Annotated in this window: 53 protein-coding genes (2 of these 53 only partly in view); 32 read left to right on the forward strand and 21 right to left on the reverse strand. The window is 60.1% G+C overall.

Annotation, left to right across the window (positions count from 1 at the left end):
• Together CAK95_RS16775 and CAK95_RS16780 are read right to left on the reverse strand one after the other, a co-directional pair.
• Window positions 1–349, reverse strand: partial view of a PHA/PHB synthase family protein gene (locus tag CAK95_RS16775; RefSeq protein WP_425349617.1) — the 5' portion only. It extends 1,511 nt beyond the left edge of the window; 349 of the gene's 1,860 nt are visible here — the first part of the coding sequence; it begins with the start codon at window positions 347–349; its stop codon lies off the left edge, out of view.
• Window positions 350–367: 18 nt separating this feature from the next.
• Window positions 368–1,090, reverse strand: coding sequence for a TetR/AcrR family transcriptional regulator (locus tag CAK95_RS16780; protein WP_245303436.1), 723 nt, complete (start codon window positions 1,088–1,090; stop codon window positions 368–370).
• A 20-nt stretch (window positions 1,091–1,110) separates the two neighbouring features.
• Between CAK95_RS16780 and CAK95_RS16785 the strand changes: the two genes are divergently transcribed.
• From CAK95_RS16785 to CAK95_RS16800, 4 genes are all read left to right on the forward strand, one after another.
• Entirely contained in the window at window positions 1,111–1,437 is a 327-nt protein-coding gene (locus CAK95_RS16785) for a phasin family protein (RefSeq protein ID WP_086088940.1), read from the forward strand.
• Between the two features lie 91 nt (window positions 1,438–1,528).
• Window positions 1,529–2,599 carry an HlyD family secretion protein gene (locus CAK95_RS16790; RefSeq protein ID WP_086088941.1) on the forward strand — a complete coding sequence of 357 codons (1,071 nt, stop codon included), beginning with the start codon at window positions 1,529–1,531 and terminating at the stop codon, window positions 2,597–2,599.
• Window positions 2,596–5,388: a ribosome-associated ATPase/putative transporter RbbA gene (gene rbbA, locus CAK95_RS16795; protein ID WP_086091477.1), complete on the forward strand. Its 2,793-nt coding sequence runs from the start codon at window positions 2,596–2,598 to the stop codon at window positions 5,386–5,388. The genes CAK95_RS16790 and rbbA overlap by 4 nt, the downstream gene beginning before the upstream one ends.
• Before the next feature lie 2 nt (window positions 5,389–5,390).
• A complete protein-coding gene (locus CAK95_RS16800) occupies window positions 5,391–6,503 on the forward strand; it encodes an ABC transporter permease (protein WP_086088942.1) in 1,113 nt (370 codons plus the stop codon).
• A 44-nt stretch (window positions 6,504–6,547) separates the two neighbouring features.
• Here the strand turns inward: CAK95_RS16800 and CAK95_RS16805 are convergent, their stop codons facing one another.
• Window positions 6,548–7,615 carry a LacI family DNA-binding transcriptional regulator gene (locus CAK95_RS16805; protein ID WP_086088943.1) on the reverse strand — a complete coding sequence of 356 codons (1,068 nt, stop codon included), beginning with the start codon at window positions 7,613–7,615 and terminating at the stop codon, window positions 6,548–6,550.
• A gap of 176 nt (window positions 7,616–7,791) precedes the next feature.
• Here CAK95_RS16805 and CAK95_RS16810 point away from each other — a divergent pair, with 176 nt between their 5' ends.
• Genes CAK95_RS16810 through CAK95_RS16830 form a run of 5 tightly spaced genes read left to right on the forward strand, consistent with a single transcriptional unit; the run spans window position 7,792 to window position 13,487 of the window.
• Entirely contained in the window at window positions 7,792–9,084 is a 1,293-nt protein-coding gene (locus tag CAK95_RS16810) for a M24 family metallopeptidase (RefSeq protein WP_086088944.1), read from the forward strand.
• A 53-nt stretch (window positions 9,085–9,137) separates the two neighbouring features.
• Window positions 9,138–10,091 carry an NAD(P)-dependent oxidoreductase gene (locus tag CAK95_RS16815; RefSeq protein ID WP_086088945.1) on the forward strand — a complete coding sequence of 318 codons (954 nt, stop codon included), beginning with the start codon at window positions 9,138–9,140 and terminating at the stop codon, window positions 10,089–10,091.
• Between the two features lie 12 nt (window positions 10,092–10,103).
• Window positions 10,104–11,126: a thiamine pyrophosphate-dependent dehydrogenase E1 component subunit alpha gene (locus CAK95_RS16820; RefSeq protein WP_086088946.1), complete on the forward strand. Its 1,023-nt coding sequence runs from the start codon at window positions 10,104–10,106 to the stop codon at window positions 11,124–11,126.
• Entirely contained in the window at window positions 11,114–12,094 is a 981-nt protein-coding gene (locus CAK95_RS16825) for an alpha-ketoacid dehydrogenase subunit beta (protein WP_086088947.1), read from the forward strand. The genes CAK95_RS16820 and CAK95_RS16825 overlap by 13 nt, the downstream gene beginning before the upstream one ends.
• 40 nt (window positions 12,095–12,134) lie before the next feature.
• A complete protein-coding gene (locus CAK95_RS16830) occupies window positions 12,135–13,487 on the forward strand; it encodes a pyruvate dehydrogenase complex dihydrolipoamide acetyltransferase (RefSeq protein WP_086088948.1) in 1,353 nt (450 codons plus the stop codon).
• Between the two features lie 27 nt (window positions 13,488–13,514).
• Here CAK95_RS16830 and CAK95_RS16835 read toward each other — a convergent pair whose 3' ends face one another.
• Window positions 13,515–14,234 (reverse strand): IclR family transcriptional regulator, encoded by a 720-nt coding sequence (locus CAK95_RS16835; RefSeq protein WP_086088949.1) that lies wholly within the window; start codon window positions 14,232–14,234, stop codon window positions 13,515–13,517.
• 331 nt (window positions 14,235–14,565) lie between these two features.
• Here CAK95_RS16835 and CAK95_RS16840 point away from each other — a divergent pair, with 331 nt between their 5' ends.
• Both CAK95_RS16840 and CAK95_RS16845 read left to right on the forward strand, forming a co-directional pair.
• Window positions 14,566–15,417, forward strand: a complete 852-nt coding sequence (locus CAK95_RS16840) for a fumarylacetoacetate hydrolase family protein (RefSeq protein WP_086088950.1) — start codon at window positions 14,566–14,568, stop codon at window positions 15,415–15,417.
• Between the two features lie 39 nt (window positions 15,418–15,456).
• The gene (locus CAK95_RS16845; RefSeq protein ID WP_086088951.1) at window positions 15,457–16,635 is read left to right on the forward strand and encodes a 3-hydroxybenzoate 6-monooxygenase; all 1,179 of its coding nucleotides are present in this window, start codon (window positions 15,457–15,459) and stop codon (window positions 16,633–16,635) included.
• Window positions 16,636–16,678: 43 nt separating this feature from the next.
• Here the strand turns inward: CAK95_RS16845 and CAK95_RS16850 are convergent, their stop codons facing one another.
• From CAK95_RS16850 to argE, 3 genes are read right to left on the reverse strand one after another with little or no spacing between them, the layout of a single operon-like run.
• Complete coding sequence (locus CAK95_RS16850) at window positions 16,679–17,677, reverse strand: NAD(P)H-quinone oxidoreductase (RefSeq protein WP_086088952.1); 999 nt, start codon at window positions 17,675–17,677, stop codon at window positions 16,679–16,681.
• Window positions 17,674–18,108, reverse strand: coding sequence for a GlcG/HbpS family heme-binding protein (locus CAK95_RS16855; RefSeq protein ID WP_086091478.1), 435 nt, complete (start codon window positions 18,106–18,108; stop codon window positions 17,674–17,676). The genes CAK95_RS16850 and CAK95_RS16855 overlap by 4 nt, the downstream gene beginning before the upstream one ends.
• Window positions 18,105–19,289 carry an acetylornithine deacetylase gene (gene argE / locus CAK95_RS16860; RefSeq protein ID WP_086088953.1) on the reverse strand — a complete coding sequence of 395 codons (1,185 nt, stop codon included), beginning with the start codon at window positions 19,287–19,289 and terminating at the stop codon, window positions 18,105–18,107. The genes CAK95_RS16855 and argE overlap by 4 nt, the downstream gene beginning before the upstream one ends.
• 43 nt (window positions 19,290–19,332) lie before the next feature.
• Here argE and CAK95_RS16865 point away from each other — a divergent pair, with 43 nt between their 5' ends.
• Complete coding sequence (locus tag CAK95_RS16865; RefSeq protein WP_086088954.1) at window positions 19,333–19,986, forward strand: DUF1028 domain-containing protein; 654 nt, start codon at window positions 19,333–19,335, stop codon at window positions 19,984–19,986.
• Window positions 19,987–19,991: 5 nt separating this feature from the next.
• On the opposite strand, the gene CAK95_RS16870 is transcribed toward CAK95_RS16865, so the two are convergent.
• From CAK95_RS16870 to CAK95_RS16900, 7 genes are all read right to left on the reverse strand, one after another.
• Window positions 19,992–21,146, reverse strand: a complete 1,155-nt coding sequence (locus CAK95_RS16870) for an ABC transporter ATP-binding protein (protein WP_245303437.1) — start codon at window positions 21,144–21,146, stop codon at window positions 19,992–19,994.
• Entirely contained in the window at window positions 21,127–21,945 is an 819-nt protein-coding gene (locus CAK95_RS16875) for an ABC transporter permease (RefSeq protein WP_086088955.1), read from the reverse strand. Before CAK95_RS16875 ends, CAK95_RS16870 begins: the two co-directional genes overlap by 20 nt.
• A gap of 1 nt (window position 21,946) precedes the next feature.
• Window positions 21,947–22,831, reverse strand: a complete 885-nt coding sequence (locus CAK95_RS16880) for an ABC transporter permease (RefSeq protein WP_245303438.1) — start codon at window positions 22,829–22,831, stop codon at window positions 21,947–21,949.
• A 58-nt stretch (window positions 22,832–22,889) separates the two neighbouring features.
• Window positions 22,890–23,918, reverse strand: coding sequence for an ABC transporter substrate-binding protein (locus CAK95_RS16885; RefSeq protein WP_086091481.1), 1,029 nt, complete (start codon window positions 23,916–23,918; stop codon window positions 22,890–22,892).
• A 213-nt stretch (window positions 23,919–24,131) separates the two neighbouring features.
• Window positions 24,132–24,548 carry a RidA family protein gene (locus tag CAK95_RS16890; protein ID WP_086088956.1) on the reverse strand — a complete coding sequence of 139 codons (417 nt, stop codon included), beginning with the start codon at window positions 24,546–24,548 and terminating at the stop codon, window positions 24,132–24,134.
• Window positions 24,549–24,562: 14 nt separating this feature from the next.
• On the reverse strand, window positions 24,563–25,066 hold the full coding sequence (locus tag CAK95_RS16895) for a flavin reductase family protein (RefSeq protein ID WP_086088957.1): 504 nt from the start codon (window positions 25,064–25,066) through the stop codon (window positions 24,563–24,565).
• Window positions 25,063–26,517, reverse strand: a complete 1,455-nt coding sequence (locus CAK95_RS16900) for a 4-hydroxyphenylacetate 3-hydroxylase family protein (protein WP_086088958.1) — start codon at window positions 26,515–26,517, stop codon at window positions 25,063–25,065. Before CAK95_RS16900 ends, CAK95_RS16895 begins: the two co-directional genes overlap by 4 nt.
• Window positions 26,518–26,629: 112 nt before the next feature.
• Here CAK95_RS16900 and CAK95_RS16905 point away from each other — a divergent pair, with 112 nt between their 5' ends.
• Window positions 26,630–27,586, forward strand: a complete 957-nt coding sequence (locus CAK95_RS16905; protein ID WP_086088959.1) for a LysR family transcriptional regulator — start codon at window positions 26,630–26,632, stop codon at window positions 27,584–27,586.
• Here the strand turns inward: CAK95_RS16905 and CAK95_RS16910 are convergent.
• Together CAK95_RS16910 and CAK95_RS16915 are read right to left on the reverse strand one after the other, a co-directional pair.
• Window positions 27,545–28,480 carry a 2-hydroxyacid dehydrogenase gene (locus CAK95_RS16910; RefSeq protein WP_086088960.1) on the reverse strand — a complete coding sequence of 312 codons (936 nt, stop codon included), beginning with the start codon at window positions 28,478–28,480 and terminating at the stop codon, window positions 27,545–27,547. The genes CAK95_RS16905 and CAK95_RS16910 overlap by 42 nt on opposite strands.
• The gene (locus CAK95_RS16915) at window positions 28,477–28,947 is read right to left on the reverse strand and encodes a type II 3-dehydroquinate dehydratase (RefSeq protein ID WP_086088961.1); all 471 of its coding nucleotides are present in this window, start codon (window positions 28,945–28,947) and stop codon (window positions 28,477–28,479) included. The genes CAK95_RS16910 and CAK95_RS16915 overlap by 4 nt, the downstream gene beginning before the upstream one ends.
• 211 nt (window positions 28,948–29,158) lie before the next feature.
• Here CAK95_RS16915 and CAK95_RS16920 point away from each other — a divergent pair, with 211 nt between their 5' ends.
• Complete coding sequence (locus CAK95_RS16920) at window positions 29,159–30,328, forward strand: FAD-dependent oxidoreductase (RefSeq protein ID WP_342588014.1); 1,170 nt, start codon at window positions 29,159–29,161, stop codon at window positions 30,326–30,328.
• A 24-nt stretch (window positions 30,329–30,352) separates the two neighbouring features.
• On the opposite strand, the gene CAK95_RS16925 is transcribed toward CAK95_RS16920, so the two are convergent.
• The 4 genes from CAK95_RS16925 to CAK95_RS16940 form a co-directional block, all read right to left on the reverse strand.
• The gene (locus CAK95_RS16925; protein WP_086088963.1) at window positions 30,353–30,577 is read right to left on the reverse strand and encodes a hypothetical protein; all 225 of its coding nucleotides are present in this window, start codon (window positions 30,575–30,577) and stop codon (window positions 30,353–30,355) included.
• A 195-nt stretch (window positions 30,578–30,772) separates the two neighbouring features.
• Window positions 30,773–31,279 (reverse strand): flavin reductase family protein, encoded by a 507-nt coding sequence (locus CAK95_RS16930; RefSeq protein WP_086088964.1) that lies wholly within the window; start codon window positions 31,277–31,279, stop codon window positions 30,773–30,775.
• A gap of 3 nt (window positions 31,280–31,282) precedes the next feature.
• Window positions 31,283–32,650 carry an LLM class flavin-dependent oxidoreductase gene (locus CAK95_RS16935; RefSeq protein ID WP_086088965.1) on the reverse strand — a complete coding sequence of 456 codons (1,368 nt, stop codon included), beginning with the start codon at window positions 32,648–32,650 and terminating at the stop codon, window positions 31,283–31,285.
• Window positions 32,651–32,756: 106 nt separating this feature from the next.
• The gene (locus tag CAK95_RS16940; RefSeq protein ID WP_120265340.1) at window positions 32,757–33,299 is read right to left on the reverse strand and encodes a hypothetical protein; all 543 of its coding nucleotides are present in this window, start codon (window positions 33,297–33,299) and stop codon (window positions 32,757–32,759) included.
• A 442-nt stretch (window positions 33,300–33,741) separates the two neighbouring features.
• Here CAK95_RS16940 and CAK95_RS16945 point away from each other — a divergent pair, with 442 nt between their 5' ends.
• The 8 genes from CAK95_RS16945 to CAK95_RS16980 all read left to right on the forward strand — a co-directional run bounded on the left by CAK95_RS16945 (window position 33,742) and on the right by CAK95_RS16980 (window position 41,952).
• Window positions 33,742–35,361, forward strand: a complete 1,620-nt coding sequence (locus tag CAK95_RS16945; RefSeq protein ID WP_086088967.1) for an ABC transporter substrate-binding protein — start codon at window positions 33,742–33,744, stop codon at window positions 35,359–35,361.
• 55 nt (window positions 35,362–35,416) lie between these two features.
• Complete coding sequence (locus tag CAK95_RS16950) at window positions 35,417–36,430, forward strand: ABC transporter permease (protein ID WP_086088968.1); 1,014 nt, start codon at window positions 35,417–35,419, stop codon at window positions 36,428–36,430.
• Window positions 36,427–37,383: an ABC transporter permease gene (locus CAK95_RS16955; protein ID WP_086088969.1), complete on the forward strand. Its 957-nt coding sequence runs from the start codon at window positions 36,427–36,429 to the stop codon at window positions 37,381–37,383. The genes CAK95_RS16950 and CAK95_RS16955 overlap by 4 nt, the downstream gene beginning before the upstream one ends.
• A 126-nt stretch (window positions 37,384–37,509) precedes the next feature.
• Complete coding sequence (locus tag CAK95_RS16960) at window positions 37,510–39,213, forward strand: dipeptide ABC transporter ATP-binding protein (RefSeq protein ID WP_086088970.1); 1,704 nt, start codon at window positions 37,510–37,512, stop codon at window positions 39,211–39,213.
• Window positions 39,214–39,221: 8 nt separating this feature from the next.
• Window positions 39,222–39,407: a DUF4089 domain-containing protein gene (locus tag CAK95_RS16965; RefSeq protein ID WP_086088971.1), complete on the forward strand. Its 186-nt coding sequence runs from the start codon at window positions 39,222–39,224 to the stop codon at window positions 39,405–39,407.
• 1 nt (window position 39,408) lies between these two features.
• Complete coding sequence (locus tag CAK95_RS16970; protein WP_086088972.1) at window positions 39,409–40,803, forward strand: AtzE family amidohydrolase; 1,395 nt, start codon at window positions 39,409–39,411, stop codon at window positions 40,801–40,803.
• A 74-nt stretch (window positions 40,804–40,877) separates the two neighbouring features.
• On the forward strand, window positions 40,878–41,270 hold the full coding sequence (hpxZ, locus tag CAK95_RS16975; protein WP_086088973.1) for an oxalurate catabolism protein HpxZ: 393 nt from the start codon (window positions 40,878–40,880) through the stop codon (window positions 41,268–41,270).
• A 1-nt stretch (window position 41,271) separates the two neighbouring features.
• The gene (locus CAK95_RS16980; RefSeq protein WP_086088974.1) at window positions 41,272–41,952 is read left to right on the forward strand and encodes a GntR family transcriptional regulator; all 681 of its coding nucleotides are present in this window, start codon (window positions 41,272–41,274) and stop codon (window positions 41,950–41,952) included.
• Between the two features lie 216 nt (window positions 41,953–42,168).
• Here CAK95_RS16980 and atzF read toward each other — a convergent pair whose 3' ends face one another.
• Window positions 42,169–43,971, reverse strand: a complete 1,803-nt coding sequence (gene atzF / locus CAK95_RS16985) for an allophanate hydrolase (RefSeq protein ID WP_086088975.1) — start codon at window positions 43,969–43,971, stop codon at window positions 42,169–42,171.
• A 369-nt stretch (window positions 43,972–44,340) separates the two neighbouring features.
• On the opposite strand from atzF, the gene CAK95_RS16990 reads away from it, so the two are divergent.
• The 10 genes from CAK95_RS16990 to CAK95_RS17035 form a co-directional block, all read left to right on the forward strand.
• Entirely contained in the window at window positions 44,341–44,925 is a 585-nt protein-coding gene (locus CAK95_RS16990) for an ANTAR domain-containing response regulator (RefSeq protein WP_086088976.1), read from the forward strand.
• Window positions 44,922–46,094 carry a CmpA/NrtA family ABC transporter substrate-binding protein gene (locus tag CAK95_RS16995; protein ID WP_086088977.1) on the forward strand — a complete coding sequence of 391 codons (1,173 nt, stop codon included), beginning with the start codon at window positions 44,922–44,924 and terminating at the stop codon, window positions 46,092–46,094. Before CAK95_RS16990 ends, CAK95_RS16995 begins: the two co-directional genes overlap by 4 nt.
• A 342-nt stretch (window positions 46,095–46,436) precedes the next feature.
• A complete protein-coding gene (locus CAK95_RS17000; RefSeq protein WP_086088978.1) occupies window positions 46,437–47,753 on the forward strand; it encodes a CmpA/NrtA family ABC transporter substrate-binding protein in 1,317 nt (438 codons plus the stop codon).
• A gap of 57 nt (window positions 47,754–47,810) precedes the next feature.
• The gene (ntrB, locus tag CAK95_RS17005) at window positions 47,811–48,707 is read left to right on the forward strand and encodes a nitrate ABC transporter permease (RefSeq protein ID WP_183044142.1); all 897 of its coding nucleotides are present in this window, start codon (window positions 47,811–47,813) and stop codon (window positions 48,705–48,707) included.
• A gap of 11 nt (window positions 48,708–48,718) precedes the next feature.
• The gene (locus tag CAK95_RS17010) at window positions 48,719–49,516 is read left to right on the forward strand and encodes an ABC transporter ATP-binding protein (RefSeq protein ID WP_086088979.1); all 798 of its coding nucleotides are present in this window, start codon (window positions 48,719–48,721) and stop codon (window positions 49,514–49,516) included.
• Window positions 49,517–49,557: 41 nt separating this feature from the next.
• Window positions 49,558–49,983, forward strand: a complete 426-nt coding sequence (locus CAK95_RS17015; protein WP_086088980.1) for a globin family protein — start codon at window positions 49,558–49,560, stop codon at window positions 49,981–49,983.
• Window positions 49,984–49,991: 8 nt separating this feature from the next.
• Complete coding sequence (locus CAK95_RS17020; RefSeq protein ID WP_086088981.1) at window positions 49,992–51,221, forward strand: NAD(P)/FAD-dependent oxidoreductase; 1,230 nt, start codon at window positions 49,992–49,994, stop codon at window positions 51,219–51,221.
• A 1-nt stretch (window position 51,222) separates the two neighbouring features.
• The gene (locus CAK95_RS17025) at window positions 51,223–52,983 is read left to right on the forward strand and encodes a NirA family protein (RefSeq protein ID WP_086088982.1); all 1,761 of its coding nucleotides are present in this window, start codon (window positions 51,223–51,225) and stop codon (window positions 52,981–52,983) included.
• A complete protein-coding gene (locus CAK95_RS17030; RefSeq protein ID WP_086088983.1) occupies window positions 52,980–54,593 on the forward strand; it encodes a sulfite reductase subunit alpha in 1,614 nt (537 codons plus the stop codon). The genes CAK95_RS17025 and CAK95_RS17030 overlap by 4 nt, the downstream gene beginning before the upstream one ends.
• An 8-nt stretch (window positions 54,594–54,601) precedes the next feature.
• On the forward strand, window positions 54,602–56,948 hold the 5' portion of the coding sequence (locus CAK95_RS17035; RefSeq protein WP_086088984.1) for a nitrate reductase. 356 nt of this gene lie beyond the right edge of the window; 2,347 of the gene's 2,703 nt are visible here — the first part of the coding sequence; it begins with the start codon at window positions 54,602–54,604; its stop codon lies beyond the right edge, outside the window.

Below are 56,948 nucleotides of genomic sequence, written 5' to 3' on the forward strand. Positions count from 1 at the left end.
CGGGATCCCGGCAGGCGGAGCAAAGATGCATGAGCAGCCGCGCCGTTTTACGTGCGGCCTTGTTCGCGAGCTCCATGCGCTTGCCGGGTGCGGCGGCGAGATGAATGGACCAGTCGAAGAAAGCAAGCGCGATGGCGGCCGGAGATAATCCGCCGGTCGCTTGGGCGCTGAGGGCTTCCGCCATACGATCGATCGCGTGAAACGCTTCACCGCTTGTGATTTCGTCCCGCGGCAGAGGCTGTCTTGAACCAGCCGTGCCCGCTATGGCTGCCGGTCGGGGCTGCTGCGCCGCGGGCGCCCCAGCCGTGATTGGGACTAGCTTTGCTTCTGTGCTCATGGATGTGCTCATGGCCTAAATCGTGCTGTGTCAATTCGAGCGTGCGCGCGGAGTGATGGAGTCCGTATCCATCATGCTTTGGATGATATGGGTGACAAGATGCTCAAGCGCACCGTCCGGCATTTCAAGCAGTGGATCGATGGCAAGAACGTTTCGCAAGATTCCCAGGCCGGTCAAAAACGCTGCAATCAGGGCCGCTCGCGCATTTGCCGGGCGTTCAAGCGTCTCGGCCAGCGGATCGATAAAATCCTTCATAATGAATTCGCGAAGGACGCCGGCTGCGTCGGGGCTTGACAGCGAGCGGATGACAATATCAAGCGGGCCGATGTCGCCGCGCTTGCGCGCGACGTCACGCGTGAACGCCCTCCTGGCGAGCGTCCGGGCGAGCTTGCCTTTAGCGTCCTTGATAAGCTGACCGGGCTGGATGACCGCCGCGACGGCCTGAGCAAAAAGCTGCTCTTTTGAACCGAAACATCGGTGCACATACGCAACATCGACGCCAACGTCGGCGGCGATATCGCGCAAAGCCGTTTCTTCGTACGAGTGCTGTGAAAATCGCAATACCGCGGCATCCAGAATGAGACCTCGCGTGGTGACACCATGCTGGAGTGACAATTTGCGACGCATCTTTCCCCGAAAAGGATTGTTGAAAACTGTCGCAATATTACCCCCAGGATCAGTCAACCGCTGTTGATATGGATCAAGCTCCGGGTTCGGCAGATGAATAGTCTTGCTTTGCGCGTGTGAAAGCAAACTCGTTGTGGAGATTCCAAATGACGACTGAGAAGGTGACAGGTCCTGAATTCCTGGCGACGAATGGCAAGCTACCATTTTTCACAAACCCTGAATGGGCCAAGTCCGTGTCCGAAGGACCGTTGAAGTTTTATACTTCGGCCTGGAAAGAGGCTTTGGGATTTACCGCCTCCTGCTTCGAAACTCAGGCGGAATACGTCAGAAAACTCTCTCAGTGCAGCGATCCAGCAGAAGCATTGAAGTGCCACGCGGAGTTCGCGCAAAAGGGCTGGGTGCGATCCTGCGATGAAGGCGCGAAACTCCTGGACAATGTGCGCACAAACCTCGCGGCGCCATTGAACAATTGATCGATATTTCTACTTCCGGGCGGCAGTGGATTCCGACAATCAGTCCATTGCCGCATAGTGGCGTTCGAAATCAGCAAAGGAAACATGTGCAATGACGAAGGGCTGGGCCAGGTGGCTCACCATAGCCCTGCTAATCGCTATGGCCGTGAGCGGCTATTTCATGTGGCAGGCCGCCGGTCGCAACAGCCTTCCCGATGGGATTGCGGGCGGCAACGGGCGCATCGAAGCGGTTGAGATCGATATTTCCACAAAAACTGCCGGGCGCATCAAGGACATCCTGGTCAACGAAGGAGATTTCGTGCGGGCCGGACAAGTGCTTGCGCGGATGGATACCGAACAACTGGAGGCCCAACGCCGTCAGGCGCAGGCCCAGTTGCAACGCGCGATTATCGGCGTCGATACCGCCAAGAGTCTCGTGATTCAGAGAGAGGCCGAACGGACCGCGGCTGTTGCAGTTGTGGCGCAACGCATGGCACAGCTCGATGCAACAGAAAGAAAGCTGGCGCGGTCAGAACAGCTGATAAAGACCAACTCGGTATCTCAACAGGTTCTCGATGACGACCGCGCGACGCATGAAGGCGCCAAGGCTGCGGTCGGAGCGGCCCGCGCACAGCTCGCGGCATCGGAGGCCGCCATCAGTGCGGCAAAGGCTCAGGTTGTCGATGCGGGAGCGTCCGTCGACGCTGCACGCGCCTCGATCGAGAGCATCGCCGCCGACATCAATGACAGCACGTTGACATCGCCACGCGACGGCCGTGTTCAATATCGCGTTGCCCAGCCGGGTGAGGTTCTCTCCAATGGCGGACGCGTGCTCAACCTGGTGGACCTCAGTGACGTCTATATGACGTTCTTTTTGCCAACGGCGCAGGCCGGCCGGATTTCCATCGGCGCCGATGCGCGCATCGTGCTCGATGCGGTTCCGCAATATCTGATCCCCGCAAAGGTGAGCTATGTGGCTGACGTCGCCCAGTTCACCCCCAAGACCGTCGAGACGGAGGAGGAACGTCAGAAACTGATGTTCCGCATCAAGGCGCAGATTTCACCTGATCTGCTCCGCAAATATATTCTTCAGGTCAAGACCGGGCTTCCCGGCATGGCCTATGTACGCTTCGATTCAAAAGCGGAGTGGCCGGCGCGTCTCGCCGGACCGTTGGCGCAATGAGCGGACGGCCAAGCAGGCAGGGCGCGACGGCATCTTCGCCTATCGTCCATCTCAAATCCGTCAGTCTGTCTTACGGACAGACCCGGGCGGTCGACGATGTCACGCTTGAAATACCAGGCGGGTGCATGGTTGGCCTGATCGGACCGGACGGAGTTGGAAAATCCACGCTTCTGTCGCTGATCGCTGGCGCCCATGTCATCCAGGAAGGGCAGGTGATCGTGCTCGGCGGCGACATGGGTGACGCCACGCACCGGCGGCAGGCCTGCCCGCGCATTGCCTACATGCCGCAGGGACTTGGCCGGAATCTTTATCCGACGCTGTCCGTCTTTGAGAATATTGATTTCTTCGGCCGCCTGTTTGGCCATGACGCGACTGAACGCAAAAGCCGCATTGCCGGACTTCTCCAACGGACCGGATTGACACCCTTTGCGGATCGGCCGGCTGGCAAGCTTTCAGGTGGCATGAAGCAGAAGCTCGGTCTGTGCTGCGCGCTCATTCACGATCCTGAACTGCTGATCCTTGATGAGCCGACGACCGGTGTTGACCCGCTGTCACGCCGCCAGTTCTGGGAACTAATCGACGAGATGCGCCGTGACCGCGCGAATATGAGCGTCATCGTTGCCACCGCCTATATGGAAGAGGCCGCCCGTTTCGATTGGCTGGTGGCGATGGACGGCGGCAAAGTGCTGGCAACAGGAACCCCGTCCGATCTGCTTAGCACGACGAAAACGGCCACGGTGGATGCCGCCTTCATTGCGCTTCTGCCCGAGGAGAGGCGCCGCAATCATCGTGAGGTCACGATTCCCTCTCGTTCGCAGGACATGCAAGGCGAGATTGCCATTGAGGCCGAGCATCTGACGATGCGCTTTGGCGATTTTACGGCTGTCGACAATGTCAGCTTTCGTATTCCTCGCGGAGAGATATTCGGCTTTCTGGGTTCGAATGGCTGCGGCAAAACAACGACCATGAAGATGCTGACCGGCCTTCTGCCGGCCAGCGAAGGAATAGCGCGCCTGTTCGGGCGTGATGTCGATCCGAACGACATCACGGTGCGCCAGCGTGTTGGCTACATGTCGCAGGCCTTTTCTCTGTATTCCGAACTGAGCGTCCACCAGAATCTCGATCTGCACGCCCGGCTTTTTAGCATTCCTCAGGATGCCGTTCCGGCAAGGATCGATGAGATGGCACGTCGCTTCGATCTCGCTGGCGTCATGGATGCACTGCCCAATGCGCTGCCACTTGGCATCCGTCAGCGACTGTCTCTCGCTGTGGCAATGATCCACTCACCCGATATCCTGATCTTGGACGAGCCGACATCAGGGGTCGATCCTATTGCCCGCGATGGCTTCTGGCAGATTCTGTCCGATCTGTCCCGCAAGGACAATGTGACGATCTTCGTCTCCACCCATTTCATGAATGAAGCGGAACTGTGTGATCGGATTTCGCTCATGCATGCAGGAAAGGTCCTGATCAGCGATACGCCCGCGGCGATTGTTGAGAAACGGTCCGCAGACAATCTCGAAGACGCATTCGTTGCCTTCCTCGAGGAAGCAATAGATCAGAGCCATGATTCACAAAAAGCAGCCGTACCGCTCGTGATCCCTGCGACCGGGAAAGACAAGGAAGACGATCAGTCCGCCAAGCAGAAACAGCCATATCGTCCATTCGAGTTTCGGCGGATGTTTGCCTATACGAAGCGGGAGACGCTTGAATTGCGGCGGGATCCCATTCGCGCCACGCTTGCGATCCTCGGTAGCGTTCTACTGATGTTCGTCATCGGATATGGCATCAACATGGATGTCGAGAACCTTTCCTTCGCGGTGCTCGACCGTGATGACACCACGATCAGCCGCGATTATGCGTTGCAAATAGCGGGTTCACGTTATTTCACCGAGAAGCCGCCGATCTCCGATTATGAGGATCTCGACCGCCGCATGCGTACCGGCGAACTCAGTCTGGCGATAGAAATCCCTCCGGGTTTCGGCCGGGACGCGACGCGCGGACGGAAGGTCGAGATTGGCGCCTGGATTGACGGAGCGATGCCGACCCGGGCCGAGACCGTGCGCGGTTATGTCCAGGGGATGCATCAGGGCTGGCTGATACAAAAAGCCCGTGAGCTTTATGGTGACGCCGCGACCGTCGGCGATTTTCAGCTCGCAATCCGATACCGGTATAACCCCGATATCCAGAGTCTCGTCGCCATGGTGCCGGCCGTCATCCCTTTGCTGCTGATGATGATACCCGCGATGCTGAGCGTTTTAAGCGTCGTTCGTGAAAAGGAACTCGGCTCGATCATCAATTTCTATGTGACGCCTGTCACGCGGCTTGAATTCCTGCTGGGCAAACAGTTGCCCTATGTGGCGCTGGCGATGCTGAATTTCCTGTTGATGGTGGCTTTCGCGATTTTCATATTTCGCATTCCCTTCACAGGGAGCTTTCTTACGTTGACGGCTGCCGCTCTGATATACGTGATCGTGACAACCGCGCTGGGGCTTGTCATTTCTACATTCATGAAGAGCCAGATTGCGGCGATCTTTGGTACCGTGCTTATAACGCTCGTTCCTGCGGTCCAGTATTCGGGCATTATCGATCCGGTTTCGTCGCTGCAGGGGGCTGGCGCACTGATCGGCCAGATTTATCCGGCAACATATTTCGTAACGATCTCGCGCGGCACCTTCTCGAAAGCACTGGGCATGACCGATCTGTGGACCGCGTTTGTCCCCCTCCTTGTGGCGGCACCCGTGCTGCTGGGACTCGGTGTTCTCTTCCTCAAGAAGCAGGCACGTTGATCATGCGCCTGACCAACATCGTCCAACTCGGGATCAAGGAACTGCGCGGTCTTGCCCGCGATCCCATGCTGCTGACGCTGATCGCTTATGCGTTTACGCTCTCCATTTACACGGCTTCGAAAGCCATGCCCGAAACCTTGAACCGGGCTGCGATTGCGGTCGTCGATGAGGACCAATCACCAGTATCGGCGCGGATCATCACGGCGCTTTATCCGCCCTATTTCACGACGCCGCGGATTATCTCCCAGCACGAAATGGACAGCCGGATGGATTCCGGTCTCGATACGTTTGCACTCGATATTCCGCCGGACTTTCAACGCGATCTGCTGGCCGGCAGGGCGCCAACCATCCAGCTCAACATCGATGCGACCCGCATGACACAAGCCTTCACCGGCGGCGGCTATGTTCAGTCTATCGTGACCAGTGAAGTCAGGGAATTTCTCAACCGCTATCGCAGCGCGGCCTCCGTTCCGGTCGATCTCACGTTGCGCACGCGCTTCAATCAGGAGCTGAACAAAAGCTGGTTCGGTGCCGTTACCAATATGATTTCCTCGATCACCATGCTCTCTATCGTATTGACGGGTGCCGCACTCATTCGCGAACGCGAGCATGGAACGATCGAGCATCTTCTCGTGATGCCGGTGACGCCGACGGAAATCATGGTCAGCAAGATCTGGTCGATGGGACTTGTTGTGCTTCTGGCCACCACCTTTTCTTTGATCGTGATCGTGCAAGGCCTGCTTTCAGTTCCAATCCATGGGTCGGTTGCACTTTTTCTTGCCGGTGCCGCGCTGCACCTCTTTGCAACCACCTGCATGGGGATCTTTCTTGCCACCGTCGCCGGCTCAATGCCGCAATTCGGGTTGTTGCTGATGCTTGTCTTGCTTCCGCTTCAGCTATTGTCCGGCGCCACGACACCGCGCGAAAGCATGCCCGAGATGATCCAGATCATCATGCTCGCCGCGCCCAATACGCATTTCGTCATCCTGGCACAGGCCATCCTCTTCCGTGGGGCAGGCATTGGTGTCGTGTGGCCGCAATTCGCCGCCTTGCTCGGGATTGGGGTCGTGCTTTTCTTTTTCTCGCTGCGTCGATTCAGACAGTTTTTGAGATGACGGCCTTGGACAAGGTGGGCGTCTTTTACCGGAGTATCGCAGCGTTATCGTTCTGATCGCGTTTGTGGTTTCGGCTTTCTCGGAGCAGCGGTCGAAGACCGAACGATCAGTATCGGCTGCAGAGTGACGTTGTGCTTGGCCTTATCGGGATTCTCGATCACCTGCCTCAGCAGCTCCGCAGCTTGCCGTCCCATTTCGTGATGGTCGATGCGAATGGTGGTGAGCGGCGGCTCTATCATGTCGACGAGTTGCATGTCGTTGTGGCCAACAACCGAAATCTCGGCAGGGCAGTTAATGCCCCGCTCCCGGAAAACATCATAGACGCCGAGTGCAAGGAGGTCGTTGGCGGCAACGATTGCGGTCACTTGAGGGTGTGAATCGAGTAGTCTGCGAGCGGCATGTGCGCCCTCATGCCGCGAGTAGCTTTTCGCGATCTGGCAGGGTGAGTTCTCGGTGAGCCCGTGCCTGGCCATGGCGCGGCCGAAACCGCGCCGGCGCAGATATCCGGTCGAATGTTGGGCGGGACCGGCGATATGGCCGATGATTTTGTGAGTGAGGCTGACCAGATGATCCACGGCCATTTGCATGCCCAACTCGTCGTCCGAAACGACGCTTGAGAGGCGCGATTGAGCTTCCGCGCGATTGACCAGCACTGCGGGGATGTTCTGTTCCAAACAGAAAGCGACAAGCGGGTCATCCTTGCTGACCGTCGCGAGGATAAATCCATCGACCCTGCGCGCCATGAGGCCGGAAGCAATATTGAGCTGCTTATCCTTGTCGCTCCCGACGTCCGCGACGATGACGGTGTATCCTTCCGTCGCCAGGCGTTCGCTGGCGCCGCTGAGGATGGGCGCAAAGACACTGTTGGAAATGTCGGGAACGAGGATGGCGGCGAGTTTCGATCGCCCGGTGCGCAGACTCGCGGCGACCGGGTCGGGGTGGTAACCGAGTTCCTGCGCCGCATCGAGCACCTTCTGTGCGACACTCGGGAGCACCATGGAGCGGGTTACCGGATTAAGCGCGCGCGACGCCGTGGATGCGTGCACGCCGGCACGGTCGGCGACGAGTTTCAATGTCACGCGGCGTTTTTTGATGGGATCCAGCGGTTTCATGCTTCTGACATCGGAAGATGATCCTCACCATAGCCGAAATGTACAAACGATTGCATACATTTCGTCACATGAAACACTAGTATAGCGGTGCCATAGGAGCGAAAAACGGCTGGAGTCGGATCGGTTGACAACCTAAGCGCCAGCTTTTATGCAATCGATTGCAGGGAGAAGCGCCAATGACCGAGCCTCGGATCGTTTCAGCCGAAGACATCAACCCGCGTCATAACTGGGGCCGGGCGCTGCCGTCTCTGGGCATCATGGGGGTCGATTTCGAGGAGCGCGTCGATTATCGCCGGCTGCATACCTACCGGCTCTCTCGCGCGCGGATGGCGCTGGATAATTCAGAGCTCGGCGCGCTGCTGGTGTTCGATGTCAACAACATCCGCTACCTGACCTCGACCAAGATCGGCGAATGGGAGCGCGACAAGCTTTCGCGCTGGGCGCTGCTGACACGCGGTTCGCCCGATCCGATCCTGTGGGATTTCGGCTCGGCGGCCGTGCATCACAAGCTGTATGCGCCATGGCTGAAGCCGGAGAATTGCAAGGCTGGTCTCGTCGGTTTGCGCGGCACGGTCAATCCGGCCTTCGGTCTGATGAAGCGGCATGCGGAAGAGATCGCAGCGCTGTTGCGCGAAGCCGGCGTTGCCGACATGCCGCTTGGTGTCGACATCATCGAGCCGCCGATGATGTTCGAACTGGAGAAAGCCGGACTGAAGGTTAAGGACGGCCAGCAGGTGATGCTGGAGGCGCGCGAGATCAAATCGATCGACGAGATCGCGCTGCTCAATCGCGCCGCGGCGATGGTCGACGGCGCCTATGACCTGATCAACGAGAAGCTGCGGCCGGGCGTGCGCGAGAACGACATCGTCGCCGAGGTGAACAAGTTTCTCTACACCCACGGTTCCGACGATGTCGAAGCAATCAATGCGATTTCCGGCGAGCGCTGCAATCCGCATCCGCATAATTTCACCGACCGGCTGATCCGGCCGGGCGATCAGGCCTTCTTCGATATCCTGCAGAGCTTCATGGGCTATCGCACCTGCTATTACCGCACCTTCAATGTGGTGCGCGCGACCGACAGTCAGCGCGACGCCTACAAGAAGGCGCGTGAATGGCTCGACAATGCGATGGCGCGGATCAAGCCGGGGGCGATGACCTCGCAGATCTGCGAAGCGTTTCCGAAGGCGCCCGAGTTCGGTTTCCCCGACGAGATGAGCGCCTTCGGCCTGCAATTCGCGCACGGCCTTGGCCTTGCGCTGCACGAGCGGCCGATCATCTCGCGTGTTGTGTCGATGGATCACCCGACCGAGATCAAGGAAGGCATGGTGTTCGCGATCGAGACCTATTGCCCGGCGACCGACGGCTATTCCGGCGCCCGCATCGAGGAAGAGGTCGTGGTCACCGACAAGGGCTGCAAGGTGATCTCGCTGTTCCCGGCCGAAGAGCTGCCGATCTCGGCGAAGTATTGATCCCGAAATCCTGATACATTGTCACATATATCGACGCATAGCGGAGGAAACACATGGCACTGAAACTTGGCTGGATCGGCGTCGGACGCATGGGCTACCAGATGGCCGAGCGGCTCCTGATTGCAGGGCAGGATGTCTCGATCTGGAACCGCACCAAGTCCAAGGCCGAGCCGCTGACCAAGCTCGGTGGCAAGGTGGTCGATAAACTCGCCGATCTCTCAGGCGTCGATATTCTGTTTGCCATTGTCTCCGAAGGAAAGGATCTCGAAGAGGTCTATTTCGGCAAGGACGGCATTGTCACCAATGCCAAAGGCAAGCTGCCGAAGATCTTCGTCGATTGCTCGTCGATTTCGGTTGAGGATTCCGAGCGCATTCGTGCGCGTCTGAAGGAGCACAATATCGATTTCGTGTGTTCGCCGGTGTCCGGCAACGCTCTCGTCATCAAGGCCGGCAAGCTCTCTGCTGTCGTTTCGGGTCCCGAGGCCGCTGCCAAGCAGGCGATGCCGCTGATCGAGATTTTCGCGCCGCGCGGCGTGTCGTATGTGGGTGAGGGCGAACTCGCCCGCATCTGCAAGATTGCCCATAACGTGATGCTGGGCGTCGTCATCGAGAACCTGACCGAGATCACGCTGCTCGCCAACAAGATGGGCGTGCCGCGTCATGCTTTCCTCGCCTTCATGAACAATGGCGTCATGGGATCGATGTTCACCGCCTACAAGACGCCGGCTTTGGTCAATCTCGACTGGACCACGACTTTCACGCCGGAATTGCTGCGCAAGGATCTCGACCTTGGTCTCGAACTCGGCCGCGAATGGGACGTGCCAATGCCGGTTACCGCAGCAACGCGCGAGGTTTTGCAGCAGCATATCGGCAAGGCGCTGTCACAGCCGAACAGCAAGGACATCCTGGCGCAGGACTTTGCCAAGATGGCGGAAACCATGGCCGAGCTGGCGGGCATGAAGCTGACCAGCGAAAACAAGAATGTCGGCACCGGACTCGAGAGCTAGGCGGATGCTGCCATGAAACCGTTGCAGAAGAGCGAGATTTCCTCGTCGAACGACGACCTTGGCGAGGACGTGCGACTTGAGCTGTACCGTCTGCAGTTTCTGCTGCGCGAGGCAGAGCAGCGGGCGTTCGATCTGTTTTTGCAGAACCTGGTGAAGGGCACGAGCCATCTGTCGCTCGGGCAGGAAGCGGTGGCGGCCGGCTTTGCAGCAGCGATGAAGCCCGGCGATTTGTCGTTTTGCACTTACAGAGGCCATGCGCATACGCTGGCACGCGGTGTGCCGGTAGAGCAGGTGCTCGGCGAATTGATGGGCCGCGACAACGGCCTGATGCGCGGCAAGGGCGGCTCGATGCATCTGACGTCCGTTGAGCACGGGGTGATGGGCTCGTATGCCATCATCGGCGCGCATCTGCCGATCGCCTGCGGCGCGGCGTGGCGTGCGCAATATAAAGGACAGGATGATGTGTCGGTGTGCTTCTTCGGCGATGGTACCACCAATATTGGTGCCTTCCATGAGGCGCTGAACTTCGCCGCGATCTGGAAACTGCCGGTGATCTTCGTCTGCGAAAACAACCATTACATGGAATATACGCCGATCGGCGATGTGACGGCGGTGCCGCATCCGGCCGCCGATCGTGCGTCCGCTTACGGACTTGAGCGCATCATCGTCGATGGCAACGATGCCGACGCAGTCTATCGCACGGCGATGGCGGCCTATGACAAGGCGCGCAAGGGCGAAGGCCCGTCATTGATCGAATGCATCACCTATCGGCACAGCGGCCATTCGCGCGCCGACCCGGCCAAGTATCGCCCCGAAGGCGAACTCGAGAAATGGAAGGAGCGCGACCCGGTCAAGGTCTATCGCGAGCGCCTGCTCGATTTCGGTATCGACAAGGATGTCATTCTCGGCATCGAAAGCGCGATCAAGCGTGAGGTCGACGATGCGACCGACCAATGCAAGGCCGCGCCGATTCCATCGCAGGACATCATCATGACCGACGTGTATGCCGATGGAGGTTTCGCATGGCGGAACTGACCTATCGCGACGCGGTTGCGCGCGGCATTGCTCAGGAAATGGCGCGCGATCCGGATGTGGTGTTTCTCGGCGAGGACGTCGCCAAGGCTGGCGGCGTGTTCAAGGCGACTGTCGGTCTCTACGAGCAGTTCGGTCCGTTGCGCGTGCGCGACACGCCGATCTCCGAACAGGCGATTCTCGGCGCGGCCATGGGCGCGGCGATGACGGGCCTCAAGCCGATTGCCGAGATCATGTTCTCGGACTTTCTGGCGGTGTGCTTCGATTACATCGCCAATGAATTCCCGAAGAGCCGCTACATGACCAACGGGCAGGTGAAATGTCCGCTGGTGGTGCGCACCGGCAATGGCGCCGGCTCGCGCTTTGGCGCCCAGCATTCGCAGAGCGTCGAGAACTGGTGCATGATGATCCCGGGTCTGAAGGTCGTCGCACCCTCAAGCCCGCGTGATGTGATCGGCCTTCTCGCCGCGGCGGTGCGCGATCCAGACCCCGTGATCTTCTTCGAGCACAAGTCGCTCTATCCGATGAAGGGCGAGGTGCCGGACGGCGAAATTGTCGACACGCTCGGCACGGCCAAGATCGTGCGGCCCGGCAAGGACGCAACCATTCTGGCGCTGGCGCTCATGGTGCCGCGCGCGCTCGAAGCCGCGGAGAAGTTGAAGGCCGAACACGGCATCGATTGCGAAGTGGTCGATGTGCGCTCGCTGGTGCCGCTCGATACGCAGACGATCCTCGGCTCGGTCGCGCGCACGCACCGGCTGTTTACGGTTGAGGAAAATCCGCGGCTGTGCGGCTGGGGTGCGGAGATCGCCTCGATCGTTGCCGACGAGGCTTTCTACGATCTCGATGGACCGATCGTGCGCATCACCACGCCGCATATTCCGCTGCCGGCGGCCGATGTGCTCGAAGACACGGTGTTGCCGACGCCCGGCCGCATCGCCGAGCGTGTGCGACAGTCGCTCGGTTCGTAACATCACGGCGGAGTTCACCGCTGCTCGTTGAGAGGGACGAATGGACATCCTGATGCCGCAGCTCGGCGAGACGGTGGCCGAGGGCAAGATCACCCGCTGGTACAAGGCGACGGGTGATGCTGTTCAGCCCGGCGACAATCTGTTCGAGATCGAGACCGACAAGACTTCGATGGAGGTGCCGGCGACCAGCGCCGGTGTGCTGGCGGAGATCCGTGTTGCGACCGGAGATGTCGCGCCGGTCGGCGCTGTTGTTGCGGTGCTGGCGGCATCGGCGGAAGCGGCCGAAGCGCATCAGCCGGCTGCAAAGCAATCAGCGCAGCCACAAGCTCCACTCATTCCCGCGCAGGCGGGAATCCAGAATCAAACAAGCCTGGATCCCCGCTTTCGCGGGGATGAGCGGATAGTGGTTGGCATCCCGGCAGCCAAGCCGATCCCCATGGACCTGTTCCGCGAAGTGCGCACGCCGGAACGCAATTACGGGCCCGCGCGCATCGGCGGCATCAGCGTGACTCCGCTCGCGCGGCGTCTGGCCGGCGAGAACGGCATCGATCTGTCGCGCATCACAGGTTCCGGTCCGCATGGCCGTATCGTTGCGCGCGACGTGGAGGGACAGATCAGACGCGCGCCTGCCGGTGCACCGGCGGCCGGGCCATCGGCGTCCGACATTCTCGCGCTCTACCGCGATGTGCCGTTCAATGAAGTGCCGCTCGACGGCATGCGCAAGACCATTGCCGCACGGCTGACGCAGGCCAAGCAGATCATTCCGCATTTCTATCTCAACGCCGACGTCAGCATCGATGCGCTGCTCAAGCTGCGCGCCGAAGCGAATGCGGCTGCGCCGCGGCCGGACGGCGCAGCGGACTATCGCATCTCCGTCAATGACTTCGTCATCAAGGCGCTGGCGTTGGCGCTGATACGTGTACCGGCGACCAATGCTGTCTGGGCTGACGACCGCATTCTGCGTTTCAACCGCGCCGATATTGGCGTTGCGGTCGCCATCGACGGCGGCTTGCTGACGCCGGTGCTGCGCGCGGCAAACGAAAAGTCGCTTAGCGCGATCTCGAATGAGATGCGATCGTTGGCTGAGCGTGCGCGCGACAAGAAACTGAAGCCGGAAGAGTATCAGGGCGGCGTCAGCGCCATTTCCAATCTCGGCATGTATGGCGTGCGTGATTTTGCGGCCATCATTAACCCGCCGCAATCGACCATCCTCGCAGTCGGCGCTTCGCAGCGCCGTCCGGTCGAAACCGAGGATGGCGGCGTGCGTTTCGAAAGCCAGATGACCATCACGCTGTCGTGCGATCACCGCGTCATCGATGGCGCGCTCGGGGCGCAACTGCTGGCGGCCGTGAAAAACTACCTCGAACAGCCGCTGACGATGCTGGTGGCTTAAAGGTTTGGCAAACCTGCCATCTGCTCGTCAGGCCGTAATGACGCGCGATGCGCTGACGATCTTTTCAGTCAGCGTATCGAGCTGTTGCTCGGCTGACTTGTCATCCTTCATGACAATGCAGAAACTGCCGATGACGCCGCCATCCTTTCCAAAGATTGGACTTGCGATACCGAGAAGACCGCGGTCCAGATCGCCCCGCGTCACCAGGACGCCGGCATTGCGGATCAGTCGCAGACGCTTCTTGGTGATGGGCCAGGTGGAACCGAGGCCTGCGGCGGTGACGTCTTTCTGATTTTGTTCGATCAAGGGACGGACAACACGCGCCGGCAAATGCGCCATAATGACTTTTGAAGCCGCCCCACGATGGAGCGGCATCGGCCGGCCGCGTTCGTAGCTATAGGCAAATCCGGGTTTGCCGACGTCGTGGGTGTAGATGCACATCACCTGGTTGCGATAAAGCCGGCAAACAAACAGCACCGACGGAATTTCGATGGTCGGGGCCAGCCTTTGCATCAGCGTGTCAGCGGACGTGATGAGCGGGTCGAGCATCCGCATTTGACGATCGAGCATTGTGATCGTCGGTCCAAGCACGTATTGGCCAGTGCTGATCGCGACAATCAGCCCTGCATCGGACAATTTGCGAAAATATCGATAGGTCGTGCTCTGAGCTAATCCCAGTTCCTCGGCGGCTTGCTCGACGGTCCATCGCGGCTGCTCGAAGGTGAACAGGCCAAATACCGAGAGCAACTTATCGGAGATGCTGACCAGAGCCGAATCCCTTCGCGTGCGGGCCTAGATCACGATGATTTTGGATCGATGATCCAAAATCATAAACGTGATCGATTCTTATACATTAGAGCATGATGTCGTCCGAAAACCGCATCGCACTTTTCGGCATCATGCTCTTGGGGGCGGTAGCGGCAGATGTCCCTGGTCTTCAACCGAGGCCGGATATTGGGTGACCCAGACAGAAATTTAAAGACATTTTTCTTGTTTTCTGGGAAAATAGTTGTCATAAGCTATGGCGCAGGCTCGCAGGAGCCTAGTTTGACAACTATCGAAGGCTGGAATTGCGAGAATGCGTATCTGCCGTTTTAACGATAACCGCGTGGGTCTCGTCCGGGACGATCACGTTTACGATGTGACCGCGGCGCTCAGTGAGCTCGGCACGTTCTCGTATCCTTTGCCGCGATTTGATCCGATGATTGCTCAGCTGCCAAAGCTGATGCCTCTGTTCGAAGAAATCGCGAAGACCGCGACGCCGATTAAACTCTCGAGTGTGAAATTGCTGTCGCCCGTCGCCAATCCGGGAAAGATCGTAGCCGCGCCGGTCAATTATCAAGCGCATCTCGACGAAGCGATTGCCGAGAAGGAAACATTCTCGCGCCATCACGTGCGGCAAATTCACGAGACCGGTCTTTTTCTGAAGTCTACAAGCTCCGTCGTCGGCCCCGGAGAGGGTGTCGAGCTTCGCTTCCCGGACCGCAGAAGCGATCATGAAATCGAGCTGGGCGTCGTCATCGGCAAGGCGGCAACGAATGTCAGCGCTGCAAATGCGCTGGATATCGTTGCGGGCTATCTCATCGGTCTCGATATGACGGTGCGAGGCCCGGAGGAGAGGAGCCTGCGGAAGTCCGTCGATACTTACACGGTTCTTGGGCCGTGGTTCGTGACGGCGGATGAGTTGAGCGATCCTTCAAACCTGTCGTTTGAGTTGTCAGTCAATGGTGAAGTGAGGCAATCGGCGAACACACGCGATCTTGTCATCGATACGCCGGGGCTCATCGAATTTGCGTCGAAATTCTATACACTGGAGGTCGGCGACATTCTCTTGACCGGCACGCCGGAAGGCGTCGGTCCGGTCAAGCCCGGCGACCGCATCAGCGCAACCATCGAGCGGATCGGCTCGATGGATGTCGAGGTTCGATAAATCGGATTGGTCGTTTGATCTCGCAGAAGGCATAAAGACATGCATGTCGTGATCGTCGGAGCCGGAATTGGTGGTCTTGCCGCAGCCTTGGCGTTGGCGAAAACTGGCACTCGCACAACCGTTCTCGAATCTTCGCCGAAACTCGGCGAAATCGGTGCGGGCATCCAGCTGGGACCAAACGCCTTTCATGTGCTGGACCAGCTCGGCATGGGTGAATATCTTCTGAAGGGTGCGGTCTATGTCGACTCCTTCAGGCTGATGGATTCCGCGACGGGCCGGCAGATCAATCGCTTTTCCTATGGTGACGACTTCAGGGAGCGCTTTGGTAATCCCTACGTCGTGGTGCATCGCGCCGACTTGCATCAATCCCTGATCGATGCCTGCCAAGCCAGCGGTCTGGTAGACATCAAGACCGCCGTGCGAATCAAGAATTTTGAGCAGGACGTGAACGCCATTCGCGCCGTGTCGGTCGATGGCCTCACATTTGAAGGGGATGTGCTGGTCGGTGCCGACGGCCTGCATTCCGCGATCCGCGCACAGATCATCAACGATGGACCGCCACGGGTCTCCGGTCATACGACATTTCGTTCGGTCATTCCCACCGAACAGATGCCGAAGGAATTCCAGTGGAATTCAATGACGATCTGGGTGGGGCCGAAGACCCATGTGGTCCACTATCCGCTGAAGGGCGCAAAGGTCTTCAATCTGGTCGCGACCGCGCATGACGATGCCGATGTCGCTGTGACAGGCGTGCCTGTGAGCGATGAAACGGTGGCCGAGAAGTTCGCTCATCTCGTCCCAGAAGTGCGTCGCATCATCAGTTCCGGTCAGAACTGGAAAAAGTGGGTTCTCTGCGATCGTGATCCGGCCGAGAATTGGAATGACGGCCGTGCGACCTTGCTGGGCGATGCGGCACATCCGACGCTGCAGTATTTTGCGCAAGGCGCTTGCATGGCAATGGAAGACGGGATGTGCCTGGCGCGTGTGCTTGGCCAAGCTGGCAGCGATGTGGTCAACGCTCTCGATCGTTATCGGCAGGAGCGACTGGTGCGAACGGCGCGGGTGCAACTTGGCTCGCGCCTGATCGGCGACCATATTTTCCATCCCTCCGGTGCGCATGCGCTCGTGAGAAATGCCACGCTCAGTGCCATGGACGACCGAAGCTTCAGGGAAGCTCTGGCCTGGCTCTATGACGGTCGCCAGGCTCTGGCGGCGTAGCCTTATGGCAGTCGTATGAGCTGAATGTATCGACGGCGCGTTTTCAGCAGCGCAGGACGACCTTGCCGATATGTTGCGAGGCCTCCAGCATCTCGTGGGCTTTTGCTGCTTCAGCCAGCGGAAATTCCGCGTGCACCACGGCTTTCACGTGGCCCGACGTAATCAGAGGCCAGGCGTGATGCTCGATCGCGCGCTTGAGCCGCGCTTTTTCGTCCGCGGATTTTGGACGCAGGGTTGAAGAGGTGAGCGTCAGGCTCCTGCCCATGACGGGGCCGAGATCGATCGCGGTCGCCGAGCTTTCAAGAAACGACAGGCTGACGTGGCGTCCGCCCGCCGCAAGGATGGAGATGTTGCGCGGCACATAGGAGCCACCGACAATGTCGAGGACGACATCGACGCCGCGCCCGCTGGTGAGATCTTTAATCGCCGTTGTAAAGTCCTCATCCTTGTAAAGAATGGAGGCCTTGCAGCCGAGGTCAGCCACGGCCTGTTGCTTTTGCTTGGAGCCAAGTGTCGCATAAGCGGTGGCGCCGGTCGCGGCGGCAAGCTGGATCGCCATGGTTCCGATGCCACTGGCGCCGCCATGAACGAGGACTGAATCGCCAGGCGTGAGGCGTCCCAGCTCAAACAGATTGTGCCACACCGTGAAGACGACTTCGGGCAATGCGCCGCCATCGCGCATCGAGATATGATCGGGTAGTTTGAGACAATGCCGCGCGTCGGTCGCCACATATTCCGCATAACCGCCAGAGAGAAGGAGCGCGGCGACGCGGTCGCCAATGGCGAGGCCGTCAGCCTTCTCGCCGAGCGCGACGACGGTGCCGGCGCATTCAAGACCAAGGATATCGTTCGCGCCCGGAGGTGGCACGAAAATTCCCTTTCGCTGCATGATGTCCGGCCGGCTGACTCCGGCATAGTCAACCTTGATCAGCACTTCACCCGGTTGCGGCTTGGGCACCGGCCGGGTTTCCACGGCGAGAACCTCAGGGCCTCCCTTTTCCTTTGCGATCATGCAACGCATGGTGTCGGGAATGGTGTTCATGGAATTTGATCCTCCGCTCCAATGCCCTTGAGCGCAGCACGGGCAACTTCCACGTCCTGTGCACCGGTCCCGGACCCGACGCCAACCGCACCGACGCAAACGCCGTCGATGACGATGGGAAGTCCGCCTTCGAGATTGGTGAGGCGGCCTCCGGCTGCGATCGCGAGCTTCACTTCCAGCTTCGGATCGAGCCGCGATGTCGGCTGGCGATGCGATGCGGCCGTGATGGCCTTCGACTTTGAGGTTTCCGCCGAGAGCAGCTTGGCATTGTCCATGCGGATATAAGCCAGCATGTTGCCGCCATCGTCGACGATGGTGATGTTCTGCGGCACGCCCAGCTCCTCTGCCTTCGCGACAGCCGCCTGCAACGCGATCAGGGCGCCCTGATGCGTGAGTTTCAGGAACGGTCTCGTGGTGTCTGCTTTGCTCATGCCTTGATCCATTGTTCGGCCGGCTGATTGAGATGGGCCGCCAGTCTTTTCATCATCGCATCGGCTTGCGCGAGTTCGTCGATGCCGATCCATTCGTCCGCCTTGTGCGCACGGCCGATATCGCCTGGTCCGCAGACGACGGTCGGGATGCCGGCTTTTGCGTAGAGTCCGGCCTCGGTGCCAAAGCTCACCGTACCGGCCGGGTGTTTGCTGTCCGCAAGACGCGCCACGGTCGCAACCGCCGCATCGTTCTGTGCAATCATGAGCGAGGGATAGGACGAAATATTCTCAACAATGATATCGGCTTCGGAAGCCTGTCGCTTGAGATCGTTTCGCTGCTCATCAATGAAACGGTCGATTTGTGCGAGAAGTGATGCGACGTCGGTCCCCGGGATATCCCGGATCTCGAATTCTATGACTGCGCGATCTGGCACGAGATTGAGCGCCGTGCCGCCGTGCAGGGAGCCGACATGGATGGTGGTGTAGGGCGGGTCGAACGCCTCATCCCGCACATCGGAATTGCTTGTGGTGTCGGCGAGATCGCTGATGTTGTTCACAAGCCTTGCCGCAGCTGTCACGGCATTGGCCGCGCGATGGGGAAGGGCGGAATGTCCGCCGCGGCCTGTGACGATGATCCTGCGTGCGACCTTTCCCTTATGCGCATATACGGCATTCAGCCCGGTCGGCTCGCCGACAATGCAAAGCGCAGGCTTTGTTGGCAGGCTCGCCACCACGTCGACGAGGTCTGGGGCGCCAAGACAGCCAACCTCTTCGTCGTAAGACAACGCAATGTGCACCGGGGTCTGTGTTGCGGCCGCCTTGAAGTGCGGGGCATGGGCAAGAACACCGGCGATGAAGCCTTTCATGTCCGTCGCGCCGCGACCGACAATGCGATTGTCGCGCCTGGTCGCGGTAAACGGTGGGCTCGACCAGTCCTGTCCGTCGACCGGCACGACATCGGTATGTGCGGACAAGACGATGCCGGCCCGATCGGAAGGGCCGATGGTCGCAAGGATGGAAGCCTTTGCGCCGGTCCTGTCTGCAATGCGTTGCGACCGGACATCATGCCGTGCGAGATAACTTTCGATCCACGACACGATATCGAGATTCGAATCACGACTGATGGATGGAAATCCGATCAGCGCATCCAGAATCTCAAGCGTGGTTTGTTGATCAGTCATCGCAGGTCATTTAGTGTGAGCGTGAAAGACGAGGTGACGCGCAATGACATATTCCATAGCTGCCCGATGCGAGAAGACCGGAGCATTCGGGATCGCGATCACATCGTCGTCGATTTGCGTCGCCAGCCGATGCGCCTGGGTCGGTCCGCTTGGCGCGGTATCGACACAGAACATCACCGATCCGGCACTTGGACCTGCGGGCCTTGGCCTGTTGCGGCAAGGGCTGGGCGCTGGCGCGGTGCTTGATCTGCTTCTCGCTGGGACGCCGGACCCTGACTATCGCCAAGTCGGCGTCATCGATCGCTACGGCAAGACGGCTTTGCATTCCGGAAAAGAAGCGCTGCCGCTTGCCGCCTTCAGTGAAGGACGCGGCTGCATCGCGCTTGGAAATCTTTTGGCATCGCCCGATGTTCCTGCGCAGATGGTCGCTGCCTTCGAAAAATCGTCGGCAGAAAGCCTGGCGGAGCGCCTGATGCGCGGCCTTGAAGCCGGACTTGCTGCCGGTGGTGAAACCGGAGACGAGCACGCGGCAGGTCTGCATGTTGCTGACATCTATGACTGGCCGGTGGTCGATCTGCGTGTCGACTGGCACGACGAGCCGATCGGCGAGCTGCGCCGCATCTGGACATTGTATGCCCCGCAGCGTGCCGCCTATGAATCGCGCGCGCGGGCACCGGGCACTGCACCGAGCTTCTAGCATCCTCATGCACTCGCCGGCGGAAATGCGACGGCATCGTTGCCGCTGACGCCGATCATGATCCGCGCGCCCGCATCCCACATGCCGTTGGCATCTTTGGCGTTGAGCCGCATCAGGACGCGCGCCGGCGACACCTGCGGCATGTCGACATAAAGATCGACATGGCCGCCCTGGTAGATCGATGCCGCGACAGAGCCATCGAGCGTGGCGTCGTTCACGGACGATACGTGCAGATGTTCCGGGCGGATGAAAAGGTCGACGTCGGCTCCGCGGGCGATGCCGGTCAGAGGTCCGGCTGGCACGGTGAGGGCGGTTTTGCCAATCCTCACCACTGCGTTCGAGCCCTCGAAGCGTTCGAGCGTCGCGCGCAACCAGGAGCCTTCGCCAATGAAGGATGCAACGAAGCGGTCGGCGGGACGCCGGTAAAGCGCTTCCGGCTTGTCGATCTGGCAGATCCGGCCCCCCGACATGACGGCAATCCGATCGGACAACGACAGGGCTTCGCTCTGATCATGGGTGACGAATATTGTCGTAACGCCAAGGCTCCGCTGGATCTCCTTGACTTCCACTTGCATCGATGCGCGCAAGTTTTTGTCCAGCGCAGAGAACGGCTCATCAAGAAGGAGAACTTTCGGACGGATCACCAATGCACGCGCCAATGCCACGCGCTGCTGCTGACCACCGGATAATTGGCGCGGTTTACGGTCTTCGAAGCCGGTCAGCTTCATCATCGCCAGAATTTCGGCCACGCGCGTGTTGATCTCAGCCTTGGCGACGCCGCGGGCTTTCAGGCCGTAGGCCACATTGTTGGCGACCGTCATATGCGGGAACAGCGCGTAATTCTGGAATACGATTCCGGTCTTGCGTGCGAAGGTCGGCACATCGGTAACGAGGGCACCGTCGATGAAAATCTCGCCGTCGTCCGGCGCCAGGAAGCCGGCAACCAGATTCAGCAACGTCGTCTTGCCGCAGCCGGACGGTCCGAGCAGGGTCATGAATTCGCCGCGGTCGATCTTCAGCCAGGCAGAATCGAGCGCGATGCTCGTGCCAAAGCGCTTGCTGACGCCGTCGAGTTGCACCGCGACATCACGGTCCGGAGTGACGGCATTCATGATCGGATGGACCTTCTCGGCCACAAGCTCAGCGGGCCTGCTCGACATTCAACACCTTTCCAAGACCGAGATACGCATTCGCAACGGTCAGCAACGCCGCCGTCACGACGATGAAGATGACGGATAATGCCGCCATCGTCGGGTCGGCATATTCGCGCACATAATTGTACATTGCGACAGGTAATGTTTGCGTTCGTTGCGCCGTCACGAACAGCGAGGCGGTAAATTCGTTGAAGGACAGGATGGCGGCGAACAACCAGCCGCTCACAAGACCGGGCATCAGCAGCGGCAGCGTGACGGTGAAAAGGACGCGCCCTGGCTTTCCGCCGAGGCTGGCGGCTGCGAGCTCCAACCGTTCGTCGAAATTGCGCAGCGAAATGTAGACGCTGCGCAGTACAAACGGCAGCACAAGAATAACGTGGCAGACGACCACGACCGTGAAAGTGCGTGTCAGGCTGATCTGGGCGGCAAGAATGAGAAGGCCCAGGCCGACCGTGAAATGCGGCACCACCAGCGGCGCCAACAAGAGACCTTCGATCAGCTTTTTGCCGCGAAATTCGTAACGGTCGAGCACGAAGGCGAAGGCTGAGCCGACGATCAGGGCGATGCTTGACGAGAGCAGCATCACGATCAGGCCGTTCTGAAAGCCGGTCTGGAAATCGCGGTAGCTGATCGCCTTGTAGAACCAGCGCAGTGACAATTGTTCTGGTGGGAACGACAGCAGTGCCTTGTCGTTGAACGCGGCGATACCGACCACAATGGCAGGCAGGATGATGAAGCCAAGGATCGCCACCACGGCGGCGCGTCCCGCCCAATTCATCATCCGGTGTGACAGCGGTCTTGCCATGTCAATGCAACCCCACTTTTTCCAGCGGTCGCAACATGAGCCGCATGATGAAGATGGACAGATAGGTCAGTAACAGGCCTGCGACACAGAGGGCGGCTGCGAACGGAAAATTGAAATTGGCAAAGCCGAGCTGGTAGACGAGATTCGATACCATATTGACCTTGCCGCCGCCAACCAGTTGCGGCGTCGCGAAAGCGCTGAAGGTCCAGGCAAAGGCTGTCGTCAGGCCGGCGACAATTCCCGGTCCCGACAACGGCAGTGTGACCGTGAAGAAAATCCGCAGCGGTCCTGCACCGAGACTTTCGGCAGCTCTCTCATAGTCAGGATCGATGTGCGAAATCGCCGCTGCCAGCATGACCACGACGACCGGCAGCGTTACATGCACCAACGCGATCGTGACGCCTGTCACGGTGAAGAGCAGTTGAAGCGGCTGCGCTATGATGCCGGTTTTGAGCAGAACCGAATTGACGAAGCCATTATTGCCCAGCACGACGATCCAGGAATAGGTCCGCACCACCTCGCCGAGGAATAAGGGCGTCACCGTCACGATCAGGATAAAGGATTTGACGGCCAGGTTGCTCGATCGCACCAGCGCATAGGCGAGTGGATAGCCGAGCACGAGGCTGATGACGGCTGTCAGCAGGCACAGCCAGACCGTATCGGCGAAGACACGCGCATAAAGCGGGCGAAGCATGGCGTTGAAATTGGCAAGCGTGAAGCCACCGACATCAAGCGAGCCAGGGATTTGCGCGCGCACGCTGTATTGCAGGATAGCCGCCATCGCGATCGTAAACACAATCGCGACCACAAGGGCCGGGATCGTGAACAGACCGAAAAATGGGCGCCGACGGGTATCGGCCGATAGGGCAGGAACTGGATTATCCACGGATCAACCTGACACGCAGTGATACCGGGCCAGCACGATGCCGGCCCGGCTGATGGCATCAGTTGATGACGTTTTCGGTAAACCACTGTCTCCATACGCCGGTTTTCTCGGCGCGGAGCTTGTGATCAATCACCAGCGATTCCTTGTTCCACTGGTCCGGTGTTGTGAAGACGCCCGGCAGTTTGGCCACTTCCGGGTCGAGTTTGGCATTGGTGACGACGGGACTGCCTTTCTTCACCGTCGCAATCTCTTTCTGCACTTCAGGATCGAGCAGGATGTTGACGAACTTGTAGGCGAGATCGGCATTCTTCGAGCCCTTCATGATGCCGATGGTGTCGACGCCGAGAACGGCGCCTTCCTTCGGAATCGCGACGTTCAGCTTCACGCCCTGGCTCGCAATATAATAGGCGTTCATGGACAGCATGACTTGCACTGGCGCTTCGCCATTCTGCATGAGTTGCTGCGAGGCCGCGTCGTTGGCGTAGTAAGCCTTGAAGTTCGGCTTCAGCGCTTTCAGCTTGGCGCTGCCCTTTTCCCAGTTCGCGGCATCGGCGCCTTCAAGCTTGGCCGCAACAGCGACGAGATGACTGGTGTCGAAATCGGGCGCCGACAGTTTGCCTTTCAGTTCAGGTTTCCAGAGATCGGCCCAGCTATCGAATTTGATATCGGCCGGCACGAGATCGGGACGATACACGATGGTGTAGACATAGGCCCATGAGCCAATGTGATAGGGGCTGATCTTGGCCTGATCGACCAGAAATTTCGCATTGGGGATCTTGGCCATATCCAACGTCTCATAGAGACCGTCATTGGCATAGAGCCATCCGACATGTGACGTCGTGAAGGTGACGTCGCTTTCCGGGCTGCCCTTGGCGAGTTTCGCCTTGTTCAGCCGGTCGATGGTGCCACCGGTGACGAACTCGACGTCAGCGCCGGTTTCCGCCTTGAATTTCTTGGCGACGGTCTGCTCGATCAGTTCTTTCCAGCTGCCGCCCCAGCTCGAGATGATCAGTTTTTCGGCAGCGAATGATGGTGCCGCCCACATGGTGACTGCGAGTGCCGCGGATGCGACGAGAATTCGTTTCATGCCCATACTCCCTCTCTGTGATCGTCCCGAGGGCAAGCAATTTGCGCGCCATCGGGTGACGCCAAGTTCTGCAATGGAACTCCCGTGCAACGATTTCCATTACGTCGTGCCCTTCAAAAGCTTCTTCCCTTCGTGCCGCTCGGCACGATCTTTTCTTCATTGTCCGTCATCGCCGCGCCCGACACGCGTGTAACGGTTATGCTGTGTCGCGGATCAGCCCCGATCCGCAGGAATCTCCGCAATGATGTCGATCTCCATGAGATATTCAGGTTTGGCGAGGCCCTGGACGATGATTCCGGTCGATACCGGAAAAACGCCTTTCAGCCACTTGCCGACGACACGATACACCGCCTCGCGATAAGCGCGATCGGTGATGTAAATTGTGATCTTGACGATGTCTTGCAGCGTCGCGCCAGCTTCCTCGAGCAGGATCTTCGCGCATTTCATCGCGTTTTCGGTCTGCGCTGCCGCATCGCCGATACCGACGATCTTGCCGTCAAGATCCATCGCGGTCTGACCGCGCAGATAGACCGTGTTGCCGGCGCGCACGGCCATGCACACATCGTTATCGAGCTGCTGTTCGGGATAGGCGTCGCGCGTGTTGAATTTGCGGATACGAAGATGGGACACGGCGACGATGACTCCTATGCTGCCAATAATCTGCGGAAATTGCGGTCGGCGAATAATAGAGGTGCGCCATCGCGGTTGTCGACTTCGACAACCTCGCCGATCAGAATGCGGTGGGTGCCGAAATCGAACGTGGATGCTGTCTTGCAGTCGAATGCTGCGAGCGCATTTTGCAGGACGGGAGCGGTGGTTGCGAGTTGCTGCCAGCGGCCGCTGGCGAAACGGTCGTGCCGCATCTCTGGGATCATGCCGGCAAATGTCTTGGCAACGATCTCCTGATCGTCAGCCAGTACATTCGCTGCGAAAACACCGTTGGCCAGAATCGTGTCGAGCGCGCGGTTATCGCGATGCACGCAGGCGACGACAGACGGCGGTTCCATTGACAGCGAGCATAGGGTCGAGACCGTAATACCGGCGCGCCCGGCCGCGCCATCCGTGGTGAGGACGGCGACGCCGGACGCAGTGCGTCGCATCGTCTCCCGGAAACGATCGGCCAAGTCCGGTTTTACGGCTTGTGTCATGCTTTCCCGATGGTCACGCGATCGGAAAGATCGGCGGCGCGCTTTACAAAGTCGAGGGGGCCTGAGAAGTCGAAGGAATTGTAGACCGCCGCCAGATGATTGAAATGCGGCGCCTGTGCGAATTGGATGAAGGTCAGCCGATGACCGGCATAGTCCGAATTGAGCAGGTCGCGGGCGAAGGCCAGCAGCTTGCGGCGATCCTCGGCCTGCCAATTGTCGTTGAGGCTGTAGAATTTCTCCAGCCAGCTTCCCGATCCGGCGGACTTGAAAGCGGCTTCGTTCGGGGTGACGCAGATCTGGCCGCCGCACAATTCACGGGCGATGTGCATCATCTGCGGCAGGTTCGCACAGGCAAAAATGCGCCCGGCATACAGCATCGACTGGTTGGGCATCAGCAGGTCGCCGGGGCTCTTCTGTGCAGCAGCGATCGCGGCTGTGAGATGAGCATTGATGCCTTCACGATAGCAGACAAGATCGGCCAGCTTCTCACGCACGGCCTGCATCTTGTCGAGGCCGGTCTGCTTTGCGTTCCACATCGCGGCGCCGATCATCATGTCGGCGACGTAGAGAATGCGCAGCGTATAGGGGAAGGCCGAGTAACGGTGCAGCGTGCCGCGGATATATTGCGCCGCTTTGGTGTGGCGATAGAAGAAGACGTCCTCCCAGGGGATCAGGACGTTGTCCAGCACCATCAGGAAGTCGACTTCGTCGAATTTATTGGCGAGCGGATAATCGGCTGCGCTGGCGCGGCCGGCGAAACCAGACCGCGCGATATGCTTGACGCCGGGCGCGCCCATTTTGACGATGCCGCCGACGGCATAGTCGGACAACTGTTCGTTGGTCCAGGCGCCGACTGTAGGCTTGAGGAAGGCCTGATCCGCATAGCCTGAAGCGGTTTCGTATTTCGCGCCGCGGACGATGATGCCGGCATCGGTCTCCTTGACCACATGCACCATCATGTCCGGGTCCTGATCCTGCGGCGCTTTCGAGCGGTCGCCTTTGGGATCGGTGTTGGCAGACACATGGAAGACGTCGGTCTCGATCACCGCCTGGATGTGGTTGGCGATATTGTCGCCAAAGCGCGGATCGATCTCGTTGAGAACATCGCGGCCATCATAGAGCGACCACATCTCACCGACAGTTTCGTCGCCAACGCGAGTCACGACACCGCCGATATCGTTCATCACCGCATCGCAGGCGGCCCATTTATCGTGCCAGTCCTTCTGCTCGCGCGGCAGGCGGTTGAAGATCGAATGCTGGCTGTTGTCCTCGACATAGGTCAGGGTCGAGGCGTGAACGTCTTCGTGCTGCATGTCGTACATGCGGGCACGGATATCGACGATCGGCTTCAAGGCGACGTGCTTGGTGGGATCTGCGACCTTTTCACCGTCGATCCAGATTTCCCGTCCGTCCCGCAGGCCTTCGCGGTACTGCTCGCCCGTTCGGATCATCGTCTTCTCTCTCCGCGCTTTGACCTGGATCAAAGTTTGCGCGGCGCAACTAAATCGGTAAAATAGTTTATTCTATCAATCTTCATCGGATTTTCTGATGAAGGAAGGGCCTATGAACCTCTCGTTGCGCCAGCTCCGGTATGTAGTGGCCGCCGCCGATAGCGGTCATGTCACCGATGCGGCCAGGCGGTTGAACGTGTCGCAGCCCTCGATTTCCAGTGCCATTGCGGAGCTGGAAGCCGAAATCGGCGTCCCGCTCTTCATCCGCCACCATGCCCGTGGGGTGACGTTGACCCCCGTTGGCGAGCGGGTGGTGAACGAAGCCCGCCTCTTGCTCAAGCATGCTCAGGATTTCACCCAGAACGCCATCGAACTCGGCGACGCACTGAAAGGCGAAATCTCGGTCGGTTGCTTTCTGACTTTAGCGATCCGGTTCATGCCTGGCTTGCTTGCCGGTTTTGCGCAGAAATATCCCGGCATTACCGTGCAGCTGCAGGAGGGGGATCAGGAAGAGATGATCTCGATGATGCAGGCCGGACGGATCGAACTGGCGCTGGCCTATAATCTTGCCGTACCGGATGAAATCGACGCCGAACCGCTGATCGATCTGCCGCCCTATGCGATCGTTGCCGCCAATCATCCATTGGCGCGCCGCCGCTCGATCAGCCTGAAGGACCTGGCTGAAGAACCCTTTATCCTGTTGGATTTGCCGCATTCGCGGGATTATTTTTTCGGTCTCTTCCGGGCGGTCGGACTGTCGCCGCGCATTGTTTTCCGCTCACGGTCGCAGGAGCTGATCCGCGGGCTGGTCGCACACGGGCATGGCTTTGCGATCCAGAATGCGATCCCCGCCACAACGATCGCCTATGACGGTAACAGCATCGCGGTGCTGGCGCTGGATGAGACGTTGCCGCCGACGCGCATCATGACCTTGCGATTGAAGCACTATGCGACACGCCCTGCTGTCCAGGCTTTCCAGGACTACGTGCACACCGCTTTTTCGACGTCCGGCATCTTCGCGCCGGGATCAATAACCCCGCCCCGGGTCAATCCGGTGAAGAGGCGGTAGTCCCTGGCGCACGAGACGAATGCTTTCCGCGACCTCGCGGGCCGCGACCTCCGGCACGGTGATGCTGGCCAGGTGCGGCGTGATCAGCACGTTGTCCATGCCCCAGAAGACGTGGTCCTTTGGCAAAGGCTCGACCGTGAAGACATCGAGGGTCGCTTCCGCGATTTGCCCCGATTTTAGCGCTGCAATCAGTGCGGTTTCATCGACGACCGCGCCACGTGACGCATTGACCAGCTTTGCGCCCCACGGCAGCAACGACAGGCGTTGCGCATCGAGCAATCCGCGCGTCTCCGACGTCAGCGGCAGCAGGATGATCAGGATCTCGGTTTCGCCGAGGAACGTATCGAGCGTTTCAAGTCCTGCGCTGCATTTGACGTTGGCAATCTGCTTGAGGCTTCGGCTCCAGCCGCGCACATCGAAGCCGACGCCGGCGAGGGCCGCTGCGGCAGGTGTGCCGAGTTCGCCAAGTCCAAGCACTCCGACGCGGATATCCGATAACGCGCGTGGATGCACGTAACGCCATTCGCTGCGGCGCTGAGCGCGCTCGAAAATGGGAATGTCGCGGGCATAGCGGATGGCAGCAAACAGCACATACGACGTCATCAACGATACCATGCCGGTATCGGAGAGGCGCGTAATCGGTACATCCGGCAGGTCGTTGCGTCCGACCAGAGAGTCGACGCCGGCGCCGAGATTGGTCACGAGCTTCAGATTGGGAAACCGCGAAAAAAAGCCGGATGGTGGTTTCCAGGCCAGCGCATAATGCACGTTGGCCGGATCGACGGCTTCCGGATCGGTATGAAAGTCGAGGTCGGGCAATTCGTTGGTCAGCGTGGCTTTCCAGGCCCTCGGGTCGTCGAATTCACTGTAGAAAATAAGCGCGTCGCGGCTCATGCCTTGTCCGCCTTTGCCTTGTCCGCCCTTGCCAGAAGCTCGACCATTGCGGTGATGGCCAGTTCATAGCCGAGCGGTCCGAGGCCGGCGACGATGCCGGTCGCGGCTTTTGAAATGAACGAATGATGCCGGAACGGCTCACGCTTGTAGATATTGCTCATATGCACTTCGATGATCGGCTTTTCGAAAGAGAGCAGCGCGTCGAGGATTGCGATCGATGTGTAGGTCAGCCCGGCGCCGTTGATCAGCAGGCCATCGGCATCCAGCCTTGCCGCCTGGATCCAGTCGATCAACTCGCCTTCATGATTTGACTGCCGAAAGTCCAGGCTGACGCCGAGGCTTTCCGCATGTTGGCGGCAGCGTGCTTCGATCTGCGGGAAACTTTCCGACCCATAGGTTCCCTTGCTGTCCAGCCCGTAGAGATTAGCGTTGGGCCCATTGAGAAAAGTGATCCGCCGTTGCGTCACGGTCTGCTCCGATAAGAGGAAAATTTGCAAGAAGGCATTAGTAAAAGAAGACGTTAGCGAGAGTCCATCCGGATTGATACGGTTATGCTGCTACCGGTTCAAAATGCAAAGCATCGATCGGCGAGAGTTGGACACGATGGAGCAGAGCCCGTCTTCTCCGCGCAACATGAGCGCCCGCTGCTGCATTGTCGGCGGCGGCCCCGCAGGCATGATGCTCGGCTATCTCCTCGGCCGCGCGGGCATCGATACCATCGTGCTGGAAAAGCACGCCGATTTTCTGCGCGATTTTCGCGGCGACACCGTGCATCCCTCGACCATGCAGGTCATGGATGAGCTTGGCTTGTTGCAGGATTTTTTGAAGCGTCCGCACCAGAGAATAAGCAAACTGAGCGGCGAATTCGGCAGAGTCAGGCTCCGCATCGCTGATTTTACACATGTTAAGACAAAGTGCCCGTTTGTTGCCTTCATGCCGCAATGGGACTTTTTGGACTTCATTGCGGATGCTGGCGAACGTTTTCCCAGCTTGAAGATTTTGAAGCGCACCGAAGTTGTCGATCTGCAGTGGAAGGGCGACACGGTGACCGGCGTCGTCGCCCGGACGCCTGAGGGTGAGCTTCGGATCACCGCCGATTTGACCGTCGGCTGCGACGGTCGGCATTCGATTGTGCGCGAGCGTGCCGGACTGGAGGTCGAGGACATCGGTGCGCCGATAGACGTGCTCTGGTTCCGTATCGGCAAGAGCGACGCTTTGATCGATCCGGTGCTTGCTCACGCCGAAAGGAGCGGGTTGCTGATCACACTCGACCGTGGAAACTATTGGCAATGCGCCTATGCCATACCGAAAGGCCAGATCGAAGCCTTGAAGGCGCGCGGCCTTCCGGCGTTCAAGAACAGCGTCGTCTCCATCCTGCCGGCGCTTGCCGAACACATCGATGATCTCAAGGATTGGGACGACATCAAGCTGCTGACAGTCACCATTAACCGTCTGAAAACGTGGTCGCTGCCCGGCTTGCTTTGCATCGGCGATGCCGCCCATGCCATGTCCCCGGTGGGCGGGGTCGGCATCAATCTGGCGATTCAGGATGCGGTGGCGACAGCCAATATTCTGGCGCAGAAACTACGGCATGGCGCCGTGAACGCGGACGATCTCGATGCCGTTCGCGCGCGACGGCTCTTTCCGGTGAAAGTGATTCAGGCGGCTCAAGTGCAGGTCCAGAACCGCATCATCAGTCCGGTATTGCAGGGCGGTGAACTCACGCCTCCACTGCTGCTTCGCATCGTCAATGCGGTGCCGTGGCTGCAGGGCATGATGGCGCGCGGCATCGGCTTTGGCGTGCGGCCCGAACATGTGCGTTCCCCGGAATGCCCGCCTTCACGGTAGACAATTCGGGCGCGCCCTGGCCCGCTAGGGTTCTTCATCCACTTCGGGCGACAATAGTTCGACCAGCTCGGCGACCTGACCGCTCGGCAACGGCTGGCCATCATTGATCAGCGCTTCGTCATTATTAACCCACGCCATCGCTTGAACGAGCTGTTCGGCGGTGGCTTGGGTCGCCACGACGGCTGTGACGAGTTCGTCGTCAACCGGCCCAAGTATCGAAATGATCTCATCGCGCGTGAGAGCAGCCATTCGATTCCTCCTGGCGATTTCGCTATCTACAAAACCGGCGGCGTAACCTGCTGTTCCAACGGGGTCCTCTGCACGCTGCTGCATGACGCCTCAAAGGCGATATCGTCAGTGCCGCAAATGATATGGCGGTGCGGCTCAGCTTCGCAACATCATCGGGTCAATATTGTTCCTCCCGCCATCTTTCCCGGTCCGGGATCAGACCTGCCGGTATTGCCCGCGATAGAATAGCAGCGCATCGCTCCGTTCGGAAAGGTGAAACGCGGCCACGCGCCCGATCGCGATCGTTGTATTGTGGAAGCGGAATGTCTCTTCCAGCGTGCAATCGATCGCGCCGATGGCATCGGAGAAAACAGGGGCGCCGGTCGTCAGTGTTCGCCAGCGGCCCGGCTCGAAACGATCATGGCCCTTGAGTGCGCCGCGGCCACCAAAGGAATCAGCCAGCGCCTGTTCGCTGCCTGGCAAATAATTGATCGCGAAGTGGCGGCTCTGCAGCACCGCCTGGAGCGCGTGGGTGCGGTCATCGATCGAGACAAGCATCGATGGTGGATCGGCCGTGACATGCGTCGCCGATAGCGCCAGGAAGCCGGCCGGGCCGTCCTCGCCTTGCGCGGTGACGACGCTCACGCCGATCGCGCGCATGCCAAGCGCGCGCCAGAATGTCTTGGCATCGATGGGCGCAGTCGTTGAAGGGTTTTCGCTCATGACCTAGCTCCGGCTGCCGGCGGCATGTGTTGCTGGCTTCGCATCGGAACGAAAAAACTGATTCTCGGGGCGTGGCAATCCCAGATGGTCGCGCAGCGTCGCACCACGATATTCCGTGCGGAAGATACCGCGGCGTTGCAATTCCGGCACGACCTTTTCCACGAAATCATCGAGGCCAGCCGGAAGATATGGAAAGTTCACGGTGAAGCCGTCGCTGCCGCGTTGCTCAAGCCATTCCTGCATCTCGTCGGCGATCGTCCGCGGTGTGCCGACGAAGGCGAGGCCGGAATAGCCACCCAGCCGCTGCGCGAGTTGGCGGACGGTCATATTGGTCTTGCGTGCGAGATCGATCACATTCTGCCGGCTGGTTTTGCTGGCATTGCTTTCAGGAATCTCCGGCAAAGGTCCGTCCGGATCGAATTTCGATGCGTCATGACCGAGCGCGATCGACAACGACGCAAGGCCGCTGTCATAGTGAACGAGGCTGTCGAGCCTGGCGCGCTTGTCCTGCGCTTCCTGTACGCTGTCGGCGACGAGAACCATGGCGGCCGGAAGGATCTTCATGTGATCGGGATTGCGGCCGATCTTTTCCATGCGGCCTTTAACATCCGCGTAGAATTTTTGGCCGGCCGCGAGTGTGGATTGTGCGGTGAACACCGCTTCCGCTGTCTCAGCCGCAATCTGCCGGCCGGCATCCGACGCTCCGGCCTGAACGATCACCGGCCAGCCCTGGATCGGGCGTGCAATGTTAAGCGGCCCCCGCACGGAGAGATAATCTCCCTTGTGGTTGAGCACATGCAGCTTGTCCGGATCAAAGTAAATGCCGCTATCGACATCGCGGATAAAGGCGTCGTCGGCCCAGCTATCCCACAGACCCGTCACCACATCGAAGAACTCGCGCGCCCGCCGGTAGCGTTCGCCATGCTCCATGTGATCTTCAAGGCCGAAATTCAGCGCGGCATCGGGGTTTGAGGTGGTGACGAGATTCCAGCCGGCGCGCCCGCCGCTGATGTGATCGAGCGAGGCGAACTTTCGCGCGATGTGATAGGGCTGATCGAAGGTGGTCGATGCAGTCGCGACAAGTCCGATCCGCTCGGTCACAGCGGCAAGGGCCGGTAACAGGGTCAGCGGATCGAACGATGTGACCGTGTGGCTGCGCTTGAGGCTGTCGATCGGCATATTCAGCACGGCCAGGTGATCGGCCATGAAGAAGGCGTCGAACTTCGCGCGCTCCAGGGTTTGCGCGAAGCGCTTCAGATGCGAGAAATTGAAATTGGCGTCGGGATAGGCACCGGGATAACGCCACGCTCCGGTATGCAGGCTGACCGGGCGCATGAAGGCGCCGAGATGAAGTTGCCGCTTGGCTGCCATTGTCGGATCTCCAGAGATCCTACACATAGGCGCGCGCCGGCCATCACGACAAGGCGCCAAATATAATCCAGGTATGATGTCGAAGCGGGCCTGCGGGTCGTTTGCGTCAGGCGGGCGCGAATGCGGCGCCAGTTGTCAGGGCGCGCTTCATCGCGCCGAGCGAGATCGGCAGACCGTCGGCCGGCCCTTGCTGCCGTCCCAAAACGAGCACCTGACAATCCGACAGCCGTCGCAGATAGGCGATCTTCCATCGCGCCAGCCGCGATGCTGTCCACCCGGGCGTCGCCAGCAGAATGAGGTCCGACAGGTTATTGCGCGCCGCGCCGACGATCCGCAATAGACCGCCTTCGCAAACAGCGGTCTGAAAACGGGCGGTGTTCCAGCGTGTCTTGCCGACGAGTTGAATGAGCGCGCTGCGTGTCTCATCCAGAACGGCGGCGTGGTGGAAGCCGTGCGCATAAGCAAGGTCGCCATCGGCGCCGCTAAGGAAGGGCGGACAAAGCGCCAGGAGCTGCAGCGAACACGAGGGATGAATATGCGGACGAATGTCATCCAGGATCGCGGACAGCTCGCTGATCTCGGACGGCTTTACAGGAATAAGGATGCGCCGCGACCTTGAAATCAGCATTCGCTCGTCGAGATTGGCCATCGATCGCATCCTTGTTCGAATGGCGCGATCGTAGGAGCCAATCGCAACCGCTCAAGAATATTGATTGTGCGGTTGCAGCCGGTTTTTTGAGCGCGGCGATGATGGCGGCGGGCGCTTGATGTGGGCAAGCTGAGCCGTGCGCGGCGACGCCGCATCCGCGATGCGCGCGAAGCCTTAAAAGCCGCAAAGGAAGCCGCGAGACAGGTTCGCGCACAGGCGATCAGCATCGCAAGAGTTGTCTAATAAATAGGCAAAAATCATCCGTTGTATGCAATGACGCCGGGGGCATGCGCGATCGAGACGCTGAATCGGTCGGACATTCGTCTGCAATTCTAAAGTTGTTTCAAAAGCTTGCTTGTTTTTCACCAAGTAAAAGCGGGGCTGGCACAAGCCTTGCGGGGAAGACTCCGAAGCCAAATGAAAAAAGGCACCGGAGGCTCTGATGAATCGCCGCGAATTTCTGAAATCCACGACCGCTATTGCCGCGACAACGGCTGTATCGGCTCCCGCCGTCATGTCGTCCGCCAGCGCCCAGGCGCGCAACGAAACGCTTCTCGTCATCCGCGAAGAGGGGCCCAACAATTTCGACATTCACGGCGTCGGCACCAACCGCCCCGGCTACGAAGTGTCGTGGAATTGCTACGACCGGTTGATGTCGCATGGCGTGAAAAAGTTTCCCGACGGCAGCGACTCCTATGATCGCGACACCTTCACGCCCGAACTGGCCGAGGAATGGACCAAGGGCGACATGTCGATGACATTCAAGCTGCGCAAGGACGCCACCTTCCACGACGGCACGCCGGTCACCGCCAAGGATGTCAAATGGTCCTTCGACCGCGCCGTGACCGTTGGCGGCTTCCCGACCTTTCAGATGAAGGCCGGCTCGCTGGAAAAGCCGGAGCAATTCGTCGCGGTCGACGACCACACCTTCCGCGTTGATTTCATTCGCAAGGACAAGCTCACGGTGCCCGATCTGGCCGTCGTGGTGCCTGGCGTCTACAATTCCGAGCTGATCAAGAAGCACGCCACCGAAAAGGACCCCTGGGGTCTCGAATACACCAAGACCAACACCGCCGGCGGCGGTGCCTACAAGGTGACCCGCTTTCAGGCAGGCAGTGAAGTCGTTTATGAGCGCCACGACAATTGGAAGAGCGGAAAGCTGCCGCAGATCAGGCGCGTCATCTGGCGCGTCGTTCCGTCGGCGGGTAACCGGCGCGCATTGATCGAACGCGGTGACGCCGATCTGTCCTTCGACATGCCGAACAAGGATTTTGCGGAGTTGAAGCAGGCCGGGAAACTGCAGATGGTGTCGTCACCGGTTGGCAATGCCTGCTGGTATCTTGGCATGAACTGCAAGAACCCACCCTTCAACAACATGAAGGTCAGGCAGGCGGTGGCCTATGCCATTCCGTACCAGAAGATCCTGGATGCGGTGATGTATGGCGTCGCCAATCCGCTCTACGGGGCGAAGTCCAATACCGTCTCCACCACCGCCTGGCCGCAGCCGCATGGCTATTCGGCCGATATCGCCAAGGCCAAGGCGCTGATGGCTGAAGCCGGCATGGCAAACGGTTTCGAGACAACGTTGTCCTTCAATGTCGGCGAAGGTGTGGTCAGCGAACCGCTGGCAATCCTGGTGCAGGAAAGTCTGGCGCAGATCGGCATCAAGACGACGATCAACAAGATCACCGGCGCCAACTTCCGCAACGAGTTGCTGAAGAAAGAACTGCCGATGATCATCAATGTCTTCGGCGGCTGGCTCGACTATCCGGAATATTTCTTCTTCTGGTGCTATCACGGCCAGAACGCCGTCTTCAACACCATGTCCTATCAGGACAAGGACATGGACGCGCTCATCGACGGTGCGCGCAAGGCCGCTGCCGAAGGCGACAATGCGACTTACGAAAAGGACGTGAAGGGCTTCATCGACAAGGCTTTTGCCGAGGTGCCCCGCATCCCGCTGTTCCAGCCTTATCTCAACGTCGCGATGCAGAAGAACGTGTCCGGCTATCGCTACTGGTTCCATCGTCAGCTCGATTATCGAACGCTCGCCAAAGCATAACAGCAACGGAAGGGAGGGCGCTCTGCAGCGCCTTCTCTTCCGACGGAGGACGGCGATGTTGCGGCAGATCGGCAAACGGCTTTCGATTGCAATCCCGAGCGTGATCGGGGTCATTATCGTCACGTTTCTTCTGACGCGTGTGCTGCCGGGCGATCCGGCGGTCTATTTTGCGGGGCCGGCCGCGACGCCGCAGGCGATCGAGGAAATCCGTAAATCTCTCGGCCTCGACAAGTCGATGCCCGAGCAGTTCGTGCGTTATGTGAAGGATCTGAGCACGGGCAATTTCGGGAACTCACTGACGACCGGACAGTCGGTGGCAAGCGACATTGCATCGCGATTGCCGGCTTCGGCGGAGTTAACCTTGCTCGGCCTCCTCATCTCGATCCTGATTGCGGTGCCGCTCGGCATCGTGGCGGCGGTGAAGCAGGGCTCGGTCATCGATCATGCCTGCCGTATCGTCGCGACAGCCGGCGTGTCGCTGCCTGTGTTCTTCACCGGCCTGATCCTGGTCTACGTTTTCTATTTCAGGCTCGGCTGGTCTCCGGCGCCGCTCGGGCGGCTGGACATCTTCTATTCGGCGCCGCCGCATGTCACCGGCTTCTATTTGATCGACAGTCTTCTTGCGGGCCAGTTCGAAACCTTCCGCGCTGCGCTGTCGCAGCTCATCCTGCCCGCTGCAACGCTCGCGATATTTTCCCTTGCGCCGATCACGCGCATGACCCGTGCCTCGATGCTGGCAGTGCTGGCCTCCGACTTCGTGCGCACGGCCCGCGCCAGCGGTTTATCGCCGCGCGCGGTCATTATCACCTACGCGTTCCGCAACGCCATGCTGCCGGTGATCACGACACTCGGCATGGTGTTCTCGTTCCTGCTTGGCGCCAATGTGCTGGTCGAAAAAGTATTCGCCTGGCCGGGCATCGGCTCTTACGCCATCGAAGCCCTGATCGCATCCGACTTTGCGCCGGTGCAGGGCTTCGTGCTGACGATGGCGATCATGTACGTCCTGCTCAACCTGATGATCGACATGCTCTACGGCGTGATCGACCCGCGCGTGAGGCTTGAAGGATGAACAGCCGTCCCGACCTCGAATCCGCCCATATCGCAGCCACCGATACGCCGGCCATTGCCGTAGCGACGGCTTCGGCAGCGTCCGCGCTTCCGGTTGCTGCACCCAAACAGACCTCGATTTTCGCGCATGCGCGTTATGTCATCGCCGAAAATCCGGTCACCGGCATTGCCTTCGGCCTGTTTCACCTGATCGCCGTCTGCGCGATTTTCGGGCCTTGGATCGCGCCTTACGATCCGCTGGCCAGCAACACGATGTCGGCGTTGCAGGCGCCGTCGGCGCAACACTGGTTCGGCACCGATCAGCTCGGCCGCGATATTCTGAGCCGCGTCATCGTTGCGGCGCGGCTGGATATGGCGATCGCCGTCTCCTCGGTGGCGCTCGTCTTCGCGCTTGGCGGACTATCAGGCACGGCGGCCGGTTTCTTCGGTGGTTGGACCGATCGCATCGTCGGCCGCATCGCCGATACCATCATGGCATTTCCGCTCTTCGTGCTGGCGATGGGCATTGTCGCTGCGCTCGGCAATACCGTCACCAATATCGTCATCGCCACCGCGATCATCAATTATCCGCTCTATGCCCGCGTCGCGCGCGCCGAAGCCAATGTGCGCCGCGATGCCGGTTTCGTGCAGGCGGCACGGCTGTCCGGCAATGGCGAATTCCGCATCATGATGACGCAGATCCTGCCGAACATCATGCCGATCATGGTGGTGCAGATGTCGCTGACCATGGGCTATGCCATCCTTAATGCCGCGGGCCTGTCCTTCATCGGTCTTGGCGTGCGTCCGCCGACGCCGGAATGGGGCATCATGGTCGCGGAAGGGGCGGGCTTCATCGTCTCCGGCGAATGGTGGATCGCGTTCTTCCCTGGCGCCGCGCTGATGCTGGCGGTGTTCTGCTTCAATCTTCTGGGCGATGGATTGCGCGATATCGTCGACCCGCAGCGGCGCACGTGACATGGCACCAGTGTTTTTGTCCGTTCGTCCCCGCGAAGGCGGGGACCCAGAGTCAAGAAGACTGGATTCCCGCCTTCGCGGGAATGAGCGGCGAGTTGAAAGCGCCAATCATCTGAGGAGTGCCCGATGACTGCGGCGACATTGCTCGATGTGCAGGACCTCACCGTCGAATTTATGACCCGGCGGGGCATCGTCAAGGCGGTGCAGCATGTGAATGTCCAGGTTGCCAAGGGCGAAACTGTCGGCATCGTTGGCGAATCCGGCTCCGGTAAATCCGTCACCTCCTATGCGGTGATGCGCATTCTCGATAGGGCCGGCAGGATCGCCGATGGCGCGATTACCTTCTCCAGCATCGATGTGCGCGATGCACCGGAAAGCGAAATGCGCGATCTGCGCGGCCGCGAAATCTCGATGATCTTCCAGAATCCGCGTGCGGCTCTGAACCCGATCCGGAAAGTGGGACATCAGATCGAGGACGTGTTGCTGCAACATGTGCAGGCACAGCCCTCCGACAAGAAACAGAAGGCGATCGAAGCGCTGAAAAGGGTTCGCATCGCGCGGCCTGAGGAGCGCTATCACGCCTATCCATTCGAGTTGTCCGGCGGGATGTGCCAGCGTGTGGTGATCGCGCTGGCGCTGGCCTGTCAGCCGCAACTCCTCATCGCCGACGAGCCGACGACCGGTCTCGATGTGACGACGCAGAAAGCTGTCATGGACCTCGTGGTCGAACTGACACGCGAGCGCGGCATGTCGACCATTCTCATCACCCACGATCTGGGCCTTGCTGCTGCCTATTGCGACCGTGTGGTGGTGATGGAAAAGGGCAAGGTGGTGGAGACGGCCGCTTCGGCGACGATCTTCAAGTCGCCGCAGCACGCCTATACACGCAAGCTGATGCGGGCGACGCCGCGCCTCGGCGTGTCCTTGCGCGACCTTTTGCCCGAAGACGCAACGGCAACGCCGTCGGCATTGCCGCCGCCTGAGGAAAATTTCGACAAGACGCCGCTGCTGGTTGTCTCCAATCTGGTGAAGGAATATCCGCGGCAGGGCGCGTCATCGACGCTTGCGAATTTCTTCCGCAAGAAGGATCAGCTGCCGCTCGCCGAGACATTCAAGGCTGTCGACGGCATCTCGTTCGAGATTAAACGTGGCGAGAGTGTCGGCCTTGTCGGCGAATCCGGCTGCGGCAAGTCGACGACCTCGATGATGATCATGCGCCTGCTCGACCCGACATCGGGCATGGTGACGTTCGACGGGGAGGATATCGGCGCCATTCCGGCAAAGGAATTCGCTAGGTCGCCGATGCGCAAGCGCATCCAGATGGTATTTCAGGATCCGACCGACTCGCTCAATCCGCGCTTCACGGCGGCGCGCGCCATCGCCGATCCGATCATGCGCATGAGCGACATCAGGGGCCGCGATGCCGTGCGTGCCCGTTGCGAGGAACTGGCACGGCAGGTCGGTTTGCCGGTCGAACTGCTCGATCGCTTCCCGCATCAATTGTCCGGCGGGCAGAAGGCCCGCGTCGGCATCGCGCGGGCGATCGCGTTGTCGCCCGAGCTCGTGATCCTCGACGAACCGACCGCCGCGCTCGACGTGTCGGTGCAGGCGGTGGTGCTCAATCTGCTGGAGGACCTGAAACACTCGCTCGGCATGAGCTACCTGTTCGTATCGCACGACCTCAATGTGGTGCGGCTCCTATGCGACCGCGTGATTGTGATGCGCAGCGGCAAGATCGTGGAAGAAGGGACGGCGCAACGCGTGATGGATGCGCCGCAATCCGATTACACGAAAGAGCTTTTGTCTGCTATTCCACATCCCCCGTTGTGAGGATTGAGATGACAGAGCACGACCCGTTGGACGCATGGATTGTGGCCTCGGCCGAACTGATGAAACTGCCGCTCGATCCGGCCTGGCTGCCGGCCGTGCGCCAGAATGTCGAAGTGACGTTCCGGCTTGCCGCTCAGTTTGACGAATTCCCGCTGCCGGATGATGCAGAGCCGGCCCCGGTTTTTGGGACCTGACATGACGGACCTGAGTTTTGCCAAAGGCTGTGAAATCGCTAAGGCCGTCTCAAAGGGAGACGTGTCGGCGCAAACGGTGGTCGAAGCCGCGCTGACGGCCATCCAGACACGCAACCAGACCTTGAATGCCTTCACCGATGTCACCGCAGAGCGCGCGATTGCGCGCGCCAAGACGCTCGATGCCGACCGCGCCGCGGGCAAGCCATTGGGTCCGCTCGCTGGTGTGCCGTTCGCGGTCAAGAACCTGTTCGATGTCGAAGGCCTGCCGACGCGCGCGGGCTCGAAGATCAATCGCGACTTGTCTCCTGCAAGCCACGACTCGCCGCTGATTGAGAAATTGGAAGCCGCAGGCGCCATTCTGGTCGGCGCGCTCAATATGGGCGAATACGCCTACGACTTCACCGGCGAGAACATCCACGATGGGCCCTCGCGCAATCCGCATGATGTGACGCGGATGACCGGCGGCTCGTCGGGCGGTTCGGGCGGCGCGGTGGCCGGTGGTCTTGTGCCGCTGGCGCTCGGCTCCGACACCAATGGCTCCATTCGCGTGCCGGCATCGTTGTGCGGCATCTTTGGATTGAAGCCGACCTATGGCCGGCTGTCGCGGGCGCGCAGCTTTCCGTTCGTTGGCAGCTTCGATCATCTCGGGCCATTCGCGCGCTGCACGCGCGATCTCGCGCTCGCCTATGACGCGATGCAGGGCCACGATCCGGACGATCCCGTCAGCACGACACGGCCGCAGGAGGCAGCCTTGCCGCAGCTTGCGCGCGGTCTCGATGGTTTACGCATTGCGGTGGCCGGTGGTTATTTCCGCAAGCAGGGATTTCCGGAAGCCTATCAGGCGCTCGATCACGTCGCGAAAGCGCTGAATGTCAGCCGCGAGGTCGAGTTGCCGGAAGCGCATCGTGCCCGCGCCGCCGCTTACGTTATCACGACAACAGAAGGCGCCGCGTTGCATCTCGATCGGCTGCGCGCCCGGCCGAACGATTTCGATCCCGCCGTGCGCGATCGTCTCTTGGCCGGCGCGATGATCCCATCGTCGCTGGTGGTGAAGGCGCAGAAATTCCGCCGCTGGTATCGCGAACAGGTGTTGGCCTTGTTCAAGGGTGTCGATGCCATTATTGCGCCAGCGACACCCTGCACAGCGCCATCGATCGGTCAGCAGACGTTCACGCTCGACGGTGTGGAGATGCCGGTGCGCGCCAATCTCGGCATCTACACGCAGCCGATCTCGTTCATCGGTTTGCCTGTGGTGGCGGTGCCGGTGCCGTTGAAGCCGCTGCCGATCGGCGTGCAGATCATCGCCGCGCCGTGGAAGGAGGATGTCGCTTTGCGCATCGCATACGCATTGGAGGAACAGGGCGCGGTGTTGGCGCCGCGGCCGCCTTTGAATTAGAAACTTTCTGTCATTCCTGGTTCGCTCACTTCGTGAGCGCCCCGGAATGACGGAACGGGAGGACTGGAATGGGAATGGAAGTCGATTTGCCGGATGTCGTTGCCGAAGTGACGGCGGAATTCGAGCGTTATGAAAAGGCGCTGGTCACCAACGACGTCACGGTGCTCGATGCGATCTTCCGCGAAGATTCGCGCACGATCCGCTATGGCGCCACTGAGAATCTCTACGGATTCGACGAGATTCAGGCGTTTCGCGCGGGCCGCCCTTCGGCGGGTCTTGAGCGGACATTGTCGAAGACCGTCATCACCACCTATGGCCGCGATTTCGCCGTGGCCTCGACGCTGTTCAGTCGGCCGTCCTCCGGCACGCGGATCGGCCGTCAGATGCAGACCTGGGTGCGTTTTCCCGAAGGCTGGCGCGTTGTTGCCGCACATGTCAGCCTGATGGAACAGCCAAAAGCTGGCTGACATGAATCTCTACTCCCGCGACATCCGTGTTGCAGATCGAGGCCGCCGCACCCTTGCGGAAGAGCTGCGTCTGCAGATCGCGGATGAAATCGTGCGGGGTGTATTGAAGCCGGGCACGACACTCGATGAGACTGATCTTGCCTCGCGTTTCGGTGTGTCACGGACGCCCGTGCGCGAGGCGCTCCGTCAACTGGCGGCGAGCGGGCTGGTCGATGCGCGCGCGCATCGCACGGCTGTCGTGGCGCAACCTGATGAAGGCGATCTCGTCGGCATGTTCGAAGCGATGGGAGAAATCGAAGGCCTCTGTGCAGGGCTTGCGGCCGAACGCATGAGCGCCGTCGAGCGCCGGCAACTGGAGGCCATTCACGAGCAGTTGCGACAATTGATCCAGGTTGGCGATCCGCAACGCCATCATGAAATCAACGAAGCCTTTCATGGTGCTGTCTATGAAGGCGCACACAATGCCTATCTGGCCGATATCGCCATTGCGACACGGGCGCGTGTGCAGCCGTTTCGGCGTGCACAATTCCGCAACCTTGGTCGTCTGGCGAAGTCCTATGTCGAACACGACAAGGTGGTCGAAGCCATCCTGCGCGGGTACCGGAGTGGCGCGACCGATGCGATGCGCGCGCATATCCTCACTGTGCGTGAGGAATACGAGGCTTATGTGCAGTCGTTGTGATTGAAGCATGATCGTTTTGGGTTGGTTCGGCATACACAACCCAGCCCCGTCATCCTGAGGTGCGAGCCAACGGGTCCGCGCGAAGCGCGGCCCGATGACAGGCTCCGCGAGCCTCGAAGGATGAACGGCCGAGAACTGGGACGTTGGCCGTTGCCCTTCGAGGGCCGCCTTCGGCGGCCACCTCAGGGTGACGGAGATGGTCTGGAGCTCTTCGACCTACGCCGTCGCCCGCTGACTCTCGACAAACGCACGCCAGCCACCAAACTCGGAAATGTCGCGGGCGCCTTTGATCGCTTCCGGCTCGACCAGGAAGCCGTGCACGTTGCGCCCGTCCGACAAGTGGATGGTGCCGATGCCGAGCGGCGAGGGGATCGAGGCCACAAAGCGGCCGAAGCTTTCTGCGCTCATCGCCCAGATTTCAAGATCGATCGCGACACCTTCGTCTTGCGCAACGCGGAGCATGCCGGGTTTCGCCGGCACCGTGCCGCTGAGCGCATAGAGCCGATAATCCGGAGCCGTCTCTGTCTGTTCGACAAAGCGTGCGTTGAGGTCGTGCAATTCGCGATTGAGCGGCATCCCGGAGAGGTGCGCACCGACAACGGCAATTGTGAACTCACCGGGGCGCGCTGCGATGGGAAGATGCGCCAGTGGCGCTTGCTTGATGCCGAGAGCGCCAAGCGGCAATTCGGTCTGTGCATGCACGACACGGCCGAGACTGGCGAGCGCTGCATCCTCGCCGCCGCGGGCAAGGAATGTGACACCATAAGGTGTGCCATCGGCACCGAACGAGATCGGTACGGCCAGTCCGCACAGATCGAGCAGGTTCACGAAATTGGTGTAGGTGCCGAGATTGCTGTTGAGCCGCACCGGATCGGCTTCGAGCTGCGCCACCGTATAGGCGGCTGGTGCGGTCGGAACCATCAGTGCGTCATAGCGCGACATCAAGTCTTGGCCGGCCCGGCGCAGTTCCGCGAGCCGGTAGAAGGCGCGGAAGGCGTCCACCGCCGATAGCTTGGTGCCGCCCAGGATAATGCCGCGCGTGACGGGATGCGTCTCGTCCGAATGTTGTGCGATGAAGTCGCCGACGGCAGCATAGCGTTCGGCGACCCAGGGACCTTCATAAAGCAGCCGCGCCGCTTCCAGCAGCGGTGACACGTCGATCTCGGCGATATCCGCACCCATGTTGCGCAATAAGGCGATGGCGGTAAGGAACGATGCCTCGCTCTGCCGGTCCCCGAAGAAGTGCCGGCCATCATCGTTTGGCACCGCAATCCGCAATGCGGTTGGCGGTGTCCCAAGACTGCCAAGCGGGCGAGCCTGCGAATAAGGATCGTTTTCGTCCTGGCCCGAAATCACGCCGAGCACCGCAAAGGCATCGTCGGAATTGAGGGCGAATACGGAGACACAATCGAGTGTCCTGCAGGCCGGCAGGACGCCGGTGGTGGGAATGAGCCCGAGGCTGGGCTTCAAACCGACAATATTATTGAGGCCTGCCGGCACGCGGCCGGAACCTGCCGTGTCGGTTCCGAGTGCAATCGGGACAAGACCTGCAGCGACAGCCACGGCCGAGCCGGAGCTCGACCCGCCCGGAATCAATTCCGGATTGAAGGGGTTGCGCGGAACACCATAAGGTGAACGAACACCGACGAGCCCGGTGGCAAACTGGTCGAGATTGGTTTTGCCGATGACAATGGCGCCGGCGGCGCGCAGGCGCGCCACCGCCGTGGCATCCGCCTTCGGCATATAAGAGAAGGCCGGGCAGGCTGCCGTGGTGGGCAGTCCGGCGACGTCGATGTTATCCTTGATCGCGACCGGCACGCCGAAGAGCGGTTTGCCGTCTGGGCCCTCTGCCGTCAGAGCGCGGGCCTCAGCGAGCGCTTCGGCCTCGTCGCGTAGCGTGATGAACACGGCGGGATCGCCATAGGCCCGAATCCGCTCATAGCTGCGCCGGATCGTCTGTTCGGGAGTGATTGTGCCGGATCGGTGCGCGGCCAGGATGTCGCTGACAGTTTCGTTCATTGGCTCAAAAATACTATCTTTTCGCCGGCCACCTTAGGCGGCGCCCTGGCGATGCGCAAATGCGCGACATCATATGTGGATGAGTATACTTAGTGCCGCGATTTTGAAGTTCCTGCATCATTTGCAGCAAGCTCCTGTCAGGAACTTCAAAATCGCGGCACTAGAATCATTGACTTGCTAGTGCACCTTGGTTTCCGAAGTTCGTGGATGAGATTGCCGCAGATACAGCACGAACTTCGGAAACGGTGCACTAGGTACCCCGTGTGGCCCGATTCCTGCTTGTTTTTTCACCTTTGACGAAACGCGGGTGACATTGGGTTGAGCAAGGATTCTCGTCCAGACAAGCAGGCCAGCCGATCGGCAGCCGGAATGGATCTGAACGTCAAAATTGTCATTGTGGATGAAAGTCCGGTGCGCTCGGCCATCTTGGAGGAGGGGCTGCGCGAGGCCGGCTTTATGGACGTCACCCGGATCGCCGAGATGACGAACCTGCTGGCGCGCATCTATGCCATCGATCCCGATGTCATCCTCATCGACCTGGAAAATCCAAGTCGCGATGTCCTCGAGCAGATGTTTCAGGTCAGCCGCATCGTGAAGCGGCCGATCGCGATGTTTGTCGACCAGAGCGACACCGCGTCGATCCAGGCGTCGGTCGATGCCGGGGTCGCCTCCTACATCGTTGATGGCCTCAAGAAGGAACGGATCAAGCACATCCTCGATACCTGTATCTCGCGCTTCAATGCCTTCGCGCGCCTGCAGGAGGAGCTTGATCGCACCAAATCCGCCCTTGAAGAACGCAAGGTGATCGATCGGGCCAAGGGCATCCTGATGAAGGCGAAATCAATCAACGAAGAAGAAGCTTATGCGTTGCTGCGGAAGACAGCCATGAACGAGAACAAAAAGATCGCCGAGATCGCGCAATCGGTCATCACCGCGTCGGAGATGTTCAAATGACCGAGAGCAGGAAACTTCGCATTGGATTCATTCCGCTGGTAGATGCGGCAGCGCTCATTGTCGCCGTGGACAAGGGCTTCACCGCGGAGGAGGGGCTAAACGTCGAACTGGTCCGTGAGGTATCCTGGTCGAATGTTCGCGACAAACTGAATATCGGCTTGTTCGATGCGGCGCATTTGCTCGCGCCGGTGGCCATCGCATCAAGTCTGGGGCTTGGTCATGTCAAGGTGCCGATCATCACCGCTTTCGGACTGGGCCTGAACGGCAACGCGATCACGGTGTCGCCCGAACTTTTCAATGCCCTGAAGGATGCGGCGGATGGCGATCTGGCCGATCCAATGGTGTCGGCACGTGCGCTGGCGCGTGTGGTGATGAATCGGAAGGCGCGGGGCGAGGAGCCGCTCACCTTCGGTATGACCTTCCCGTATTCGACGCACAATTATCAGCTTCGGTTCTGGATGGCGGCCGGCGGCGTCGATCCGGATCAGGACGTGCGGCTGATCGTATTGCCGCCGCCTTACATGGTGGAAAGCCTCGCCAACAAACATGTCGATGCCTTCTGCGTCGGCGCCCCGTGGAATTCGGTGGCCGTTGATCTCGGCATCGGTCGCATCCTGCATTTCGTCTCGGAAATCCTCGAGCGCGCCGCGGAGAAAGTGTTGGCCGTTCGCGCGCGCTGGGCGGAAGACAATCCGGATATGTTCCACAAACTCGTGCGGGCGCACGGGCGAGCGGCGGCCTTCGTCGAGGACGAACACAATCATCATGAAGTCGCACGTCTTCTTTCGGCGCCGGGACGGATTGCCGTCGAACCCGAGGTGATCCGCCGCACGCTCGATGGCCGGCTGAAGATTTCGCCCGATGGCACGTATCGTTCGAGCGACCGGTATCTGATGGTCGGCCGCAAGGGAGCCGCGCGGCCCGATCCCGCCCAGGCCGCCTGGCTTTACGCGCAGATGGTGCGCTGGGGCCAGGCACTGATGTCGGCCGAAGGATTGGCGGAGGCCAAAGCGGCATTCCGGCCGGATTTGTACGATAAAATCATCGGCGGCAGCCCGGATTTGCCACCTTCGGAGCCCGCCGACAGGGTGGGCGCTTTCACCGGACCGGCCTTCGATCCCGACAATATCGTCGCTCATCTCGACGGCTGGAAAATCCGCCGCCGCTAAGCCCGAATGGCATTTCGCACTGCACAATAGTTCGGCATCGGGGATGCCGATTGCAGGAATCTTCAGCAGATTCAGGAGCTGCACGTTTTCTGTGCGAAGCCATATCCTACTGAAACTGCTTTAGAATCCCTCTCAACCGAAACTGGCACGAACCTTGAAAAGGAGAACGCGACGGCACCCGTAGCGACGGGTGCCCATAACGATCCAACGTCGGGTCGATCATAAGCAACGCCGCTGTCTCAAGGAGCCGCCCTCGCGGGCGTCACCGGAAGGACTGCGGCTTTTTTGTTTTTGGCGACCCAAGTGGACCCACGCCGGGGCCAACCAGAGGACGGAAATTCGATGGCCAGAGAACGTGATACCGGACGAAAGACATTTTCGATCACTCGCCGCGCGCTTTTGAAAGGCACGGCCGGCACGGCGGCATTGCTCGGCGCGGTGAAGACGCAATTTCCATTCGGCCTGCCGATGGCGCAGGCGGCAGGTCCAGAAGTGAAGAAGGCCGTCCTCGGCTATATCGCGCTGATGGATGCCTCGCCGCTGGTGATTGCGAAGGAGAAGGGCTTCTTTGCCAAGCACGGCATGCCGGATGTCGAAGTTTCCAAGCAGGCCTCCTGGGGCGCGACCCGCGACAATCTTGTGCTCGGTTCGGAAAGCAACGGCATCGACGGCGCGCATATCCTGACGCCGATGCCGTATCTGATCTCGGCCGGCAAGGTGACGCAGAACAACGTGCCGACGCCGATGTACATCCTCGCGCGGCTCAACCTCGATGCGCAGGGGATTTCCGTTTCCAACGAATACAAGGATCTGAAGGTCACCGCCGATGCCTCGCCGCTGAAAGCCGCGTTCGAGAAGAAAAAAGCCGCCGGCAAGGAAGTGAAGATCGCGATGACCTTCCCCGGCGGCACCCATGACCTGTGGATCCGCTACTGGCTCGCCGCCGGCGGTGTCGATCCCGACAAGGATGTTTCCACCATCGTCGTTCCGCCGCCGCAGATGGTCGCGAACATGAAGGTCGGCAACATGGACGCCTTCTGTGTCGGCGAGCCGTGGAACGAGCAGCTCGTCAACCAGAATATCGGCTACACCGCCTGCACCACGGGCGAACTCTGGTTCAAGCATCCGGAAAAGGCGCTCGGCATGCGCGCCGCCTGGGTCGACAAATATCCGAATGCGGCCAAGGCGCTGCTGGCTGCGGTGATGGAAGCGCAGCAATGGTGCGACAAGCCGGAGAACAAGGACGAGATGTCGGCGATCGTCGGCAAGCGGCAATGGTTCAATGTGCCGGTGGCCGACATTGTCGGCCGTACCAAGGGTGACATCAATTACGGCAATGGCCGCATCGAGAAGGGCACCAAGCACTTCATGAAGTTCTGGCAGGACCACGCGTCCTACCCGTTCAAGAGTCATGACGCCTGGTTCGTCACCGAAGATATCCGCTGGGGCAAGTTCGAACCGACCACCGATATCAAGGCGATGGTCGACAAGGTCAACCGCGAAGATCTGTGGCGCGAAGCCGCCAAGCAGCTTTCGGTGTCCGACCTTCCGGCCTCGACCTCGCGCGGCAAGGAGACTTTCTTCGACGGCAAGGTCTTCGATCCGGACAAGCCGGGCGAGTATCTGAAGAGCCTCTCCATCAAACGCGTTGAAGTGTGATCGCGACTGGGGCCGCCGGCATCGGCGGTCCCTTCTTTCTTCCGCGGAGACATCGAAATGAACATGCCTGTCCTCAAGACCGAGCAAAGCATCAAGGCGGCGATGCCGAGCGCGGAGGTTTTGCGCATCACGCCGTCCAAGCCGAATGTCGTGCAGACCAAACTGATGCCTGCGCTCCGCGATCTCGCCGCGACGATCTTGCCGCCGCTGGTGATGATCGTCCTGCTCCTCACGGTCTGGCAAATCCTGTGCATGAAGCCGGGCGCAACGCTTCCATCGCCGACGAAGATCTGGAGCGAAGCCTACGATCTGATCGTCGATCCGTTCTTTGTGGCCGGCCCGCAGGACATCGGTCTTGGCTGGCGCGTGCTGATATCGCTGCAGCGTGTTGCCATCGGTTACGGCTTTGCCGCCGTGATCGGCATCATGCTCGGCACCATCATCGGACAGTCGGTCTGGGCGATGCGCGGGCTCGATCCGATCTTCCAGGTGCTGCGCACGATCTCGCCGCTGGCCTGGCTGCCGATCTCGCTGGCGGCGTTTCGCGATAGCCAACCGTCGGCGATTTTCGTGATCTTTATCACCTCGGTCTGGCCGATCATCATCAACACCGCGGTCGGCATCCGCAATATTCCGCAAGACTATCGCAATGTCGCGCGGGTGCTGCGGCTGAACCATCTCGAATTCTTCTGGAAGATCATGATCCCGTCGGCGGCGCCCTACATCTTCACGGGCCTGCGCATCGGCATCGGTCTGTCATGGCTTGCCATCGTCGCGGCGGAAATGCTGACCGGCGGCGTGGGCATCGGCTTCTTCATCTGGGATGCCTGGAATTCGTCGCGCCTGTCCGACATCGTCGTCGCACTCATTTACATCGGCGTCGTCGGCTTCGTTCTCGACCGCATCGTTGCCTTTATCGCAACCATCGTCACCCGCGGCACGTCAGCCAACTAAGGAGGAGCACGATGACGAAACCCTATCTCCAGATTCAAGGCGTCGAGAAAACCTTCAAGCGCGGCTCGCAGGAGACAATTGTCCTCAAAGACATCGACCTCACCGTCAACAAGGGCGAGTTCGTCTCGATCATCGGTCATTCCGGCTGCGGCAAGTCCACGCTGCTCAACATCGTGGCGGGCTTGATCGACGCCACCATCGGCGGCGTTCTCCTTGAGGACCGCGAGGTCAATTCGCCGGGGCCGGACCGCGCGGTCGTGTTCCAGAACCACTCATTGCTGCCTTGGCTGACGGTCTACGACAATGTCAGCCTCGCGGTGAACAAGGTGTTCTCTGGCACCAAGTCACGCGCCGAGCGTCATGCCTGGACGCTGCACAATCTCGATCTCGTGCAGATGACGCATGCCAAGGACAAGCGGCCGGGTGAAGTGTCCGGCGGCATGAAGCAGCGGGTCGGTATCGCCCGTGCGCTGGCCATGGAGCCGAAGGTGCTGCTGCTCGATGAGCCGTTCGGTGCGCTCGATGCGCTGACGCGCGCGCATCTGCAGGACTCGGTCATGGCGATCCATCAGAAGCTCGGCAATACGGTGATGATGATCACGCATGACGTGGACGAAGCCGTGTTGCTCTCCGACCGCATCGTGATGATGACCAACGGTCCGGCGGCACGGATCGGTGAAATCCTCGACGTGCCGCTGGCGCGTCCGCGGAAGCGGCTCGAGCTGGCTGGCAATCAGGCCTATCTCAAGTGTCGTCAGCGCGTGCTCGAATTCCTTTACGAGCGGCACCGCTTCGTCGAAGCCGCGTAAGGACGCTCGTTTCCCCAGCCATCAAGCCAAGGGAGAATCTCGTGACACCGCATCAGGTCAAGCTCGTTCAGGACAGTTTTGCAAAGGTGGCGCCGATCGCGCCGCAGGCCGCAACGCTCTTTTACGATCGTTTGTTCGAGATCGCGCCGCAGGTGAAGCCGATGTTCAAGGGCGATCTCGATGAGCAGAAGAGAAAGCTGATGTCGATCCTGGCTGTTGTCGTCAACGGTCTCGACAAGCTCGATACCGTTCTTCCTGCGGCCAGCATGCTGGCCAAGAAGCATGTGAGCTACGGTGTGGAGGCCGCGCATTATCAGCCGGTCGGCGGGGCGTTGCTCTGGACGCTGGAAAGAGGGCTTGGCGAAGGCTGGACAGGCGAGGTGGCCGACGCTTGGACGGAAGCCTACACGACGTTGTCGGGCTTCATGATCAGCGAAGCCTATCCGCAAACTAAAGCGGCGGAATAGGCAACGACATGAGCGAGCCTCTCGTCATCATCGGCAACGGCATGGCCGCGGCGAAGCTGGTGGAAAAGCTCTCCGCCCGTGCGCTCGGCCGATATGCCGTCGCCGTGATCGGCGAGGAGCCGCAGCTTGCCTATAACCGCGTTTTACTGTCCTCCGTTCTCGCCAACGATGTCGCGCAGGGCGATGTCGAGTTGAAGCCGAAGAGGTGGTGGCGGGACCGCGGCGTGACGGTGTTATATGGTCACGCAGCGACATCCGTCGATCGCGGCATCCGGCGCGTGAAGCTCGCCAGCGGTGCGACCATTCCCTATTCGAAGCTCGTCTTCGCCACCGGTTCGCGACCGATTGTCCTGCCGATCCCCGGCCGTGACCTGGCGGGGGTCATGACCTTCCGCGATTTGCGTGACGTCGAGATGCTGAAACAGGCCGGCGCCAAAGCCTGCAACGCTGTGGTGATCGGCGGCGGTTTGCTTGGCCTTGAGGCGGCATACGGCCTTGCAAAGGCTGGCGCCAAAGTCACCGTCATTCATCTGATGGACCGGCTGATGGAGCGTCAGCTCGATGCCGAAGCCGCGGCGATGCTGAAGGCACAGGTCGAGGCCAAGGGCATCGAGGTTCTGCTGAGTGCGGAGACGGCGCAATTCGTCGGCGACAGGCATGTGACGCGTGTCGACCTGAAAGACGGCCGCTCGATCCCGGCCGACATCGTTGTCATGGCTGCAGGTATTGCACCCAACGTCGCGCTGGCGCGCACCGCCGGCGTCTCGATCAATCGCGGTATCGTCGTCGATGCGCAGATGCAGACCGATATTTCCGGAATCTATGCCATCGGCGAATGCGCCGAATACAATGGCCGCTGCGTCGGGCTTGTCGAGCCGGCCTATGAACAGGCCTCTGTTCTCGCAGACAACCTGTCTGGGGCAGACGCCGCTTATGTTGGAAGTATTCCGGCGACCAATCTGAAGGTCACGGGTGTGAATGTCTTTTCCGCCGGTGATTTTCTCGGCGCGCCGGGAACCGAGCAGATCTATCTGCGTGACCGCGGCCTCGGCGTCTACAAGAAGCTCGTCATTGCCAATGACAAACTGGTCGGGGCGGTGTTGTTCGGCGATACGGCCGATGGCCTCTGGTATCTCGACCTGATCCGCTCCGGCGTATCCACCGACCGCTTCCGCAACGAACTCGCGTTTGGCCGTGCGCTGGCCGAACGCAGCAACAACCTGGACATGGCGGCCTGACATGTCCAGCGATTTCACCCCGGATCAGAAGCGGTATCTTGAAGGCTTCGTCTCCGGCCTGACAGCGGCGCGCACATCGCGCGGCGTTGGCGGTAGCGGGAAGGGCGAGCCGACCGGGCCTGACGCCATCCACATCAAGGCGCAGGATCGCATGATCGCAGGCGGCGGCAAGCTCGCAGAGCAGGAAAAGTTCAAGCGCGAACTGCATCCTTTCGACGCTTACGGCAAGCTTCGTGAGCAGTCCGAGCAGAACCAGGCGCCGAAGCCCGCTGACAATTTCCGCTGGCGCTATTTCGGCCTGTTCTATGTGGCGCCAGCGCAGACCTCGTATATGTGCCGATTGCGGATCGCCAACGGCATCCTGTCGCACTGGCAGCTGGCCGGCCTTGCCGATGTGGCCGAGAAATATGCCGCGCCATATTCGCACGTGACGACGCGCGCCAATCTGCAGCTTCGCGAAATCGAGCCGAGGAACGCAACCAATGTCGTCGAGACGATCCAGGATATTGGTCTGTGTTCGCGCGGCTCGGGGGCGGACAATATCCGCAACGTCACCGGCACACCGACCGCCGGCATCGATCCGCAGGAATTGCTTGATACGCGCTCCTATGCGCGTGAGTGGCATTACCACATCCTCAACGACCGCTCGCTTTACGGCCTGCCGCGTAAATTCAATGTTGCCTTCGATGGCGCGGGCAAGATTGCGGCGCTGGAAGACACCAATGACATCGGTTTCCAGGCCGTTGAGGTGGAAGATGGCTTCGGCGTCGAACCCGGAATCTATTTCCGCCTGACGCTGGGCGGCATCACCGGCCACAAGGATTTTGCACGCGATACCGGCGTCATTCTCAAGCCGAACGAGGCGACGCCGATTTCCGATGCTATCGTGCGCGTCTACATCGAGCATGGCGACCGCACCAACCGCAACAAGGCCCGCCTGAAATATGTGCTCGATGCCTGGGGCTTCGACAAGTTTCTGACCGCCGTCGAGGAAAAGCTCGGTCGTCCGCTGATGCGTGTGCCGGCGGAGGCGATTGCCGAGCGTCCGGCCTTCGATCGCATGGCCCATATCGGCGTGCATCCGCAGAAGCAGGATGGTCTGCACTGGGTCGGCGTCGTTTTGCCGGTCGGCAAGATGACGATTGCGCAGATGCGGGGCATCGCCAAAATCTCGCGCGAATGCGGGGACGGCGATATTCGCCTCACAGTCTGGCAGAACCTGCTGATCTCCGGCGTGACGACGGAGAAGGTTGCGCAGGTTGAAGCCGAGATCGCTGCGCTTGGCCTCACGACCAAGGCAACCTCGATCCGCGCCGGCCTTGTGGCTTGCACGGGCGCCACCGGCTGCCGTTTTGCTGCGGCCCATACCAAGGAGAGCGCGGAAGAGATCGCGCATTGGTGTGAGGAGCGTGTGCAGGTCGATACGCCGGTCAACATCCATCTCACCGGTTGCCATCATTCCTGCGCCCAGCATTACATCGGCGATATCGGGCTGATCGGTGCGCGCGTCGTCATCAATGACGACGGCGATACGGTCGATGGTTTCCATATCCATGTCGGCGGCGGCTACGGACCGGATGCTGCGATCGGCCGGGAGATCTATCGCGACGTGAAGTCGGAGAATGCGCCGAAGGTCATTGAGCGCATGCTGAAAGGCTATCTCGCACATCGGGCGTCGGCGGACGAAACCTTCATTGCCTTTTCGCGCAGGCATGATGTCGATGCGCTGAAGGACCTGTTCAATGCGGAGGCGGTGGAATGATGAGTGTTTCTCCGCAGCCGATCGTCAATCTCGTTCCCGAAACCGCGCCATTCTCCGATGAGCAGCGTGCCTGGCTGAACGGATTTTTTGCCGGGCTTGTGTCGCTCGACGGCGCTGGCGTCACGGCGCTCTCGCCGGAACAGAATGCCGCGCTGATGCCGCAGACGCCGGGTGATGGCGATGACGGTGAAGCGCCATGGCACGACCAGACCTTGCCGATGGCCGAGCGCATGACGCTGGCCGAAGGCCGTCCTCTGCGCCGGCGCATGATGGCGGCGATGGCGCAGCAGGATTGCGGCCAGTGCGGATACAACTGCAACGACTATGCCGACAAGATTTTCGACAAGTCGGAAGAGCGGCTCAATCTCTGCGTGCCCGGCGGCAAGGAAACCGCCCGCATGCTGAAACAGCTTTATGAGGAAATCGGCAATGCACCGGCCGCGGCGAAGGTGCCGGCGACGGCGGCTGCTCCGGCGCCCGCAAAACCCGCCGGGGAGGCCGGCCGTTCGCGCGACAATCCGGCTATTGCGACATTCGTCGGCCGCTACCGGCTCAACAAGAGCGGCTCGGAAAAGGAGACCTTCCATCTCGATTTCGATCTGAGCGCAGCGAACCTCGATTACGTGGTCGGTGATGCCTTCGGTCTGTTTCCAACCAACGCCCCGGAATTGGTCGAGGCCATCATCGAGGCGCTTGGTGTGCAGCCGGATTTGCTTGTTGCAGGCCGTCCGCTGCGCAGCATCCTGATCGAAGATGTGTCGTTGTCGCCCGCGCCTGATTCGCTGTTCCAGCTCTTCTCCTACATCACCGGCGGCGAGCGCCGGCAGAAGGCGAAAGCGCTGGCCTCGGGCGACGATCCCGATGGCGATGCGGTAACGCTCGATGTGCTGGCGACGCTGGAAAAGTTTGCCGGTGTACGTCCGGATCCGGAGGCTTTCATCGAGGCTTTGGAGCCGCTGCAGCCGCGCCTTTACTCGATTTCGTCTTCGCCCAAGGTCGAGTCGGGCCGCCTGTCGCTGACGGTCGATACCGTGCGCTACAGGATCGGCCAGCGCCTGCGCAAAGGCGTGGCATCGAATTTTCTGGCCGAGCGCGTGAAGCCGGGCGATCCGGTCAAGGTCTATGTGCAGAAGGCCCATGCCTTCGGTCTGCCGTCCGATCCGTCGGTGCCGGTCATCATGGTCGGGCCAGGCACCGGTGTCGCGCCGTTCCGCGCCTTTCTGCATGAGCGAATGGCGACCCGAGCAACGGGTCCGAACTGGTTGTTCTTCGGCCATCAACGGCGCGAGCATGACTTCTTCTACGAAGATGAACTGACCGCGATGAAAGCGAGCGGCGTGCTCACGCGCCTATCGCTGGCGTGGTCGCGCGACGGCGACCACAAGTTCTATGTGCAGGACCGCATGCGCGAGGTCGGCCGTGATCTCTGGTCCTGGCTCGCCGACGGCGCCCACTTCTACGTCTGCGGCGACGCCAAGCGCATGGCGAAGGACGTCGAGCGCGCGCTGGTTGATATTGTTGCGCAATATGGTGCGCGCACGACCGATGAGGCCGTCGCATTCCTCGCCGAGTTGAAGAAGAACGGCCGCTATCAACAGGACGTGTATTGAGGGAGCTGATGAACGCACTCTCCAACGATCCGCCGGTTGTCCGCACCACATGCCCTTATTGCGGTGTCGGCTGTGGCGTGCTGGCGTCGCCGGACGGGCAGGGCGGTGCAATGATCTCCGGCGATCCCGATCATCCGTCCAATTTCGGACGGCTTTGTTCCAAGGGCTCGGCCCTTGATGAAACGCTGGGACTGGATAAGCGGCTCCTATATCCCATGGTGCGCCAGCCCAATGGAAAGATGGCGCGCACGGATTGGTCGACCGCGCTCGACAAGGTCTCGGATGGATTGCGAACGATCATCGCGCGCGAGGGTCCTGATGCAGTCGCTTTCTATCTCTCCGGGCAATTGCTGACGGAAGATTACTACATCGCCAACAAGCTGATGAAGGGTTTCATCGGCACCGCCAATGTCGACACCAATTCGCGGCTTTGCATGTCCTCGTCAGTCGCAGGCCACAAGCGTGCTTTCGGCGCAGATACCGTGCCGGGGGTTTATGCCGATCTCGATCAGGCCGATCTGATCGTCCTTGTCGGATCGAATGCGGCCTGGTGTCACCCGGTGCTGTTTCAGCGGATCATGGCCAACAAGCGCGAGCGCGGTGCAAAGCTCGTGGTGATCGATCCAAGGCGGACGATGACGGCGCAAGAGGCCGATCTGTTTCTGCCGATTGCGCCGGGTATGGATAGCGTGCTGTTCGCTGGCTTGCTGGCCTATCTCGCCGATACGCACACAATCGATTTCGGCTATATCGCCGCGCATACGGTCGATTTCGAAGCCGCGCTGGAGCGCTGCCGGTCGCTCGCACCGGATATTGCGCAAATCTCGAAGACGACCGGAATCGACGCAGCAGACATTATCCGCTTCTATGAATTGTTTGCAGGAACGCCAAATGCCGTCACCTGTTATTCGCAAGGCGTGAATCAGTCGGCGCAAGGGACCGACAAGGTCAACGCCATCATCAACTGCCATCTTGCAACCGGCCGCATTGGCAAGGCGGGCATGGGGCCGTTTTCGCTCACCGGTCAGCCGAATGCGATGGGCGGACGCGAGGTCGGCGGGCTCGCCAATCAACTGGCAGCGCATATGGGTTTTTCGCCGCTTGACGTCGATCGCGTCCGGCGTTTCTGGAATGCGCCGCGCATGGCCGAGCGCGAAGGCCACAAAGCGGTGCAGATGTTCGACGCGATCAATCGCGGGGAGATCAAGGCGCTGTGGGTGATGGCGACAAATCCCGCCGTGTCACTGCCCAATGCGGGCCTGGTGCGCGACGCGCTGAGGAAGCTCGAATTGCTGATCGTGTCGGAGAATGTGCTGGTCAACGACACGGTCATGACCGGCGCGCACATTCTGCTGCCGGCTGCGGCCTGGGGTGAGAAGAGCGGGACGGTAACAAATTCGGAACGGCGGATTTCGCGCCAGCGGGCTTTCCTGCCATTGCCTGGTGAAGCAAAGCCGGATTGGTGGATCATAGCGCAAGCTGCGAAGCGGCTCGGATATGGCAAGGCATTCAATTATGAAACCGCAGCCGATATCTTCCGCGAGCATGCGGCCTTGTCGGCTTACGAGAATGACGGCAGCCGCGATTTCGATATCGGCGCTTACGCAGATATCGACAGTGCGGACTTTGATACGATGACACCATTCCAATGGCCGCGCGCTGCAGGGCGCGCGCCCGGTGAAACGCGTTTTTTCGCTAGTGGCGATTTTTTCACAGCGGATGGCAAGGCACGCTTCGTTGCACCGGAAACGCCCGCTCTGCATTTTGCAGCCGATGCGGAGTTTTCCTTCACGCTCAATACCGGTCGCGTGCGTGATCAATGGCACACCATGACGCGGACGGGCCTCAGCCCGCGGCTGGCGTCGCATCTGCCTGAGCCATTCGTGGAGGTTCACCCGGACGATGCACGGGAGCATCACCTTGTCGATCACGGTTTTGCCCGCGTCACCACACGCTATGGCTCGTGTGTTCTGAAGGTTCATGTTACGGACAACCAGCGGCGTGGCTCGCTGTTCGCCCCCATCCACTGGCATGGTACCAACGCATCGTCGGCGTGCATTGGCGAGCTCGTCAATCCCGCGACCGATCCATTATCCGGTCAGCCTGAATCCAAGGCCACCCCGGCCAGCATCCAACGGGTGGATTACCGGTTTGCAGGATTTGTCCTGAGCAGGCGTGACCTTACGTTGCCGGAAGGCACGTGGTGGGTGAAAGCGGCCGCCGATGGCGGGGAGGGGATTCTTCTTGCTTCGAACGAAGGCATCCGTTTTTGGGAGGAATGGATGCATTCCATCACGTCTGATGCAACCGTATCGTCTGATTTCTTGGACGAGCCGCGTGGTATCTATCGCGCGG

The sequence above is a fragment of the Pseudorhodoplanes sinuspersici genome (assembly GCF_002119765.1).
Taxonomy (GTDB): Bacteria; Pseudomonadota; Alphaproteobacteria; order Rhizobiales; family Xanthobacteraceae; genus Pseudorhodoplanes; species Pseudorhodoplanes sinuspersici.

Excerpts from the sequence above, each read along its gene's own strand:
- CAK95_RS16785 (WP_086088940.1), top strand. The coding sequence starts at position 1,111 with ATGACGACTGAGAAGGTGACAGGTCCTGAATTCCTGGCGACGAATGGC.
- CAK95_RS16790 (WP_086088941.1), top strand. The coding sequence starts at position 1,529 with ATGACGAAGGGCTGGGCCAGGTGGCTCACCATAGCCCTGCTAATCGCT.
- rbbA (WP_086091477.1), top strand. The coding sequence starts at position 2,596 with ATGAGCGGACGGCCAAGCAGGCAGGGCGCGACGGCATCTTCGCCTATC.
- CAK95_RS16800 (WP_086088942.1), top strand. The coding sequence starts at position 5,391 with ATGCGCCTGACCAACATCGTCCAACTCGGGATCAAGGAACTGCGCGGT.
- CAK95_RS16805 (WP_086088943.1), bottom strand. The coding sequence starts at position 7,615 with ATGAAACCGCTGGATCCCATCAAAAAACGCCGCGTGACATTGAAACTC.
- CAK95_RS16810 (WP_086088944.1), top strand. The coding sequence starts at position 7,792 with ATGACCGAGCCTCGGATCGTTTCAGCCGAAGACATCAACCCGCGTCAT.
- CAK95_RS16815 (WP_086088945.1), top strand. The coding sequence starts at position 9,138 with ATGGCACTGAAACTTGGCTGGATCGGCGTCGGACGCATGGGCTACCAG.
- CAK95_RS16820 (WP_086088946.1), top strand. The coding sequence starts at position 10,104 with ATGAAACCGTTGCAGAAGAGCGAGATTTCCTCGTCGAACGACGACCTT.
- CAK95_RS16825 (WP_086088947.1), top strand. The coding sequence starts at position 11,114 with ATGGCGGAACTGACCTATCGCGACGCGGTTGCGCGCGGCATTGCTCAG.
- CAK95_RS16830 (WP_086088948.1), top strand. The coding sequence starts at position 12,135 with ATGGACATCCTGATGCCGCAGCTCGGCGAGACGGTGGCCGAGGGCAAG.
- CAK95_RS16840 (WP_086088950.1), top strand. The coding sequence starts at position 14,566 with ATGCGTATCTGCCGTTTTAACGATAACCGCGTGGGTCTCGTCCGGGAC.
- CAK95_RS16845 (WP_086088951.1), top strand. The coding sequence starts at position 15,457 with ATGCATGTCGTGATCGTCGGAGCCGGAATTGGTGGTCTTGCCGCAGCC.
- CAK95_RS16850 (WP_086088952.1), bottom strand. The coding sequence starts at position 17,677 with ATGAACACCATTCCCGACACCATGCGTTGCATGATCGCAAAGGAAAAG.
- CAK95_RS16855 (WP_086091478.1), bottom strand. The coding sequence starts at position 18,108 with ATGAGCAAAGCAGACACCACGAGACCGTTCCTGAAACTCACGCATCAG.
- argE (WP_086088953.1), bottom strand. The coding sequence starts at position 19,289 with ATGACTGATCAACAAACCACGCTTGAGATTCTGGATGCGCTGATCGGA.
- CAK95_RS16865 (WP_086088954.1), top strand. The coding sequence starts at position 19,333 with ATGACATATTCCATAGCTGCCCGATGCGAGAAGACCGGAGCATTCGGG.
- CAK95_RS16870 (WP_245303437.1), bottom strand. The coding sequence starts at position 21,146 with ATGTCGAGCAGGCCCGCTGAGCTTGTGGCCGAGAAGGTCCATCCGATC.
- CAK95_RS16875 (WP_086088955.1), bottom strand. The coding sequence starts at position 21,945 with ATGGCAAGACCGCTGTCACACCGGATGATGAATTGGGCGGGACGCGCC.
- CAK95_RS16885 (WP_086091481.1), bottom strand. The coding sequence starts at position 23,918 with ATGAAACGAATTCTCGTCGCATCCGCGGCACTCGCAGTCACCATGTGG.
- CAK95_RS16895 (WP_086088957.1), bottom strand. The coding sequence starts at position 25,066 with ATGACACAAGCCGTAAAACCGGACTTGGCCGATCGTTTCCGGGAGACG.
- CAK95_RS16900 (WP_086088958.1), bottom strand. The coding sequence starts at position 26,517 with ATGATCCGAACGGGCGAGCAGTACCGCGAAGGCCTGCGGGACGGACGG.
- CAK95_RS16905 (WP_086088959.1), top strand. The coding sequence starts at position 26,630 with ATGAACCTCTCGTTGCGCCAGCTCCGGTATGTAGTGGCCGCCGCCGAT.
- CAK95_RS16910 (WP_086088960.1), bottom strand. The coding sequence starts at position 28,480 with ATGAGCCGCGACGCGCTTATTTTCTACAGTGAATTCGACGACCCGAGG.
- CAK95_RS16920 (WP_342588014.1), top strand. The coding sequence starts at position 29,159 with ATGCTCGGCTATCTCCTCGGCCGCGCGGGCATCGATACCATCGTGCTG.
- CAK95_RS16925 (WP_086088963.1), bottom strand. The coding sequence starts at position 30,577 with ATGGCTGCTCTCACGCGCGATGAGATCATTTCGATACTTGGGCCGGTT.
- CAK95_RS16930 (WP_086088964.1), bottom strand. The coding sequence starts at position 31,279 with ATGAGCGAAAACCCTTCAACGACTGCGCCCATCGATGCCAAGACATTC.
- CAK95_RS16935 (WP_086088965.1), bottom strand. The coding sequence starts at position 32,650 with ATGGCAGCCAAGCGGCAACTTCATCTCGGCGCCTTCATGCGCCCGGTC.
- CAK95_RS16940 (WP_120265340.1), bottom strand. The coding sequence starts at position 33,299 with ATGGCCAATCTCGACGAGCGAATGCTGATTTCAAGGTCGCGGCGCATC.
- CAK95_RS16945 (WP_086088967.1), top strand. The coding sequence starts at position 33,742 with ATGAATCGCCGCGAATTTCTGAAATCCACGACCGCTATTGCCGCGACA.
- CAK95_RS16950 (WP_086088968.1), top strand. The coding sequence starts at position 35,417 with ATGTTGCGGCAGATCGGCAAACGGCTTTCGATTGCAATCCCGAGCGTG.
- CAK95_RS16955 (WP_086088969.1), top strand. The coding sequence starts at position 36,427 with ATGAACAGCCGTCCCGACCTCGAATCCGCCCATATCGCAGCCACCGAT.
- CAK95_RS16960 (WP_086088970.1), top strand. The coding sequence starts at position 37,510 with ATGACTGCGGCGACATTGCTCGATGTGCAGGACCTCACCGTCGAATTT.
- CAK95_RS16965 (WP_086088971.1), top strand. The coding sequence starts at position 39,222 with ATGACAGAGCACGACCCGTTGGACGCATGGATTGTGGCCTCGGCCGAA.
- CAK95_RS16970 (WP_086088972.1), top strand. The coding sequence starts at position 39,409 with ATGACGGACCTGAGTTTTGCCAAAGGCTGTGAAATCGCTAAGGCCGTC.
- hpxZ (WP_086088973.1), top strand. The coding sequence starts at position 40,878 with ATGGAAGTCGATTTGCCGGATGTCGTTGCCGAAGTGACGGCGGAATTC.
- CAK95_RS16980 (WP_086088974.1), top strand. The coding sequence starts at position 41,272 with ATGAATCTCTACTCCCGCGACATCCGTGTTGCAGATCGAGGCCGCCGC.
- atzF (WP_086088975.1), bottom strand. The coding sequence starts at position 43,971 with ATGAACGAAACTGTCAGCGACATCCTGGCCGCGCACCGATCCGGCACA.
- CAK95_RS16990 (WP_086088976.1), top strand. The coding sequence starts at position 44,341 with ATGGATCTGAACGTCAAAATTGTCATTGTGGATGAAAGTCCGGTGCGC.
- CAK95_RS16995 (WP_086088977.1), top strand. The coding sequence starts at position 44,922 with ATGACCGAGAGCAGGAAACTTCGCATTGGATTCATTCCGCTGGTAGAT.
- CAK95_RS17000 (WP_086088978.1), top strand. The coding sequence starts at position 46,437 with ATGGCCAGAGAACGTGATACCGGACGAAAGACATTTTCGATCACTCGC.
- ntrB (WP_183044142.1), top strand. The coding sequence starts at position 47,811 with ATGAACATGCCTGTCCTCAAGACCGAGCAAAGCATCAAGGCGGCGATG.
- CAK95_RS17010 (WP_086088979.1), top strand. The coding sequence starts at position 48,719 with ATGACGAAACCCTATCTCCAGATTCAAGGCGTCGAGAAAACCTTCAAG.
- CAK95_RS17020 (WP_086088981.1), top strand. The coding sequence starts at position 49,992 with ATGAGCGAGCCTCTCGTCATCATCGGCAACGGCATGGCCGCGGCGAAG.
- CAK95_RS17025 (WP_086088982.1), top strand. The coding sequence starts at position 51,223 with ATGTCCAGCGATTTCACCCCGGATCAGAAGCGGTATCTTGAAGGCTTC.
- CAK95_RS17030 (WP_086088983.1), top strand. The coding sequence starts at position 52,980 with ATGATGAGTGTTTCTCCGCAGCCGATCGTCAATCTCGTTCCCGAAACC.